The sequence below is a fragment of the Flavobacterium sp. CSZ genome (genome assembly GCF_015350725.1).
In the GTDB taxonomy this organism is placed as follows: domain Bacteria; phylum Bacteroidota; class Bacteroidia; order Flavobacteriales; family Flavobacteriaceae; genus Flavobacterium.
In genome coordinates this window covers 173,015-228,661 of record NZ_JADKPQ010000010.1, presented here as the reverse complement: position 1 = coordinate 228,661, position 55,647 = coordinate 173,015, and the positions used below count along the sequence as shown (strand labels likewise).

Annotated in this window: 36 protein-coding genes; 13 read left to right on the top strand and 23 right to left on the bottom strand. The window is 34.5% G+C overall.

Annotated elements, in window-relative coordinates; genetic code table 11:
* From IRZ78_RS13625 to IRZ78_RS13610, 4 genes are all read right to left on the bottom strand, one after another.
* Positions 1 to 2,151: Ig-like domain-containing protein (locus IRZ78_RS13625; protein WP_194617071.1), on the bottom strand; the 2,151-nt coding region annotated here is incomplete at its 3' end.
* Positions 2,152 to 2,157: 6 nt separating this feature from the next.
* Positions 2,158 to 7,845, bottom strand: coding sequence for a hypothetical protein (locus IRZ78_RS13620; protein ID WP_194617070.1), 5,688 nt, complete (start codon positions 7,843 to 7,845; stop codon positions 2,158 to 2,160).
* Positions 7,842 to 8,441, bottom strand: a complete 600-nt coding sequence (locus IRZ78_RS13615) for a hypothetical protein (RefSeq protein WP_194617069.1) — start codon at positions 8,439 to 8,441, stop codon at positions 7,842 to 7,844. The genes IRZ78_RS13620 and IRZ78_RS13615 overlap by 4 nt, the downstream gene beginning before the upstream one ends.
* Positions 8,428 to 8,928 (bottom strand): OmpH family outer membrane protein, encoded by a 501-nt coding sequence (locus IRZ78_RS13610; RefSeq protein WP_194617068.1) that lies wholly within the window; start codon positions 8,926 to 8,928, stop codon positions 8,428 to 8,430. The genes IRZ78_RS13615 and IRZ78_RS13610 overlap by 14 nt, the downstream gene beginning before the upstream one ends.
* Before the next feature lie 1,096 nt (positions 8,929 to 10,024).
* Between IRZ78_RS13610 and IRZ78_RS13605 the strand changes: the two genes are divergently transcribed.
* From IRZ78_RS13605 to IRZ78_RS13545, 13 genes are all read left to right on the top strand, one after another.
* Positions 10,025 to 10,867 carry a hypothetical protein gene (locus IRZ78_RS13605; protein ID WP_194617067.1) on the top strand — a complete coding sequence of 281 codons (843 nt, stop codon included), beginning with the start codon at positions 10,025 to 10,027 and terminating at the stop codon, positions 10,865 to 10,867.
* On the top strand, positions 10,867 to 12,078 hold the full coding sequence (locus IRZ78_RS13600) for a hypothetical protein (protein WP_194617066.1): 1,212 nt from the start codon (positions 10,867 to 10,869) through the stop codon (positions 12,076 to 12,078). Before IRZ78_RS13605 ends, IRZ78_RS13600 begins: the two co-directional genes overlap by 1 nt.
* Positions 12,056 to 12,397 carry a hypothetical protein gene (locus tag IRZ78_RS13595; RefSeq protein WP_347349830.1) on the top strand — a complete coding sequence of 114 codons (342 nt, stop codon included), beginning with the start codon at positions 12,056 to 12,058 and terminating at the stop codon, positions 12,395 to 12,397. Before IRZ78_RS13600 ends, IRZ78_RS13595 begins: the two co-directional genes overlap by 23 nt.
* Complete coding sequence (locus IRZ78_RS13590) at positions 12,378 to 12,878, top strand: hypothetical protein (protein WP_194617065.1); 501 nt, start codon at positions 12,378 to 12,380, stop codon at positions 12,876 to 12,878. The genes IRZ78_RS13595 and IRZ78_RS13590 overlap by 20 nt, the downstream gene beginning before the upstream one ends.
* Positions 12,875 to 13,996 (top strand): type II secretion system F family protein, encoded by a 1,122-nt coding sequence (locus tag IRZ78_RS13585; protein ID WP_194617064.1) that lies wholly within the window; start codon positions 12,875 to 12,877, stop codon positions 13,994 to 13,996. Before IRZ78_RS13590 ends, IRZ78_RS13585 begins: the two co-directional genes overlap by 4 nt.
* 64 nt (positions 13,997 to 14,060) lie before the next feature.
* A complete protein-coding gene (locus tag IRZ78_RS13580) occupies positions 14,061 to 14,495 on the top strand; it encodes a type II secretion system protein (RefSeq protein ID WP_194617063.1) in 435 nt (144 codons plus the stop codon).
* A 1-nt stretch (position 14,496) separates the two neighbouring features.
* Entirely contained in the window at positions 14,497 to 14,979 is a 483-nt protein-coding gene (locus IRZ78_RS13575; protein ID WP_194617062.1) for a prepilin peptidase, read from the top strand.
* Entirely contained in the window at positions 14,979 to 16,385 is a 1,407-nt protein-coding gene (locus IRZ78_RS13570; protein ID WP_194617061.1) for a GspE/PulE family protein, read from the top strand. The genes IRZ78_RS13575 and IRZ78_RS13570 overlap by 1 nt, the downstream gene beginning before the upstream one ends.
* Positions 16,386 to 16,389: 4 nt before the next feature.
* Entirely contained in the window at positions 16,390 to 18,294 is a 1,905-nt protein-coding gene (locus IRZ78_RS13565) for a type II and III secretion system protein (protein WP_194617060.1), read from the top strand.
* 2 nt (positions 18,295 to 18,296) lie between these two features.
* Complete coding sequence (locus IRZ78_RS13560; RefSeq protein ID WP_194617059.1) at positions 18,297 to 19,484, top strand: hypothetical protein; 1,188 nt, start codon at positions 18,297 to 18,299, stop codon at positions 19,482 to 19,484.
* Positions 19,485 to 19,515: 31 nt separating this feature from the next.
* The gene (locus IRZ78_RS13555) at positions 19,516 to 20,001 is read left to right on the top strand and encodes a hypothetical protein (RefSeq protein WP_194617058.1); all 486 of its coding nucleotides are present in this window, start codon (positions 19,516 to 19,518) and stop codon (positions 19,999 to 20,001) included.
* Positions 19,985 to 20,938, top strand: coding sequence for a hypothetical protein (locus IRZ78_RS13550; protein WP_194617057.1), 954 nt, complete (start codon positions 19,985 to 19,987; stop codon positions 20,936 to 20,938). The genes IRZ78_RS13555 and IRZ78_RS13550 overlap by 17 nt, the downstream gene beginning before the upstream one ends.
* Positions 20,939 to 20,940: 2 nt before the next feature.
* Entirely contained in the window at positions 20,941 to 21,438 is a 498-nt protein-coding gene (locus IRZ78_RS13545; RefSeq protein WP_194617056.1) for a hypothetical protein, read from the top strand.
* A gap of 304 nt (positions 21,439 to 21,742) precedes the next feature.
* On the opposite strand, the gene IRZ78_RS13540 is transcribed toward IRZ78_RS13545, so the two are convergent.
* The 19 genes from IRZ78_RS13540 to IRZ78_RS13450 form a co-directional block, all read right to left on the bottom strand.
* Positions 21,743 to 22,408: an aspartate/glutamate racemase family protein gene (locus IRZ78_RS13540; RefSeq protein ID WP_194617055.1), complete on the bottom strand. Its 666-nt coding sequence runs from the start codon at positions 22,406 to 22,408 to the stop codon at positions 21,743 to 21,745.
* A complete protein-coding gene (locus IRZ78_RS13535) occupies positions 22,408 to 23,400 on the bottom strand; it encodes an L-histidine N(alpha)-methyltransferase (protein WP_194617054.1) in 993 nt (330 codons plus the stop codon). The genes IRZ78_RS13540 and IRZ78_RS13535 overlap by 1 nt, the downstream gene beginning before the upstream one ends.
* Before the next feature lie 71 nt (positions 23,401 to 23,471).
* A complete protein-coding gene (locus IRZ78_RS13530) occupies positions 23,472 to 24,935 on the bottom strand; it encodes a BCCT family transporter (protein ID WP_194617053.1) in 1,464 nt (487 codons plus the stop codon).
* 11 nt (positions 24,936 to 24,946) lie between these two features.
* A complete protein-coding gene (locus IRZ78_RS13525) occupies positions 24,947 to 26,308 on the bottom strand; it encodes a mercuric reductase (RefSeq protein WP_194617052.1) in 1,362 nt (453 codons plus the stop codon).
* Between the two features lie 39 nt (positions 26,309 to 26,347).
* Complete coding sequence (egtB, locus tag IRZ78_RS13520; RefSeq protein ID WP_194617051.1) at positions 26,348 to 27,487, bottom strand: ergothioneine biosynthesis protein EgtB; 1,140 nt, start codon at positions 27,485 to 27,487, stop codon at positions 26,348 to 26,350.
* Between the two features lie 1,012 nt (positions 27,488 to 28,499).
* On the bottom strand, positions 28,500 to 31,316 hold the full coding sequence (locus tag IRZ78_RS13515; protein WP_194617050.1) for an insulinase family protein: 2,817 nt from the start codon (positions 31,314 to 31,316) through the stop codon (positions 28,500 to 28,502).
* A gap of 136 nt (positions 31,317 to 31,452) precedes the next feature.
* Positions 31,453 to 34,050 (bottom strand): prolyl oligopeptidase family serine peptidase, encoded by a 2,598-nt coding sequence (locus IRZ78_RS13510; RefSeq protein WP_194617049.1) that lies wholly within the window; start codon positions 34,048 to 34,050, stop codon positions 31,453 to 31,455.
* A 24-nt stretch (positions 34,051 to 34,074) separates the two neighbouring features.
* Positions 34,075 to 36,054 (bottom strand): TlpA disulfide reductase family protein, encoded by a 1,980-nt coding sequence (locus tag IRZ78_RS13505; RefSeq protein ID WP_194617048.1) that lies wholly within the window; start codon positions 36,052 to 36,054, stop codon positions 34,075 to 34,077.
* A gap of 11 nt (positions 36,055 to 36,065) precedes the next feature.
* Positions 36,066 to 37,421: a RagB/SusD family nutrient uptake outer membrane protein gene (locus IRZ78_RS13500; protein WP_194617047.1), complete on the bottom strand. Its 1,356-nt coding sequence runs from the start codon at positions 37,419 to 37,421 to the stop codon at positions 36,066 to 36,068.
* A gap of 17 nt (positions 37,422 to 37,438) precedes the next feature.
* Entirely contained in the window at positions 37,439 to 40,999 is a 3,561-nt protein-coding gene (locus IRZ78_RS13495) for a SusC/RagA family TonB-linked outer membrane protein (protein WP_194617046.1), read from the bottom strand.
* Positions 41,000 to 41,158: 159 nt separating this feature from the next.
* Positions 41,159 to 42,214 carry a FecR domain-containing protein gene (locus IRZ78_RS13490; RefSeq protein WP_194617045.1) on the bottom strand — a complete coding sequence of 352 codons (1,056 nt, stop codon included), beginning with the start codon at positions 42,212 to 42,214 and terminating at the stop codon, positions 41,159 to 41,161.
* An 88-nt stretch (positions 42,215 to 42,302) separates the two neighbouring features.
* A complete protein-coding gene (locus IRZ78_RS13485) occupies positions 42,303 to 42,845 on the bottom strand; it encodes an RNA polymerase sigma factor (protein WP_194617044.1) in 543 nt (180 codons plus the stop codon).
* 465 nt (positions 42,846 to 43,310) lie between these two features.
* Positions 43,311 to 45,293, bottom strand: a complete 1,983-nt coding sequence (locus IRZ78_RS13480) for an alpha-L-arabinofuranosidase C-terminal domain-containing protein (RefSeq protein ID WP_194617043.1) — start codon at positions 45,291 to 45,293, stop codon at positions 43,311 to 43,313.
* Between the two features lie 20 nt (positions 45,294 to 45,313).
* A complete protein-coding gene (locus IRZ78_RS13475) occupies positions 45,314 to 46,753 on the bottom strand; it encodes a glycosyl hydrolase family 28 protein (RefSeq protein ID WP_194617042.1) in 1,440 nt (479 codons plus the stop codon).
* Between the two features lie 83 nt (positions 46,754 to 46,836).
* On the bottom strand, positions 46,837 to 48,366 hold the full coding sequence (locus tag IRZ78_RS13470; protein ID WP_194617041.1) for a glycosyl hydrolase family 28 protein: 1,530 nt from the start codon (positions 48,364 to 48,366) through the stop codon (positions 46,837 to 46,839).
* Positions 48,367 to 48,494: 128 nt separating this feature from the next.
* Complete coding sequence (locus tag IRZ78_RS13465; RefSeq protein WP_194617040.1) at positions 48,495 to 50,132, bottom strand: sodium/sugar symporter; 1,638 nt, start codon at positions 50,130 to 50,132, stop codon at positions 48,495 to 48,497.
* Positions 50,133 to 50,185: 53 nt separating this feature from the next.
* A complete protein-coding gene (locus IRZ78_RS13460; protein WP_194617039.1) occupies positions 50,186 to 51,328 on the bottom strand; it encodes a DUF5009 domain-containing protein in 1,143 nt (380 codons plus the stop codon).
* Positions 51,329 to 51,432: 104 nt separating this feature from the next.
* Positions 51,433 to 54,567, bottom strand: coding sequence for a glycoside hydrolase family 2 TIM barrel-domain containing protein (locus IRZ78_RS13455; RefSeq protein ID WP_194617038.1), 3,135 nt, complete (start codon positions 54,565 to 54,567; stop codon positions 51,433 to 51,435).
* Positions 54,568 to 54,610: 43 nt separating this feature from the next.
* Positions 54,611 to 55,489: an inositol oxygenase family protein gene (locus tag IRZ78_RS13450; RefSeq protein ID WP_194617037.1), complete on the bottom strand. Its 879-nt coding sequence runs from the start codon at positions 55,487 to 55,489 to the stop codon at positions 54,611 to 54,613.
* Positions 55,490 to 55,647: the final 158 nt, after the last annotated feature.

Sequence of the window (55,647 nt, the reverse complement as noted above, 5' to 3'; positions counted from 1 at the left end):
CTTTACAGTAATTTCGTGCGAAACCATTTCACTTTTACAATAGCCATTCTTTACTGTATAATCAATTTTTACTGTTCCAATTCCAGTTCCTGTTACAAGTCCAGAAGCAGTTATTGTTGCACTTCCTGTTCCATTTGTAATAGACCAAACTCCTCCAGATGTATTGTTATAAAATTGAGTTGTAGATCCTATACTAATTATACTTGATCCGCCAGTTATTGCACTTACTATTGGATTTGCATTAATTGTTATTGCAGAAGTAGGCGCTGAGACACAACCTGTCGTACTTGTAAAGATAAAAGTTGCAGTTCCTGAAGAAATACCAGTTACAATACCTTGATTGCTAACCGTAGCTACTGCCGCATTATTGCTGGCCCAGGTTCCGCCTGTTGTAGGTGATAAAGTTGTGGTACCATTTATACAAATAGAATTCGCACCTGTTATACTTACTGCAGTGTTTGCACTAACTGTTACAACAGGACTTGCTAATGAGTTACAACTCCCTGTTTTTGTAAAAGTAAACTTTGCAGTTCCTGAAGAAATACCTTTTACAACACCTGAATTAGTTACTGTTGCAACCGCTTTATTACTGCTGGTCCAGATTCCGCCTGTTGTAGGTGATAATGTGGTTGTTGCGTTGACACATATTGAATTAGGTCCTGTTATACTTGCAACCGGGCAATCATTAACTGTTATTGGAGAAGTTGCCGGTGAAGCACAACCACCTGTCTTAGTATAGACAAATGTCGCTTTTCCTTGGGAAACTGCTTTCACTATTCCCTCATTACTTACTGTTGCAACTGCTGTATTGTTGCTGCTCCAAGTTCCTCCTGTAGTAGGAGATAATGTTGTGGTTCCATTTATACAAATAACTGTTGAACCTGTTATACGAACTGGTGTGATTGAACTTACCGTTATCGCTTGTGTTGCTATTGAAGAACAACTACCCGTTTTAGTATAAGTAAAACTTACTAATCCTGGCGAAATACCAGTTACAATACCTGAATTACTTACTGTGGCAACTGCTCTATTACTACTGCTCCATGTACCTCCTGTTTTTGGAGATAATGTTGTGGTTCCGCTTACACATATTAAACTTGGTCCGGTAATACTTGCAACCGGGCAATCATTAACTGTTATTGCAGAAGTTGGCCATGAAGCACAACCATCTGTTTTGGTAAATATAAATGTTACTTTTCCCGCAGCTTTACCCTGAACTATACCTGCATTATTTACCGTTGCTATACTTGTATTAGTACTGCTCCATATTCCGCCAGAAGTTGGAGATAGTGTTGTTGTTCCATTAATACAAATAACGTTTGCACCTGTTATACTAACTGCTGTATTTGGATTTACTTTAACTGCTGGTGTTGGCAATGATGCGCACCCACCTGTTTTTGTAAAGGTAAAAGTTGCTGATCCTGAAGAAATTCCTTTTACAATTCCTGCATTACTTACTGTTGCTACAGTATTATTGCTACTAGACCATGTACCTCCTGAATTAGGTGATAATGTAGTGGTTTCATTTATACATATAATACTTTGTCCTACTACTTCTGCTTTTGCTGTGGCATTTACTACTATTGGAGAGGTTGCCTCTGATGAACAGCCTCCTAATCTGGTAAAAGTAAAAGTCGCTGAACCTGCTGAAATTCCTTTAACGACACCTAAATTATTAACTGTAGCCACTGCTGGGTTATTACTGCTCCAGGTTCCGCCAATTATTGGAAACAAAGTAGTAATACCATTTATACAAATTGAAGTTGGTCCTGTTACACTTGCAGATGGCACCGAATTCACCACTATCGTTCTATAGCTACCACCTTTACAATTTGAATCGTCAGAGTCATATTTTAAAATAAAAATACCTGCTCTTAAAGCTCTAACCAATCCGTTGTTACTTACAGTTGCAACTAATTTATTCGAAACTGACCAATTTCCTGAATGTCCTGCATGATTGGATAGATTTGACACACTAAATTGTGTTTGTGAACCTGCGCATATATTATCATCTCCTCCAATAATAGCTCCTACGGGATTTCTTTTTCCCAAATTGCTACCATAACTATTTTTTTCATTATTTTGAGAAAACAAAACCGTTACTGAAAACAAACATAACAGTATATAGATTGACTTATGAAATACTTTCATTTTATATTAGTTTGTTTTTAAGTTAACTGTAGATGCTTTTGGTTTACAAGGCACAATTTGTTTTTTAACCACTGCTTTTTGGTTTGCTTCTATTTTCAAACTTTTTCTACCTGTGTGCGATTGTTTTGTTGAAACACTCACCTCATTAAGTTTTAGCTGATCTTGAAAATCGAAATGAGAAGCTGCACCACAATTGGATAAATCATAATCCTCAAATCCATCAGAGGCTAATTCACTATATTTAGTGTTAGAAGCTACAGCGACAGGAAAACGATTATTATATCCGTATAAAGCAGATGAATAACGATATAAAGCATCCCTATTTTCAACTTCTTGTCCATAAGGACTATACTGTGTAACCTCAGAGGCAAAAGTCCATTTTTTAAATTCCTCTCCCGTTGTAATATTCCACTTATCGGAGAAAACATAAAACGGAGAAAAATCAGTAAAATAGCCCGTTTTACGTGGAGTTGGATCAATTGTGTAATTTCTACCTGTTAGATATGCGTAAGACTTATTTGCTCTCCAATTACCCAATACATTATAAAGATACGGATTATAGGAGCGCTTAGCAACAGCATCTAAATCTTCACTAATTGACTGGGTTTCATATCCAAATGCTAATTCCCCATTTACAAAAGTCATTTTTGGTAAATTACATTCACATTGCGAGGGCCATTGATTGTTATATTCTATTGCAGATGCATTAACGATACGGTCATTGGCTGTCTGTGATGAAAATGGAGCCTTACCGATATCTCCCTTTATTCCCGTTATTTTATTATTACCATCATAATTATATAAAGGATTTCTCATAGAAGTTATACTAGCCATAGATGCCATCTGCATATTACGGTGTCCGGAACGAATAATTTTTATTTTTCCTGCATTTACCGTACTGCCTTTAATAAGGAGTCCTTTACTATCTAATAACTGAAAGCTAGAAGCATTAACTTCTACCACCCAGCCTTTAAGAGCATTTATTTTATCTTCTCCATCCAGTCCCGGAGTTGTTCCGCTTAACCAAACTTCATCTCCATCAATTAAATAATCAGACTCTTTATGATCTCCTTCAAATTGATATTGATCATTTCCTGTTTTTAAAACCTTCCATTCTAATCCGGCATTCATAGCTGCTTGGCTCATTCCATCGTAGCTCCAGTAAGCAGGAAAATTAAAATTAAAATATTTATCATTATACTCATTTACCGTTTCTGTTAGCAAAACATCTCCGGTATCTGCATCCCAAGCAAGGTTTTTAGTTGATACTATTGATCCTAAATCATACGCTACTTTTTCTGCCAGTATGGCCGAAGTATGAACGACTTTTGTCGTTACTGCCGTTCTCATCAAGGTTTCATGTTTAGAACGTGAAGGCACTATTGTTGGTATTACTACCACAACTATTGTAAAGGGTAATGTTGCCACATTCACAGCGACACCATTTGTTGAAGTAACGCTTTTATTTTCTCTAAAATCGTTAATTACATCATAATCAACTCCTACAAGTTTACTTCCTATCACTCCTTTAGAATCTACTGTTTTTACAGTATTATTTAATAATCCATAATTTTTAGTTTCAGGATTTGCACCGGTAGTACTATAATTGTAATCTACTCCTGATATTGCTTTCTTTTGCCCTTCTCCATATACGCGCTGGTTTTTCATCTTACCGTCCATATCATTGGTATGAATAGAATAACCCTGAGATAGTGTGATATAATCCTTAACATTCAAATTAATCAAGTTGGCAAGAACTCCAGAAGATTTATGACCTCCTGATAATACGGTTCTGTCTACTATGGTTGGAAAATCATTAGAAGTATAAAATTCTGTGACAACTTTACCTGTAGCATGTTTCTTTACAACTGATCCGTACGATGGATCTTTAGTATTTTCTCTGGCTAAATTACTTACTTCTACCCTGCTGTATGTAACCTTTGGAGAAGGAAAAAATGACTCCCCAAAAGGTTCCTCGACATAATTATCAGTATCTGGACCTAACAATAATTCTGGGTTATTTTTATCATAAAAAGGTTTTACAAATGGATTTTCCTTAGATCCTAAAGGCTCATAAGTAGCTACTCCTGATGATTTATCTAATGGATTACCATCCTTATCCACAGCATTATATGAATACTCCTGCCCGTAAAACTGCTTGTATGTATCAGATCCCGGATGCCCGGTCATCACATCCCATTGGTCATAAATCATTATTTTTTTTACTCTGCTTCCGCCACCTAATTTCTTGTTGTCAGGATGGCTTAACCTTACCCATGATTTACCTGTAATAAAATTACTTGCAATTCCGTTTTCTTGTAATTGCTTATTTGGACTTGTAAAAATCTTAAGCAAAGCAGGAAGCCAGCCTACTAATTCTGTAACCAGACCTTTTAGATTACTAGTATCTTCTTCATTATCCATGCTATATACTAACCTATTCAGGTTTTTTCTACCAAATCCCCATCCTGTTTTGGATATTGGATTTACTTCTTTCTTTCCGTTTAATCCATCTTCTTTTCTAACCTTTTCAAGCGGAATAGCTACATATTGCTTTCCGTTAAATTCATTAAAGGCATAATCATCTATCTTTTTACTCAGCCTCATATAACCGGTAACGTAGTCATATTTATCGGTTTGACTAATCCCAGGCTTTGGATCTGGATTAACCATATTAAGTAAAAACCTAAAATACAAAGGATTATCTTCATCACCAATAGTTTTAAGGTACTTACTAAAGAAAGTTGAAGCTATATCAGAATTTCCATTTGAAGCATTTTCAACAATTTTGTGATCTAATTCAACATAAATATAATCTCCCAAATCTTTTTTATCAGGAATGTTAGAATCATTAATGTTTGCTGCTGTAAAATCACTTTTGCTGCCACTACCCACAACTTTAAACATCTGCATTACATCTTTGTTTTGTACTTTACTGTAGTCGTCAGATTCATAGTTCAATTCCATAATACCACCAGATGGTAAATGAATCGATTTTAAGAGCCAGACCGATGCATTATTATTCGTAGTGACTTTTTCTTTTTGATCGACAAAAGGATATTCTGCATTTGATAAAGCATCCATTGTACCAACTCCTGTTTTCTCGTTGATTTTTTTATAATTTCCCCAAACATCATAAGCTTTCATGTCATAATTAGGATTGTTATTTTCATCATTTGATAAATTATAACCTGGCTTAGAAGCGTCAAATTCAGAAGCATAATTAAAAACATATGGAGTATATTCTCCCATTTTAGATTTTTTGTAGGTAAAATAAACTTTATCCAAGGTTAATTTTCCTTGCTGTCCTTTAAATTCTGCTTTGCCTTTATTTTTATTATTATCAATTCCTTGACAAAGGCTATAACTATATTTAAAATGTGCTTCTTTAATAGGAGTTGCACTATCTCCTTTTGCTAAGTATTCTGGTTTTGAGTACAATGAAATCTTGTCCAGTTTATATACTGGAGTTGTTTCATCTATTCCTCCGTTTTCGTCTTTAACTCCGTAACCATCATTTCTTGCAGAAAGATGAAATATTGCAATATGTGTTTTAGTTACTATTTTCTTGATATACAATAGCTCTTTCTCACCATATAAATAATTGGCTTTATTATCTTTTTTGCTTGAACGCAATCCTTCATCAAAATTGGCCAGATTCTTTTCAAAGGGAATTCTCCATCTGTAGTTATGTTCTCTATCGACAGATTTATTTTCATATTCAAAATTAGTGTAGGTACCTAAATCGTCATCTGAAGGTCCATTTGCACTAATATCCTGATAATCTGACGACAAAACAGATGTTAATAAATACGTATGCGCATATGCCGGGGTAGTTACTCTGTTAAAGTATTGATCTCCCCCTTTGCTATTTCTGGCAGAATTGTCTACACCCGGACTATATTCAATTAAACCTCTCTTGGCTTTAACCTCTCTGTATTGATCTTTATCACTAACATCAAAAGTTACTTCTTTTTTAAGACTATTGTAAGCCGCAAGTCCATAAACATAACGATCTCCTCCTTCTTTGGTAATTTTAATCTCTGCAGTGTGATTGTCTTTTGCAAACTCACTAAACTGTTTTGAAAATCCAAAGTTTTCAGCTTCAGCTTTCGTTAACTTATCAATAGATTGGTTTCTCGCCAGCCTTGTTTTTCTGGCCACCTGATTTGTATTTGCAATAGCTCCTTTATTTGTAGAATAATTTAGATTTGTTTTTTTATCAAATCCATTTCCTTCAATTCCCAGCAAAATCGGGTCGTAACTACCTAATTGCTTTTCAAATAAATCTAATTCTTTATCGGTATGAAAACCTCCAATATTTTTAAAAAACACCTTTTCATAATCTGGCGTATTATTCTTTTTTTCTTTAAATCTTCCTAATGCCGGATTCGAGTTTGACCATAACGCGCTGTAGCTATCACCTATGGTAACTGACACATCAACACCAAAGTGAACACCTCCACCACCACCAAATTCTAAACCTAATGATCCACCGGCACTATCGTCGTTTGTTTCATTATCATAAACATATCCAACCTGCGATTTATAAGGACGATACATTCCTGAAATTCCCTGTCCCTGAATACTATATATATCGTAAGTATTATTTGTAATGGGAAGCGAAGTTGTATTTTTACTAAATGTTCTGTCTTTTTCTCTGTTAAAATCCAAAACTGCAGATCTGGGAGCACTATAAGTGTTTTCAAAACCATAGGCTTTTTCTACTTTATATTTCTCAGAATTCTTTATTCCTTGAGAAGTTCTATATCCTGAAAATTTAAATCCTGGCTCTATACTCCAGACTTCCCCTTCGATATTGGTACTAAACATAAAGTTCGAAGAAACCATACCTATACGCTTTGTTGGTGTAAACGAGGCATTATTAAATGACACCGAACCAGATACTCCATTACTTGAATTAGTCTGAACTTTTGTTTTATCCTCTTTACTTTTATCCTGATTCGATTTTGTAGTAAATGTAGCTCCCAAGGTCATACTTTCAACACCTCTTCTATTATTATAACTAACTCCCGCATTAACTCCCGGAGTACCATTATCTGTCTCTGTTCCAATTCTTTGAGAAAGAGAGATACTCGGAGACACAGTTACACCCTCAGATGCAGAAGATGAAATATTTGTGCCAACACTAAGATTTTGGCTTATTTGATAAGAGAATCCACCATTTACGGCTACCCCAAATCCGTCATAATTATTATATTTAATGCCTATCCCTGCATTTATTTTTGCTTCTTTCAAACCAACAGCAGCAAGAAAGACATTAGCACTCGAGCCCACTGTAACATTTGGCTTCATGCTATTTTCATAAATCATTTCATCTCCGTTAAAGTCATCCGGCAGACCTCTTAGCTGTCTGGAAATCTGACCTACGTTTAGATCCCATCCAAGCCCTACCCACGAAGCTTCCTGATCCATACCTACTCCAGAGTTATAGGCCAGATTTAAAGGATAACCTCCAACATCCATAATTGGAATATTATAATTAAAATCTCCACTTGAAAGGTCAACCATATCTGATGTTCCTATTGGGGTAAAGGATTCAAACTCTGGTTGTGATGGTCCTCCTGTCAATGCATAAATCTGCATAGGCTGAAACGTTTCTAAAAGAATCATCATAGCTAAATAAATAGCAATCGTTTTTTTAAACTTACTTCTTTTCACTTGTTGAATCATAATGCTAATGGGGTAAAAGGATCTTTGAACTTAAATTTTAATGTCCCTTTTCTAAAAAGGTGATCATCGTAAATCAATTGTATTTTATCGTTAGGATCAATTCCTGAGAAAAACAAGAGTACTTTTTGTAATGGAGCAACTTTATAGCTACGCTCATAGTTAGCACCGGAACATCGTATGGTATCTCTTTTTGAAGTCACTACATAAAAATCTTTATCAAGACCAAATGACATATATTTAACTGCATCGGTATAATTGAGTCCGGTAAATTCTTGATCAAGTAAATCTTTTTCTTCATCGTGCTGAAATGTAAATTCTATAACACGTTCTGTTTTGTTCTCTTCGTAAAGAGAGTCGATATGATGTAGATTTTCTATTCCCTGAGACTTTAATAAAAAGTATTGAACAGGAACTTCTATAGCTGTAAAACCAATATCATCAACAACTTGCGTATAAGATCTGGATTTCCAGCCAATTTTTTCAAGATTAAAATAACGGTCTCTAATCTCAGAATCCTGATTTTTGTTTTCATCTTTTTTACAGGAAACAAGAAGTAAAATAAAAAATGTAAAAGCCAAACGCCTAAATACCTTCATACTTTTTATTTAAGTAAGTAATAAGATCGTTTGTAACGTCAATTTCTTCATCTGCAAACAAAATCGTTTGTTTATTGTCAGAACCTATAATTAATTGATAATTTCTATCTTTCGAGAATTGTGCAGAATAGCTCTTTATTCTTGCCCATATTTTAGTGCTTTGTTCAGCGGCAAAGAATTGATTGAATTGTTCTAATTCTTCTTTGTACTGAACAAATTGCTGCATTGTTATTTTTTTTTCAGAAATAGATAATCCCGGATATTGAAGTTTGCTATATAAAGAATCAACTTTTGATTTTTTTAAGTTAAATTCTTTTTCGCCAGAATTTTTCAACTCTTTTGTCATACTAAAATCGTTAAAGAGTTTAACGTTGTCTACATACACAGTTTTGTTTTTTTGTGTATAAGTATAAGTTAAATAAAAAATGACAATAGCTATTAACAGCACATTACATACTAATAATGCTTTGGTGGTATTTTTAATCACAGAATAAATTTGTTAAATTTGGGATGAATGCAAAATTTTTTATCAATCGATAAAATCTGTTATTTTATTTATAAATGTATTTTCACTGTATGTTAAAACGTAATTCTTTTCTAAAAACCTAAATCAAAAACGCTTGTTTTACTTTAATCTCAAACAAAATTATACCTTTTCCTTTTCCAATAAGGTGGCGAGTTGCGAGTTATGTCAACTTGAATTCTTTTTGTTTATTAATCATAAACTTGTTATTAATTTGTTAACGGGAGCAAATCTATATTTTAATTATTGAATTTAATTACGGCTTTCCTCATTCAAGGCTACTTCTTATTAAAAAAAAATATAAAACACTGAAAAACAAGTGCTTAAAATTAAAAAAATATTTTTTTTTTAACGTATTACTTGAATTTAAAAGAAAAATTGTCAAATTTAAAACACTTTGACAACTAAATAAGGGAGTAATTTATATATAAAAACCTCTAAAAAAAATGAAAGTATTTCAACAAAAAAAGAGTAAAATTCTTAAAATGAAATTAGAGTCAAAACGTTAATAATTTCGAAACAACAAATCAAATGAGTTGTTTTATTAATTACAAAAAATGAGTTATAATAACGCACCACTATTTTTATAAAAAGGCTATTACCAAAATATTAAAATAAGACTACCTTCTTTAAAGCAGTTTTTACATCATTCTTTATTTTGCAAAAATATCAATTCTTCACATTTCCTTATTTCATATTAAATAAAAGCGATTAAAACAAAAAAGTATCCTAACAGATATAATTTTGGTGTTCCTTTTTTTATTTATTGACTCTGTAATTACCTACTTCTATTTTAAATTCTAATATAACTCATATAAATAGCCAAAATGCTGCAAAAAAAAATAAAAATGCATTATTTAAAAACATAAAAAACTGACATACAATACATTAACACAAAAAAACAATACCAATGTGGAAAACCGTAAAACAATTTGAAAAATATAAAATAGTTTTGTCCCCAAAGATGACCTGTTTATGAAAAGTATTGTAGTAGGAGAGTAAAAAACATCTATTTTAATATAAAGTATATTGCTCACATTTAAAAATTAAAGTCGCCCCCTTGAAAACATATACTATACCACGTTTTACAGCTATCATTTTAGCTTTCATTCTATTTTCTTTCGCAGATCCTTATTCTATTAAGCGAATTTCTGACAAAGATTACAGATATGAATTTTATACTACTAGCAAAAAAGTTACCGCTAAGAAGAACAAAACTTATTATTGGTTCAAAGGAGGACTTATACATGAAGCACAAGGTGGAATTGCAGGGGATCTACTCCACGACAAGTTTATTAAAATGTATCACAATAATCAACTGGCAGAACAAGGCGAATTTAAAAATGGACTTCGCGTTGGACAATGGAAGACCTGGCATCAAAGTGGTGTTTTAGCCTCTACAACAGAGTATAGCAAGGGTTTGCGTTGTGGGAAATACTTCAGATATAACGAAAGTGGAAACTTAGTCGAAAACGGGAAATTCAGTTCTGATGTAAAAACAGGAAAATGGACCGATACGCAGAGCAAAGATATTACTATTTACAGAAAAGGTATAATTGTTAAGCAAAAAGAAGCGTTCACAAAATCTGAAAAATACAGAATCAAGCACGAAAACACCAAATTGGAAAATGCACAGGATGCTCAAAAAGAGCTCGAAGCAACTTCTGACGCTTTTAAACTTGCCAACTATAAAGCAAAAGCAAAAGAGGAAAAAGAGATTGCCAACGCAAAAGCTAAAAAAGAAAAAGAAGCAAAAATTGCATCAGATAAAACTGAAAGAGCAGCAAGAAAAGAAGCCAGAAAAAAAGCGAAAGAAAATGCTAAAAATGAACCTAAAAAAGATTCAAAAATAGAAAGGTTTTTTAAAAACATTTTCAAAAAGAAGGATAAAGCAACAAAATAATGGTTAAAGCTCATAGTTTGTTGTACGCCATCTATGTCTGCTTAATTGTCTCTATAATTTGTGGAGCACTGTTGTATTTTTCAAACTTATACAATCAGCTTAATTTATATTATAACTTGCAGGAAGAACTTTACATTCAGAATCAATCGGTTTTAAACTTTGCCTTAGGCAATAAAACGGCTCCTGTGGAAATTGAGAAAGATGTAAATTCAGGCATCCAAAGCAGTTACCAAACTAAATCCTACGGATTGCTTTCTTTGGTTTTGGCTCAGTCTTATATTTCAAACGATACGGTCTCTTCGGTACATTTTGTTGGGACCAGAAATATAGATAAAAATGCTGTTTATTTGACTAAATTTTCAAAGTCATTGTCCTATTCGGGCGAAGTAAGACTTGTTGGAAACAATCAATTGCCTAGCACTTTTATTGAAACTTCTTATATCAACAACAGTTTAAACAAACTTGTCACTGAAGGAAAAATTTCTCTTTCAGAGCCAAAATTGCCAGAGATAAATCCCGATTTCAAAAAAATATTTTTCGGTATCAAATCTGAAACGGTAAAACTTACCGATATAGAAAGACCAAAGGATTCGTTGTATTACAATTCCTTTTTTAATATTACAAAAGTGATTCAGGTAAAATCAACCCTGGGCAATATAATATTCAAAGGCAACTTTATTTTACGATCTGAAGACTCTATTCGTGTCAAAAAAAATACGGTTCTCGAAGATGTCATTTTAATTGCTCCAAAAATAACTCTTGAAGAAGGTTTTAAAGGAACTGTTCAGGTATTTGCTACCAAAGGAATCGAACTTGAGCAAAAAGTAACACTTAATTATCCATCGGTATTATGTGTTTATAATGAAAGTCCCGACCAATCTAAAATAAAAATAAAAAAAGAATGCCATATTACCGGGGCCGTCGTTTTATTTGGAAACAACGATACTGAGATTGATAAAAACACAATCGAGATTGATGAGAAAGGTTTGCTTTTTGGCGATTTGTATTGTTCGGGGAAACTCATGCTCAAAAGCAATGTTTACGGCTCTGTTTACACCAACCGGTTTTTTCTGAAAACAGCTTCGTCCAGTTATGAAAACATAATTAGTGATATCGAAATTAATACAGAGAAACGTCCTGCTTATTTTATTTCAATTCCATTATTTAACACTCAAAAAACAACCTATAGTGTTATTAAAAAAGTATTGTAATCTGGCAGCCAATTCTATATTAGAATCTGTTATTGCATTGACGATAATTTCGGTTTGTCTGTATTTTGCCCTTATGATTTTTGCATCGGTTTACACGCCAAAAACATCGGCCAAATTTTATGGCACCCAAAATAAGGTTAACGAACTTTTTTATTTATCCCAATTAAAAAGTGATTCAATAGCCAACGAAGGTGAAGATGATAATCTATTGATAGAAGAAGAATCTGTAAATGATAATCTGAAAAAAATTTCAGTACAATATAAAGACAGTACACAATGTAAATTCGAAAAAAGTTTCTATGTTCAAAATTCGAAATAACACAAAATCAATTCCTGCTTTTTCTATTATTGAAGCCGTTGTTGGTATGGCAATAACAGCTATTATTATGGGGGTTTTGTTTGTTATTTTCTCAATTATTACAGGAAGAATGCTCGATTTTAAAAACCAAAATCAATTGGTTAACGATTTGAACAGATTAACCTATAGTTTAAACAAAGATATTTTTGAGAAAGAAAAAATGACGGTTCTGGAAAGTGAAATTTCCTTTAAAGGATATACAGGCCAAAGGGTTTCTTATCAATTCTCAGAGGATTATATTTTAAGAAACAGCGAAACCTTTATCGATACTTTTAGAATTAAATTGCACAAAATGATTGTAGATACTGTCAAAAGCAAATCACAAGAGTTTGTTTTTCAGAAAGTAAAATTAAATATAGAATCAAACGAGAAGGAACTTGATTTACACTTTTACAAAAGAGTTTATCCAAATGAATTATTAGAAAAACTAAAAACAGAATGAGTTTTGATTTAGCTACATATAAAGCGCCACAGGCTGAGAAAAAGGATTTCAGGATGGAAACCAGTTCTTTGCAGTTCTCTAAAAAACTTTCTGATAAGAAAAAGGAAATTTTTTACAGAGAACTGGGTATGTTATTAAGATCTGGTGTTGATTTTAAAAAAGCACTTGAAATTTTGGGCAACCAGTCTGCCAATAAGTTTGAAAAAGAGCTAATTCTTGAAATTAAAGAAAAGGTAGTGGAAGGAAGAAGTATTTATGAATCAATGCGCGAAACCAATCAATTCTCTGCTTATGAATATTACAGCATTCAAATTGGTGAGGAAACACGAAAATTAGAAGAAGTTTTAGGCGAATTACAAAAGTATTTCAACCGAAAAATTCAGATGAAAAGGCAAATTATATCCGTGATGACCTATCCTAGCATTGTCATGTTGGTCACGATTTTGGTTTTGTATTTCATGTTAAACAAAGTAGTTCCGATGTTTAGTTCTGTTTTTAAACAATTTGGAAGCGAATTACCAAAAAGCACCCAGATTATCTTAAAAATATCGAATCATTCCGGGATGATATTTTCAGTTGTAATCGGGGTCATAATTGCTTTAATTACCACTCATATGCTGTTAAAGGAAAAAGATAGCTATAGGTCGTTGACAACAAAAATGATTTTAAAAATTCCATATTTCGGAAACTTGATTCGCAAAATATACATTTCTCGTTTTTGCCAGGCAATGAATTTATTGATAACATCACGAACAACCTTGATAAATTCATTATCTCTAACAGCAAAAATGATCAGCTTTTACCCTATAGAAATTGCCATCAATCAAATTAAAGAAGACATAACAAGGGGAGCGTCTTTACATGAAAGTTTAAAAAAGCATTCTGTTTTCGAAAACAAAATGGTTTCTATGGTAGAAGTTGCAGAACAAGTCAACCAACTTGAATTAATGTTTGAAAGACTTACCGAGCAATATAATGAGGAAATTAGTCACCAAACAAAGATGATTGGTGTCATTTTAGAACCTATGATTATTATTGTAATTGGAGCTATTGTGGGAGTAATTATGGTCTCTATGTATGCGCCAATGTTCGATTTAAGTAAAATTATAAATAAATAAACGCCATTATTATTCAGATTATATAAGCGTCAATTGATTAACACATTTTAACAAAGAAAAGCAGATGTTAAAGAAGATTAAAAAATACCACAAATTAAACCAACAACTTAAAGTTAAAGCTTATTCTTTAACAGAAATTTTAATTGTACTATGCATTATTGGCATATTGCTTTTGATGGTTTTACCAAATCAAACCTCTGTCATTGGTCAGGCAAAAGCTATCGAGGCTCAAGCGATGCTAAATCAAGTTTATGGTCTTGAAAAAAGTTATTTCTACAGACATTCAAAATATTCAGGCAGTTTGGAAGAAATTGGTTTTGAGCAGGAAAAAACGGTTGAAGAAGGTGGTCAGGCGGTTTACAAAATCGAAATTTTAGAAGCATCAAATGATTCTTTTTCTGCAAGAGCGACCGCCACATCTGACTTAGATAGCGATGGAAGTTTTAATACATGGGAAATAGACAGTAAAAAAATATTAACAGAAGTAACAAAAGAATAAGTTGAAAATAGCCCCAGCCGTCTTATTGCTTTGTTTAGCAGTTGTTTTTATTCAGGATTGGAGATTCCGAAAAATACATGTGGCATTACCACTTGTCATTTTTGCAGTTTCGCTCTTTATAATTACAATTGAAAAATACAATTTATTAGAAATCGTACTCTTTAATACAGGTTTCTTTTTGATTACACTTGGTATCTTGACTATTTATATGAGTTTGAAATCCAAAAAATTTCTTAACCCTTTTCAGCATTATTTTGGATTGGGTGATCTATTGTATTATCTTGCTATTACTCCGCTATTTTTATTAAAAAACTATATTTTATTTTTCATTCTGTCTCTTGTGTTTGCTATTGTTCTGCAATTTTCATTAAAGAAATTCATTAGAGAAGAAACTGTTCCATTAGCTGGATTTTCGGCCTTGTTCTTATTTATTATAATACTGAAAGACAGCTTTTTTGTTTTTCAAAAAATAACTTTATTATAATGGCGCAAGATATAGTAATCCTTCCTGAAGTACAGCACGTCGTTTCTAATGATCTTGCAAATCAATATCGAATATTACCCAAATCTATTTCTGAAAACACTTTAGAACTATATGTCGACAATTCCAATAGCAATGAAGATTCGAAAGATGAATTAGAGCTTTTTTTAGGAAAAAATATCCTTTTCTATCCTATTGACGCCTACGAAATTGAAAAGGCTTTGTCTATTTATTATCGAAAAGAGCGTCCTTTAGCCTCTAATAAATCTCTGAATGTTGACAAAGGTGATTTCCTGGAGAACCTATTGACTGAAGCCAAATCCCTAAAATGCAGTGACATTCATTTTGAGGTTTACGAAAATTCTTCTAGAATTAGGTTTAGAATTGATGGCCAATTAATTGAACGCTATAAAATAGAGCGTGATAATTATCTTGAATTGGTCAATAAAGTTAAGATTAAAGCTAAATTGAATATTACTGAGAAAAGACTGCCGCAAGACGGACGTATAACTAATGAATCTTTTGATATCAGGGTTTCGATTCTGCCAACACTATTTGGAGAAAAAATAGTAATGCGTTTGTTAGGTCAGGATGCCTCAAACATAGATTTAAGCACCTTAGGTTTGCAAAAAGAAGAGCTTGAAAGTTATCTTGAGGCGGTAAAAAAACCAAACGGAATTATATTAATAAGTGGTCCAACGGGTTCGGGTAAAACAACAACGCTATACGCCACATTAAGATTATTAAACGACAGTCGAAGAAATATTGTAACAGTCGAAGACCCGATTGAATATACTCTAAAAGGTATAAATCAAGTCCAACTTAAGGAAGATATTGGACTAACATTTTCTTCAGCACTAAAATCATTTTTACGTCAGGATCCTGATGTTATTATGCTGGGAGAGATTCGTGATTCTGAAACTGCCTTAATGGCAATTCGTGCTTCTCTAACAGGGCATTTAGTTTTATCAACCATACATACAAATTCAGCAATAGGCACTATTTCGAGATTAATTGACATGGGGGTTCCTTCGTATCTAATTGCCGAAACTTTAAATTTATCGGTTGCACAAAGATTAGTTCGAAAACTTTGTACAAACTGTAAAAAAGAGACTGTAAATAATCCGAAAGATTTTCCGCTGAATTTTAAATTCCCTTTTGAAATCTCCTCCTATTATAAACCTGTGGGATGTAATAAATGCTTTCATACCGGATATAAAGGAAGAACAGCAATTTATGAAATCTTAAATATAGATCACTCTATTGCAGAGTCTATTAAAAATAATACAATTAGAAAACTGTACAATAATGAGAGTAACTATAAATCACTGCCTGAAAAGGCATTTGAAATTTTAGCCCAAGGAGAAACCTCTCTAGAAGAAATATATTCAATTTTAATAAACATATAAATAAATGCTAAAACAGATAGTTTTCGCACTAGCTGCGTTATTTTTCTCAAATATTATTTTCGCTCAGCAAGACATTGTCGAACTGGGGCGAAAGTTTGACGAGTTTGCAATACAAAAGAAAGGTTTAAATGAAACTATTAAAATAGATGTTTCCGGGCTAACACTTCATGATTTTATTGCATCAATAGCCGAGGAGCATCAGTTAAACATAGATGTTGATACTGAATTGAATCAACCGGTAGCCAATAACTTTTTTGATGTAACTGTAAAAGATGTTTTTATACATCTGACTCAAAAATACGATCTTGATGTCTCATTTATGAGTAATATTATCGTTTTCAAAAAAAGAAAAGTCATAGCTATAGTTGAAAAAAAACAACCTAAAATCATCGATGTAACGTACAATTCGCAAAATGATTTCCTCTCTGTAAGACTAGAAAATGATACCTTATCTGCAGTTGCAAAAGCAATTATTGATAAGTCAGGAAAGAATTTAGTTTTAGCACAAGATGTAAAAAACATAAAAATATCATCTTATATCTTAAATCGTCCGTTTGATCAGGTAATTGAAATGATGGCAAAATCAAATGATTTAAGCGCTACAAAAGACGATAACGATGTTTATTTCCTGCAAAAAAACACTACTCAAAATGTAAATGCTTTAGCCATTGGTCCTAAAGCTAAACAAGCAAGAGTAAGCCTTGGAGTTCCCGGATTTTATGAAGTAAATGTAAATAAACAAGGTTTTTTGCAAGTAAACGCCTATATCGCAGATGCATCAGATTTATTGACCGAAGCTGCAGAAAAACTTCATATCAATTACTTTTTATACAACAAACCTGAAAACGAAAAAACAACACTCTCTGCTGACAGTATTACTTTTGATGAGCTTTTGGCAAACATATTTAAAGGAAAAAAATATACCTACAAAAAGCAGGATAACTTTTATCTAATTGGTGAAGAAGCTACTGAGGGATTAAGAGTTACAGAAATGATCCAATTAGAAAACAGATCTATTGAGTCTGTTATCAATACACTACCAAAGGTTTTTTCTGAAAAATTAGAAATAAAAGAATTTATAGAATTAAATGGATTAATTGTTTCCGGATCAAGATCTATTCTGGAGGAGTTAAAAATTTACATCAAGCAAATTGATAAAGTTGTACCTATGGTACAAATAGAGGTTATTATTGTGCAATACAATAAGTCTTATGATATACAAACCGGAATGAAAGCAGGATTAGACAAACTAAATTCGGTCAAAACAACTGGTGTTTTGTTTCCTAATTCTGATGTAACTCTCAATGGCTCTTCAGTGAATAGCTTGATAAATGCTTTTAATGGTTTTGGTCTTTTTAAACTCGGAAAAGTAACCGAATCTTTTTACCTGAACCTTAAACTTCTGGAAAACAACTCAGTGTTGAAAATTGAATCTACGCCAAAAATAGCAACTATAAGTGGACATGAAGCCAAATTATCTATTGGAGAGACCAGTTATTATTTCGAGCAAAATAACCGATTAATCAATAACAGTATTGGTAACGACATTTTGAATTCCGGAACCTGGAAATCTACAGATGCCAATTTAAGTGTATCGATAAAGCCTTATGTTTCTACAGATGAAAATGTAACATTGACTATTGCTGTAGAAAAAAGTTCTTTCCTTGCCAGAGTTGGTGAAGATGCGCCTCCGGGAAAAGCTACTCAAAAATTTGAATCTCTGGTAAGGGTGAAAAATGGCGAAATGATATTACTGGGCGGCCTTGATGAATTGAAAAAAGAAAACTCAGGAACAGGAACTCCGTTAATGTCCAGAATACCTATTATTAAATGGTTTTTTAGCAGTAGAAAAAAAGCAAAAAGTGATTCTAAACTTCACATTTTTATTAAACCAACCGTTATTTATTAAGGATGTTTGCCACTCTATCAAAATTCGTAAAAATTAACGACTTAAATGTTGTTGGAGTAATCAAAAAAGAAGATTACGAAATCTATAATTTGCTTACTATTAAAAAGAAAGCAAATAAGGTTTCTATTGTTTCTAAACAAACTTTTGAAAACTTTGAAGCGTTAACAAAAGTAGCAGACAGAAAACTTCCTCTTTTGATAGTTGTAGAAGGAAAAGGAGTTTTAAATAAAGAAATTGATTTTGAAAATGAAACAGATGTAAATTGGCAAAAAAACATCGATTACAATGCCATTTATTATACAGATATAAAAGGTGCAAAATCAAATTTCATGAGTTTTTGCAGAAAAAATATTGTCGAGCAAACCATTACACAGTTTCAAAAAAAAGGCTTTCAGATTATCGATGTTTATATTGGCTCGTTTTTAGCAGCTTTATTAAACAATGCCTTAAAAAAAGAAAATCTACTTTCGACTGATTTAAAATTAGAGTTTGAAAATGAAAAACTAATTGGCTTTTCTAAACAAAATGAAAATGCAACAGCAGTCAATTATCAAATTGGAGAAGAAAATATTTCGAACATTTTTTTACCTTTATATGGGGCCATTATTCACTTTTTTGTAAAACAGAGAGAAGTTTCAAAAACTATAAATGATAGTTTAAATAATGAAGAATTAATTTATAAAAAAGCTTTTAATATTCTTGGAATTACCATTCTATGCGGTTTTCTTGGTTCATTGTTAATCAGCTATTTTTTAATTCAATATTACGGTACCAAGAATTCTGAACTAAATCTTCAAACTGTTTTTTCTAATCAGTCCTATCAACTCATATTGGATTTAGAAGCTGAGAAAGAAAAAAAACTTGGCGTTTTAAAAGAATCGGGAGTTTTGTCCTCTAAATTTCTTTCTTTTTATAGTTATGAAATTATCCGAACAATTCCAAGTGGTGTTTCTTTAAACGAATTAAACGTTGTCCCTTTAAAAGAAGAATACAAAGAGAATAAGAAAGCTTTATTTAATAGTGATACAATCATTATTAAAGGCGAAACATTTCAGGAATCAGCATTTAATTTTTGGTTGGAGAATTTAAAGAAGATGAATTGGCTGCAACGATTTGAAATCATTAGTTTGAAAAAGGATAAAAAAAATAAATCAATATTTGAAATTAAAATAATTATTAAAAATGTTTGAAAACTATTCCTATAAACAAAAATTTTATGCCTTGATAATACTCTTTTTTATGCTTTCGGCAACAGCATACAAAAGATCATTTCATACCTTATTTGAAGTTATTTCAGAATATAAAATGCTATCAAAAAAAGCCGATGATATTAACAAAAAATCTAAAAGTACAGGAACATTAACCAATGACATAGCATACTTAGATAAAATTATAGGCAAAGAAGGTGTTACAAAAGAAATGGTACAGCAAGGCATTGTAAGTTTTGCATCAACAAATTCAAAGAACATATCTATAAGTGATTTAAAACCCATACATGATTTCCCTGAAGATGATTATCATATTATTACAAATCAACTGGATGTTACCGGAAATGCGAATCAACTATTAGAACTGGCATATAATTTTGAGAAAAAATTTGATTTTTCACGAATGGTAAGTCAAAATTTTTACACCACAAAAAAGAACAATAAATCTGAAGTTTTACATTTAAAAATGATTTTTCAAAACTATGAAAACAATAAATAAAATTATATTAATAAGCCTTGCAATATTAACTTATTCATGTGAAGATATTCTTGAAGAAGATATTACTAATGATATTGTACAAATCATTTCCCCGGCAAAAGATACTAAAATTGAAAGCAACGTAGTAAGTTTTAAATGGAACAGCTTAAAAGGTGCAGATAAATACCGTATTCAGGTTTTTACAACTGATCAGGTGTTATTATTGGATTCATTAACTACAAAAGCAAATTTAACTCTTCCCCTTAATGCAGGAAATTATCTCTGGCGTGTACGTGCAGAAAACTATGCTTATCAATCTACCTACTCCTTCCCTTCTAATTTTTCGACCACTATTCCCGATGATTTAACTAATCAACAAGTTATATTATCCAGTCCTGATAATGATAAATTTGTAAATTTTATTAATGTAACCCTAAATTGGATACCTCTCAATAAAGCAACAAGTTATAGCGTAAAAGTTGTTAAAACATCAACCGGAGAAGAAGTTTTTTCGAAAAACGATTTAACAGACAATTCTGTAATGCTCGACAAGCCGACATTGGAAGATGGAAATTATGAATGGAGAATAAAAGCCAAAAACACAGATAGTGAAACAAAACAATATTCGGCCAGAAAATTCAATATTGACACTACCTCACCAAATCAGCCCAAAAACACGCTTCCGGCGGACAATTCTACTCAATCAGTTAACACGGCAGTAACATATACGTGGAGTATTCCAGCAGATGTTGGACTGGCAAAATCTCCAATTTCTTACGTAGTTGAATTTGCTAGCGATGTTACTTTTAATTCTATTGTTGACACAATTAACAGCAATGCAACAACACTACAATATACATCTACAACTAAAGGAGTATATTACTGGAGAGTTAAAGCTATTGATGGAGCTGGAAATATTGGAACTAATAGCACAGGATATAAGTTTACAGTAAATTAATAATGGCAAAAAAAAAGATCAATATAATTCTAATTATTGTAGTTTTAGGCCTATGGGGAACCGTAGGTTTTAAGACTATTAATGGCTACTTTGGCCAAAATACTGTTATTGCAAATACTGAAATACAGACAAAGAATTTGTCTCTTAAAAGAATTGATAAAGATACATTTGCATTAGAAAAAATAAATCGAGATCCGTTTTTAAACAAACAATTTCAGCAACAAGCAGCACGGGTAAAATTGGTTTCCTATCATAACCCGGTAAAAAAAGTGCCTGCAATAGTACCAAAAAAACCAATTACAAACCTTAACTGGCCTACATTAAAATATTTTGGATATTTAAAATCTAAAGATCAGGAATTGGTCTTGCTAAAAATAGATTCAAAACTGCATAAACTCAAATTAAATGATCCTGTAGATGGTTTGGTAGTAAGACGAAAATTCAAAGATTCTATCGAGGTGTCTTTTAACTCACAAAACAGAATAATTCATTTGAGGTAGGTTGCTTAGAGCTAAATTATATCTTAATTTTTTTGAAGAGTTTTAAGTATATACTGTGCATGAGAGTTTGAAAAATAAATTTTAAAAAAACAAAAAGCTTCAGAGAAATCTAAAGCTTTTTACGTTTTTCGTTTTTTATAATCTTCATTTAATTAGAACGATGCTGCAGTCCTGGATTAGAAGATGGGCCAACCAACTTTATTATTCCCAAAACCAGATTAGATTTTTCGATTCCTAAAGAAAAAACAAAAACCATACATATCTGCCTTGTTGAGGATCCCAAATCTAATAAATATTTGCTGAGCTACTCTATATTTTTAACAGCGGTTTCTATTTGAATCCGGGACATATCAAAAACGTTAACACCGAGAGTATCCCACGCTACTGATAATTCTGTACAGGCCAATACCACAGCATAATTTGTACTGTATTTTTTGATGACATTGGCAAACTCTTTTAAGAGTTCTTCACTTTCTGTTTCCCAGTAAATATGCTTACGAACATCATCTATTACCAGGCGTTCTTCTGCATTAGGAAGTACAACTGCAATACTTTGCTTATTAAATGCGGCTTTTAAATAATTCGATTCCATTGTATGCAATGAACCCATTAAAACGATCTCATTGAAACCATCTCCCTTAAGTTTGGCTATGGTGAGGTGCACCGGATGAATAATCTTTGGTATTATACTTAGTTTATCAATAGTTTCATGCAAAGTAATATTGGGAATTAGAATAGCATCTACCTGTAAAGGCTGTAATTCTGCTAAATAATTATCAACAAGCACTGTAAGCTTCTTTGAGGGTTGAGGGAGCAAATTATTAAGCACATCAAAATTGGCATTCCATAATTTAAAAGGACAGGTACTGTATCGGGATTTCTTATTATGATAAAGACGGTTGAGTTCTTTAATATAAAAAAGAGTAGAACGGCTTCCTAATCCCAGTATACCTAACGATTGTATTTTCATTATAAATGCTCTAAAACATAATTGGCAAAATACTCTTTACGATCCGTAATTCGCTCTTTGATAACAAAGGCTGTCTTTTTTAGAATTTTATCCAATATTTTATCATTGTATTTTCTTGAAATTTCGGTCAAAATTTTCTCTCCTTTACCAAAATGAAATATCTTATTGAGCTTTTTTATAAATACATCCTGCTCTTTGGTACTTACTAAAAAACTAGTAGCAATACCTTGTTTTTCATCGTATTCAGGTTGGTGTTTAAAATTTTCTATTTGAAAATCAGCATCCAGTTCCCGGTTGATTCGTTCAAGCAAGTTTAGGTTAAAAGAAGCCGTGACACCTTTGCTGTCATTATAGGCAGGCAAAACAATAGCTGCTGGTTTTATTAAATCTACCCCTAAAAAAAACTTGTCACCAAAATTTAAATTTTCACTCAGATTAGCAATAAAATCTTCGGCCACCTCATCGGGCATATTGCCAATATTGGATCCTAAAAACAGGATTACTTTTGGATGTTGGTTCTCTTTTAATGATTCTAAAACCTCAAAATAATCCCCTTGTTTGGTTTTTACACCTATATGAGGCATTTGCTCATTGAGATCTTTTTGCAGTTTTTCTAAAGCATTTTGCGAAATATCTACCGCAATGTAGTCAAACTGGTAATTTTCACGCGAGAGTTCCCCTAGCAGCTCTTTGGTTTTCATGCCATCGCCTGCCCCAAGTTCTATCAGTTCAAAATAAGTGTCCTGATTTAATTGTAATGCTTTAATTATCGAAGCGCTTTTATCTTTAAATATTTCATGCTCTGAACGTGTGAGATAATATTCAGGTAGATGCATAATTTCGACAAAAAGAGCATCTCCTTTTTTATCATAAAAAAACTTTGAAGGCAAGCTCTTCAAAGACTCGTTTAATCCCTGATTCACTTCTTTTTTAAATTGCTCTAATGTGCTTTTTGGGGATTCTTTTTTATTTAAAACCACTGTCTCTTTCATAATATAAGGCTATTGGTTATTTATCTTAAGTTATCTTAAAAATACAACACAAAACGATGCGTGATGTTATACTATTTTCGAAAAATGTTCTCTTTAAAGAATGCTACTATACAATAAAGATACAAAAAGCTAAAAGGTAAAGCCATAATAATTAACAAATTACTAACCCCATTTAGCAGTTCACTGGTGCCAAGGGCAGTAAGTCCTAATGCAGTGGCAGTAATGATAATACCCCAACCAAGTTTATGTTTTTTAGATGGATTTTCATTGCCCTTGTCACTAAACATCCCTAATACAAAAATGGCTGAATCCACTGAATTAATAATGGAAATAGCAACTAGAAGACCTGCAAGCAAAAAGGTGATTTGGTGAAATGGAAGATGTCCTAAAAAAACAAATAAAGAACTAAAAAGGTTATCAAACTCTGTAGTATTCCCCTTGTCTATAATCTCAAAAGCAGAATTAGCAAATATCGAAAACCAGATGATGGTGGCCAAAGTAGGTACTAAAATGGTAGCCATCAAAAATTCTTTTATTGTTCTTCCTTTGGAAATACGGGCAATAAAAATCCCGGTAAAAGGAACCCACGCCAGCCAGAATGCCCAGTAGAAAACCGTCCAATCCTGGGTAAAGGTTCCTTTGGTTCTGTAAGCTCCTGTCGCCAGACTCATTTCAAAAAAATGAATCACATACTGATAAAAAGCCGTAAAAGTCTGGGTGAGGTAAAGATTGAAATTAAGAAACAAAGCCACAAAAAGCATTAAAACAATGGAAAAAACAAAATCAAAATCAGCCAAAAATTTAATCATTTTTGTAATTCCTGTCAAAGCAGAATAAGTAGCGATGCATCCCATTACAAAAACACTCATCAATAAAAAAGAGGTTCCAATATCTGTCTCAAAAGTATAATTGAGTCCGCCTATTAATTGTGCTGTACCCAATCCTAATGAAGCAATTACCCCTGTAATGGTGATCAGTACAATGAAAAGAATGGCGCTAAATTTCAGTACATTATTCTTAATATCAGGAACTACGGCATGCAATAAATTAGGTGCTTTTTTGATGTAAAGATTGTATGCAACCAGTAAACCAAACAGACTATACATGGCCCAGGGTGTAAAACCCCAATGAAAAAAGGTATATTGAAGTGCGGTTTCTTTAGCATTAATAGTGAGAACCGGGCTATTATTGAAATAATAAACTGGCTCCTGCACCGCGCGAAGCAATAAACCAGAACCCATTCCGGTACTGTACAATAAGGCAATCCAACTAAAATAGGAATATGCTGGTTTTTCTGATCCCAATCTTTTATTTCGAATGGGTAAAAACAGCAACAATAAAGAAGCGAGCACTATAAGGAGTCCCAATCCCAAATAATAAGTACTAAAAACCCCTAGTAATTGTTTGTTGATCTGACTCAATACAGATAACAAAGTAGCCGGCGCCAAGATTCCGCTTATAAAGAATACAGCACCAAAAATCATCCCGTACAGAAGTAGATTGTTGGCCCGAAAATGACTGGATAATTTTAACATTAAAATACTTCTTATTTAGCAATGGGTTTTAAATCTTCCAGCATCGTTGGGATAAGTTCGCTCACCGTGGGATGAATATGCACCGAATCCCTTAAAACCGTATAAGGCTTTTTGGCATACATTAAATTGGTAATCCCATTTATGATTTCATCGCCGCCAACGCCAAAGACACAAGCTCCTAAAAAAAGATTGGTTTTAGCATCGATTACAGCTTCCATAAAACCCAGGGTTTCTGCTTTTTCTTTAGCGCGATTTACTTTGGTCATTGGGCGATACCCTACCAAAATTTCATATCCTTTTTCCAGGGCTTCTTTTTTTGTCATTCCAATTCTGCCCAGTGGCGGATCTATAAATAATCCGTAAGTGGTGATTCTCTCACTAATTTTTCGCTTTTTTTTCTTCAAAAGAAAACTCTTCACAATTTGAAAATCATTGTAGGCCGTATGTGTAAAAGCACCTTGACCGTTACAATCTCCAATGGCAAAAATACCCTGAACATTTGTCTGACAGTAATTGTTGACTTTTATATACTTTTTATCATCCAATTTAATAGTGGTATTCTCCAATTGCAGCGTATCGGTATTAGGAGCCCGACCAATGGCTAATAACAAATGCGTCCCATTTATTTCCGCAGTACCTGTCTTAAGGATAATACTCTGTTTTTTATTTTCTTTTACACTAATGTCTTTGGCATTAAAAACAAGATCGACACCTTCTGCCTTCATGATTTGAGCTACCACATCAGTTACGGTCTGATCTTCTCTGTTGATCAATTCTTTATTACGTTCAATGATGGTGACTTCACTGCCAAACCTTCTGAAGATCTGAGCAAATTCCAAACCAATATAACTTCCTCCTATGACGATCAAATGTTTAGGAATCTCTGTAATTTCCAGAATGTTTTCATTGGTATAAAAAGGAACCTGCTGATATTCTTCAGGCACTACTGCCCTTGCCCCTACATTGATAAATATTTTTTTGGCAGTCAGGAGTGTATCTGCAACTTTTACCTGATAGTTGCTCAAAAAATGAGCTTCACCATGATATAAGGTAATTTTTTTATCTCTGTTAATCGCTTTCTCGATATTGGAACGGGATTCATTGACCAACTCATCTTTACGCGCTTTAATTTTTTTGAGGTTGGCTTTTGTTCCTTTAGGAATTTCAACACCTAAATCATCACCATGAAAAGCATCCCAGACTCTTCGGGCACTGGCGACATACGCTTTGGTGGGGATACAACCATTATTGACGCATGTTCCGCCTAAAAAACTCTTTTCAATAATGGCAACGGTTCCTTCTTTTGATAGGCTAAAGGCCAAAGGAATACCTGCCTGTCCGCTTCCGATGATAATATAATCAAACTTTTTCATAGTATTTTTGTTTTTTAAAACTGAGCTGATTTCAAAAAATCACCTCACCAATCGTACTCCGGAAAACTGCCAACGCATTGAGGCATGAAAAAAATTACGGTAGGTCTTTCGGCTATGGTGCTCGGGCGTTGCTATTGAAGCTCCTCTTAAAACCATTTGATTGACCATAAATTTTCCGTTATATTCTCCAAGTGCGCCGGGCGCTTTATTAAAATTGGGATAAGCCAGATAAGCACTGTTGGTCCATTCCCAAGCTTTTCCCCAGCAGAATTGGCTACTGGCTATTTCCCATTCAAATTCTGTGGGCAATCGCATTTCTTTCCATTGGGCATAAGCAAAAGCTTCGTAATAATTCAGGTGCATGACAGGTAAATCTGCTGCGATTTTCTGCAAGCCATTTAGATGATATACATACCATTGATTTTCTATTTTATGCCAGTACAATGGCCCTTGAACTTCATTTTGGTTGACCCACGCCCAACCTTCATCATGCCAGTAATTAAAGTTGCTGTAACCGCCCTGTTCTATAAACTCCAGGTATTGCCCATTGGTTACTAATGTATTTGAAATTTCAAAATCAGCCACATACACTTTATGTCTTCCTAGTTCATTATCAAAACAGAAAGAAGATCCTGCATGTCCAATTTCATATACCCCTGCTGCAATTTTTATAAAACCAGTCTCTTTCTGTTCTGCAAGAGGTAAAAAATCATTACCATAGTAAGGAAAAGTGGCCTGTGTTCCCAATAGGTATTTTATATCGTATACTAAGAGTTCCTGATGCTGTTCTTCGTGATTGATTCCGATCTCAATAATATCAAGTATTTCCCGGTTCAAATCGTTTTTCATAAACAGTTCAACGGCAGCAGTAACAGAATTCCTGTAAGCGTAAACAGCCTCTACAGATGGTCTTGTCATAAATCCTCTGGCGGGACGCTGCACCCTTTTTCCAACTGTATTGTAATAACTATTAAATAAATAAGAGAAATCAGGATGGTAAACTCTATAATCAGGGTTGTATTTGGTGAGTAGAAACTCTTCCCAAAACCAGGTAGTATGGGCCAAATGCCACTTTGGCGGCGAAGCAAAATCGCTGGGTTGTACCGAATAATCCTCTACAAGTAAGGGAGTGCAAATTTGTTCTGTTTTTTGTCTGACTTTTAAGAAACGTGCTATCATACTATTAAATTACTGCTGTTTGTGAGTTTGTATTATACTCTAAGTTAGTAATTTAAAAAAAAAGAATAATTAATTTTAAGTAAAAAATAGTATTAATTTAATAATTCAAGTCTAGAATTTGGTCTCTTGTTTTTGGATTAAGGCTTAATTATAAAGACGTTACATTAGAAATATGAAATTAATTGAATTAATAGCTACAGTATTTAATCCTTAAAAACTGGAAAATTTAATTAGTGTGCCAGGATAGATACCGAGTCTGAAGCATTTTTAGTCTATATGAAGAAGGATTTATACATGAGAGCCGATATCCGAATTTTTGAAGTGGAGCAAAACACAAGATGAATTACTCTTTGAAAAAGATGGCATTAAATATATCCAACTATTCCCCATTGAACATATCCAGAACTTAATTGAGTTTGATTTGAATATGAAAAATAAAGGATTTTCTCAAACAAATCGCCGAAAGACTTTTAGAATATAGAAAATATGATCTATAACAAATAATCATAATTGATATTTAGAAAAGTTACTGGAAAAGCAATCAATAGGTAATGAAATTAATTTTCTTTAAAGCATCTTCAAAACACCTCCGGAATTGTCCCCTTAGGGTTACAGGGTTAAACAGTGAAAGCCTGAGAAATCAATATTTTTCAGGCTTTTTGTGGTTCAATAAATTTGGTTTGCATTTTATCAAAAAATTTAAAACCCTGTATTTTCAAGAAAAAAAATCATTAGAGTCTTCTCATTGAGGCAAAATATTTAACAACTCATTTAAACTATTAAAAAAACTCAAGTCCAAAAGTAAATCTTCAAAACTGAAACTAAAATTACCCCCCTTTTACTACAACATATCGCTATTTTAGAAAATGCCTGATCTTGAACACTACCCGTTTTTTTAAAAGAGCTGCCGGCAAACAGCTCTTTTTAGTCTTTACTAAAAGCTTACTAATTCAAAAATTCATAAAAGACTATTAAAATTAATCTTAAGAATTGCCGTTCTTTTACATCATACTTACTTAAAAGCAGGCTCACTTGTCTTTGCCTGCATCAAGACCTGGACTTTATCTGCTTGCCGAAGTACTTGACTTGCATATTTTTTAATATCTTTTATCGATATACTTTTAATCAGTGTCTCATATTGAGAACTGCTTAGGAATTTATCACTAGTTTTTAACTGCTCTACAATAGTACTGATCCAATATGAATTGGACCTGATATTTTGCTGATTGCTTTTGATCAAATCTTCTTTAATGTCTGATAAATCTTTATCTGAAACATCATTTTTTGCAATACTGTCCAGTTCCTTATATACAATGTCAAGCAATTTGTCGTCTTTTTCAGGATTACAGTCAAAGCTTATACGAAGGGAGAAAACCGCAGATGGATCTCTAGATAATGAACTCTGGGTTTGTACACCATAACTTCCGCCCTGATCTTCTCTGATTTTTTCTAAATAACGTTTGTCTAATAATTGGGAAAGCATATAGGCCATAATTTGGTTTTTCTCTGAAAACACTACATTTCTATTTTCCAGATGTACATAAATACTGGTTTTAGCAATACTCATCTCTCTGATCAGTTTTTCTTTAGAAAATCCTTTTGCCATTGCTGTTTTATGGTCTATAAACTTTTCCTGAGTTTTATTTCCTGCAAGATTCCCTAGATATTTATTGATTAGGTCAAGGTCATTCTCAGCAATATTTCCAACAAAAACAAAAGTAAAATCAGAAGCGTTTGAAATACGCTCTTTGTATATTTTACAGGCAATCTCAAAGTTTAGTTCTCCAAGGTTTTCTTTGCTTAAAAGAAAAGTTCTTTTACTGTGGTTAGTGTCTAACAAAGCAATTGTATCTCTAAAGATTTTGCTGTTATCTTGATTTATATTTTCAAGTGTATTGCCATAATAATCGATGATTCGCTTGTAGGCCTGACTCTCGAATCTTGGATTTTTAAAATATAAATACGTCAGTTCCAGGAGTGTTTCTAAATCCTTTTTAACAGCACTTCCGCTAAAACCTTCGTAATGTTCACCAATAAAAGGACTTACCTTGAGGGTCTTTCCTGAAAGTTGTTTTTGTAAATCGGTAACTTTAAAATCTCCTAATCCGGAGTTTTTGGCTAAAACTGCTGCAATTTGTGAGGATGCAAGATCTTCTTGTGGCAATAAAGAAATTCCTCCCGGGCTAAAGGCTGAAAAAAGAATCTGATCCTGTGCTAAAGTGGTTGGATAGATAATTACCCTGGCTCCATTATCTAAAGTATATCCTTTGGCTTCTTTGATTCCTTTAATTTCAAATCTCTTAACAATTGGTTTAACGGTAAGTTTATCTGCGACCAAAGCAGCATTTGCAACTGTCTCGCTATAAGGTGCTAACTTTTGCTCTTTTACTTTTTTAATTACCGCAGTATAATCTGTCTCACTTGGATAGGTAAGATTTTCTTTTTCTGGTCCTGAAACGGTTAAAACCTGATTTTTTTCTGTTGGAAGGGCGCCAAAGACTTTATTGATTCCATTTAGGTCTATTTTAGCTAAAGTTGCTTTTACAAACTCCACCTCGTCTTCTAAACTCATTACAGGAGAAGCCTCTAAAAAGTAATTCTGCAATTGCGAAGCCCAGTTTTCATTACTGATCTTATCTTTGTTTTTTAGCTGATTTTCATAACCCGTGCGCATATTTTCTTTTACACGATCGAGTTCTTCTTTGGTAAAACCATTTTGAATTGCCCGCTCATATTCTGTGTACGCCTGCTCAAAGGCTTCTAGCAATCGTGCATTTTTAGGATTAAGCGTTAAGGTAAAAAAAGAGGTCAAACGCGTTAAACTCGAATGACTTACTCCCACTGAGAGTAAAGCCGTTTCGTTGTTTAATGTATATTCTCTAAAACGATTGTTGAGCATTTGTAAGGCCAATTGTTCTGCAATACTATTTTCAAAGGCTGCAAGATCCTGAATTACTGGTTTATTTTTTTTAAAGTTTAATGAAATGGATGTTCTCTGCGCTTCTTTGTCCAAGGCCAGTTTATACAACAATTTATCGTTATCAGCAATTACTTCATAAGTACGCTCTACAGCGTTTGCAGGCATTGGAATTGAACCCATTATTTTCTTAACCTGCTGTTCTATTTTGGCAGGATCAATGTCTCCAACAACAATTACGGCCTGATGGTTTGGCAGATACCATTTTTTATAGTAATCCCGTAACTGCTTGTATTTGAAATTTCGGATAAGATCCATATCTCCCAAAACATCTCTCTTTGCGTATTTTGACCCGTTGTAAATGACCGGTTCTAACTGGGATCCAATTCTTAAATCGGCGTTTCTTCTTGTACGCCACTCTTCCTGAATCACACCTCTTTCGGCATCAATTTCGGCATCTTTTAAAGATAAAAAACCAGACCAATCGTGTAAAACATATAAACATGAATCCAATAAAGCAGGATTCTTAACCGGTACATTGCTTAAATTGTAAACCGTTTCATCATGGGCTGTATATGCATTAATATCACGACCAAAGGTTACACCATGTTTGGCCAACATATCAATTATTGCTTTTCCTTTAAAATGCTCTGTTCCGTTAAAAGCCATATGTTCTAAAAAGTGCGCCAGACCATTTTGATTCTCGTCCTCTAAAATGGCCCCTACATTCTGAACAAAGTAAAAATCTGCTCTGTCTTTGGGCCATTGGTTATGTAGAATAAAATATTGCATTCCATTACTCAAAGTGCCATGAACTACATCTTTTCGCAAGGGGATTGTTGTTTTAAATTGTGCTGATACCTGAGTTAAACCCAGAATCATAAAATGCACTAAAACTATTTTTACTTTCATCTTTATTGATTTCTAATGTTTTTTTGATTGATTTTTCTTGAATTTAGTATAAGAAATTCCTGCTGTGTATTTGAAGGCTTCATTAAGAAACCTTCAAATAACAGGCTTTAGGATTATACTAATCTAGGGGCTTGTACTACATCCAGTTGGGTTTATCTGAACCTTTTAAATAATAATCAAAATACTGTTGCATTTTGATTGTCCAGTCTTTTTTATTTGCAGCATCCTCTAGAGTATGTCCTTCTTTTTTGTAGTTGACCAATAAGGCTGTTTTTCCTAAACGACGAAGTGCAAAAAATAAGGATTGCCCTTCCTGATAAGGCACTGCACGATCATTATCATTATGAAAAATAAGTACAGGAGTTTTAATATTCTTAGCGGCAAAAATCGTGGAGTTTTCAATATATCCCTGCAAATTATCATATAGAGAACTTCCCATACGGTATTGATCGGCTTCGTACTTGAACATGGTGGAAATCCCATTGGATCGCATAACGGGATAATTGGCCGTAAAATTACTTACTCCAGAACCTACAATTGCACAACTAAAAAGATCTGATTTAGTAAGTAAAAATGAGGTTTGGTAACCGCCAAAACTATGTCCCTGAATGCCAATTTTTCCTTTTTCGGTCATGCCTTGTGCAATTAGATATTCAACACCGCTAATTACATCATTATACACGCTGTTTCCCGGATCTCCATACCTGTAATGTACATCTGGCTGAAAAACAATATAGCCCTGGCTCACTAAAGTTGGAATATTGATGTTTGATGTACTAACCTCAGGGGCTTGATACACATTGAAATCTTGGGTATGTTTTTCGTAAAAATGAACAATAACAGGGTATGTTTTTTTGCTTTGGTAATTCTCCGGAAGATAGACATTACCTTGGTTTTCTTTTCCGCTGAAGCTTTTCCATGTCAATACTCTTGCAGTTCCCCAGGCATATGTTTTTTGCTGTGGATTGAGATCGGTAATTTTTTGCTGAGACCCAAAACTAGCGCTCCCCCACCATAAATCCGGAAAAATAGTATAGCTTTCTTTTGTAAAAAGTACCGTTGAATTATCTGCTGAAACAGTCTCAATCTTTACATTATAATCAGGATTTGCAAATACCTTTGTTATAGAATTCTTATTGGTTAATTGGTAAACTCCTTTAGATTTATGCACAGTATCAAAACCTACTAAAGTAATTGACTCTCTATGGTCTAAATCCCCTATAAAACCATTTTCGTTATAACGAAGTTCTATATTGTTTTTTCTTCCAAAACCCTCAGTGATACAATAGGCCTTTTTTTGATTGGTAAGATCAATTGCCCACAAATCATACTGATCGTAAAGCACAACTGTATTGCCGTTATTTAACCAGCCTGCCAGACCAAAGGCAGTATTGGCAGATGCCATATCTACATTCTGATCAAAAACAGGGAAAGGAATCTGTGAACTTATGTTTTTAAACTGCATTGTCTCACTGTCAAAAACCATCCAGGATTTTTGTTTCTCATCATAAAGAACAGCAAAAGTTCCCTGTGGATTAGAGGATGGGCTGCCAAAAACTCCTGTTAGTACTTTTCTCGCTTGTCCTGTTGAAGCATCAATCCAATAAAGATCACTACGTTCGTTAAAAGTCCAGTCTACTTCTATAGCGTATGGTTTTTTATCAAGGGCAAATACACCTTTGAAGTTCCCTGATTCCGGGATAATTACCTGATCAAATTGGCCAACTGAAGCTACTTTAACCACTTTTTTGTTTTTGATATCGTAAAGAAATTTGGGTTCGCTTGGAAGTGTTTTTGAATTTCGCAGCATTTCTTGTCTGCGCTCCATACTTCCCTGGTTGGATCTCCAAATTTCAATATTTGATCTGGCAATCTGAGTATTTTCCTGCCCCTTATTAGAATTCACTACCAATGCAATGAAATTACTCTGCTCATTTAATCCATAAGCTGTTTTTGAAATTGAAAAGTCAGGATCCTTTAAGAGAACATCATCATAATTGAACACTGGCTTTGTTGATTTATTGGTCAGATTAAAATAATAGACCATATTGAAATCGGTACTATTGGTTCCCTTTAGGGTAAAAGTACCGCCGTTTTGTTTTTCATTTAATTGAAAATCACCAAAATCAGTTGCTTTAGCGCTGTAGAGAGTTTCCTCTTTACCCCCTGGAATTCCGTATTTTAAATATGCTCTGTCTTTTTCAATTTGTACATATACAATGGCTTGGTTCTTTAAAAACCGGGATGATTTTATGTTATTTACAAAAACGCTGTCCTGGCTCTCTAAATTGTAAAAAACCAAACGCTGAAGAAAAAAATCTCCTTTAAGGGTTTCTGGACGTGAATAGTACAGAAAATCTGTTCCCTGAAGAGCATTGGTGTAATGCTTGGTTTTCCAGAGTTTTTTCACACCTGTTTTTAGATTTTGCAAAAGCGTACTGTCATTTTTGCTGTACTGAATCCAGTCCTTTTTTCCGATGAATTTTAAATCACTAATATCATTGAGCACCAAACGTTTTCCCTTTGGAGCCTGCTGAATAATAGTTTGTTTTTTATTTTCCTTTTCTTCATCTTGAAAAACTTCATCATAGGAGATCCATTTACCGCTGTATGACAAAGATTTATTGTTAATTCTCTGCCATGATTGATAAGCCGCTTGGTCGAGCGTTTTTTTCTGTGCAGATACACTATGTACACTCAGTGCGAGTGTACATAGCAAAAGTATGTTTTTCATATTTTTTTGATTTTCAAAAAGAAATTACTCTTTCTTTAAAATGTTAATCACTTCTGTAAGTTCATCAACAAGCTGACCTGGATTTCCTGAATATCCTTCAGATGTAAATCGAATCTGTCCGTTTTTAATTACTACTTTTCTGGGAATTCCACTTGATTTAAAGATAGCTGCGTATTTGGAAAACGATTCGTTATTGGTTGGGCCTCCTTTTTTCATTAAATCAAAATAGGTATCGAGTTTTAATCCTTTTGCTTTCAGGTAAGCCAATGCTTCTTTTTGGTATCCTTGCTTGGTTTCCTGGGTACTTATAAAATAAAACTCAACCTGGGTGTCTTGCTTAAAGTTGCTTACTAATTGCTGCATAGCAGGAAATGCCTGTTTGCAAGGGCCGCACCATGTTGCCCAAAAATCAATCACGATAATCTTGCCGTTCTCTAAAGCCAGTTGTTGTGCTTTTCCCTGTGCTCTCTGCACGTTAATTGCCGGGGCCGCAACAGGATCCATCAGGGTGATTTTTTCCTGTGAATTGTTTTGTTTTTTCAACTCCTCGAGATAAGCCGGAAAATCAGATTCTTTTTTTCCCTCTTTTAAGTAAGCTTCTTTTAATTTAGCTGTCAATCCATCAGATAAGCTATTGGCTCTTGCCCCATTTTTCAATACTTCAATAATTGGCTTGTTTAAAGCTTCTAAGGCCCTGATATGAATATCGTTTATACTTGCTTTTTCGTAACGTTTTGCAAATGGCAGCAAGTCAAAAGTTTCTAAAACTTCTTTGTATTTTTTCAGCATATCATACATACGAATCTGAATCACTAACTGCTCGTTGAGTCTGTCCTTAGCATTTTGGTTTGCCTGATTTGCAGACCAGTAAATTCCCTGCATATAAGACAAGTCGTTTACTCTTTGCTGCATGAGTTTGATCATTGGCACGGCAATAGTTGCTATAAGAGCAGGATCTACCACTTTCAAATACAACGCCTTAGAAATATTCTGATGGTACGCATCGTTTAGATTAGCAAAATTCATATTGGGAATTAAAGCTAAAATACTATTGTAATCTTTGGTCTGAAAATAATAGCCAAATTGCGTTTTTACGATATTATCATAGAAATACTTTTGGGAATCAGGTACATTGGCAGTGTATGGAAAATCAGCTAAAAATTGCGTTATAACTTTATTTTTTTCTCCGGCATCTGCAATTGGCATAATTCTTTGAAAGGCTTTAAAACGCATAAAGGCTCCTTTTGGAAACTGTTTTTGAATTACCGCTTCAAGAGAATCTGCTTTTGGCTGATCTTTTAGTTCAAATTTATATAGATTGTAAACTTTTAAGAAAACTTCTTCTGGCTGTCCGTTGATTTTCCTTGTAAAATCCCCTAAAAAACGGTGTCCTAATTCATCGAATTTCTCTGGTTTCTGTACCTTTAATACTTTAATGTAAGTATCAATAAATTTTGGAAAATTCTCACCATGATCTGCCACTTCTTTTTTTAGCCAATATTCCGTAGCGTCTCCATTTATGGAAAAGTCTTTAAAATAACCACTAAACTCACTGTTGAAATCCTTGTTTCTAAAGGTTGCCCAAGCTAAATCTGCTCCGGGCATTTTTATTTTTGGCTCTTTAAAAACTACTAAAAGATATCCGGTATCTTGTCCTGTATCTGTAAGAATACCGTTTTGTGTGTTGCCATAAAATTTGAAAGCCATAAAACCGCAGTTTTCAGGAACAGTATAACTTACATTCCACACACGGCCGTTTTTCTTCATTTTAAGATCTTCGATCTCCCATTTATAATCATTAAAGACATATGCATAACCATTGATTTCTTTGATATTCTCCAAAGGTCCGCCTTTTGGATCATAAGTCATATTTAAAGCCATTCCCGGCAAGGGAACATCCACCATACCTTGTAATCTGGATTTAACTTCTTGAGCGGAAATCCCTATGGTAAGGCTACAGAAGAGCAGTACCAGTAATTTGATATTTATTATTTTTTTTAACATTCTTGTAGTTTTTATTGACCCAGTTCTGGGTTAAAATCGATATAATTTTGATGAATTGGAAATACATATCCCGCGCTGTTAGGCAGTAGGGTAAAAGTTTCGTTTTTGAAAACCCTTGTATATGTTTTTTGCAAATTTGGATCTAAGTTTAAACGACGCTGATCAAACCAGCGAAATCCTCTTCCAATGAATTCTTTTTGTCTTTCGCTCAAAACAAGATTTAAAGCTTCTGCATTGGTAGTTGCACTTACCTGGTAGAGAGAACCTGTTTTGTATCGTTTAGCCCTTAAAATATTTAAGTAATCAACAGCTTTTTGCCGCTGGCCTAATCTGGCATAACACTCCGCGGCAGTGAGATACATTTCAGGCACAGAAACTCCAATATTGATTCCGTTTGTAGGGCTATAGGTAGCAATTCCAAAAGCTCTTCCCGTATGTGATGGATTAAAGACATTACCCAGAATTGTATAATAATTGTAACGTAAATCATCACTACTAAAACTGTTTAATAAATCTTGTGCCAATGGCGCGCCATTGTAACCACTTAGCAATGTTTTAGAAAAAATAATCTCAGGATTACCAGTAAGTACCGGATAGCTGTAAGGGGTAGCAAAAGTGTTTAAATCAATTAATCCCTTTTGCATGCTTAAGGCTTTCTCTGCATTGTCCAGACTCAACTCATACTGGCCCATATAGAGATAAGTTCTGGCTAGAATGCCATAAACAGCTCTCTTTGAAGGAAGCACATTAAAATCTGGCGTATCTGCAATATCATTTGCCAGGGCACTTTGCAGATCAGAAAGAATTTGTTTGTAGATAAGATCAACAGAACTTCTCTCTAATGAAGAGAATAATTCTGGTGTAAGTAAAAGCGGTACCGCTTTTTGAGCATTTGAAGAAGTGGGATCAAATTGCGGCCCATAAATATTTACAAGCTGTAAATAAGCAAAAGCTCTATGAACAAAGGCTTCAGCATAAATTTGTTTTTTCTCCGCCTGGGTTCCTTTCTCACTCTTCATTACGCCTTTAATAATGGCATTGTTGTAATAAATGGTCTGGTATAAATTAATCCAATCCGAGTCTCCCTGAGATTCATCAAAAATTCTGGATCTCCAGGTATAACTGTTTGCCCATATGGTTGAGACGCGCGCCTGAAAAGCTGTCGAGAATTCTACATCGGCACTTGAGAGCAGATACATTCCCCCGGAAAGGCTGTAGGTATTGTAAGCATTGGCCAGGGCTCTGTAATCAGAGGTATATTTTAAAATTCTATTGTTGCCTACAGGTTCAACTTCAACATAATCTCTGCAGGAATTAAGCACCAATAATGGTAGAATAATATATAGTGTGATTTTTAAAAATTTCATAATAAGTTCTTTTTTGATTAAAAGCTGCAATTAAATTGTAATGTATAAGTACGCTGTGGTGCAAGGGTATTGTAATTATTATTAGAAAGATATTGAGGATCTATTCCCCTGTTATTTCTTACCCATAATAACCCCAGATTTCTTGCTGCAAAATTGAAACTTAATGATTTGAAAAAGGTTTTTCGCAACCATTCATTGGGTACTGTATACCCTAATGAAATCTGCTGTAAACGAATATTATCTGCAGATAAAACATTTATATCAGCATTTTGAAAACGATTTAAGCTATTGTAACTGGTGTTGGCCAATCCGGGAACATTTGTAAAAGCTTCGTCTCCGGGCTGTCTCCAGCGATCTGCAATAATTTTATCTTTCGCCACTGCACCGTATTGTGCGCCATTGAAAGTAGGATAATTTTGCATTTGCTGATCTCTGAATACAGCTCCCATAAAATAGGTGATCTGCACTGCTAAACTGAAATTTTCAAATGAGAAATCGTTCATAAATCCACCAAAATAAGGAGCAACAGTAGTTCCCATATATTTTAGGTCGTCTTTGGTTATGGTATTAATTCCTTTAGAAGAATCAATTATACTGCCATCTTTAGCATAAATGGTAGATTGTCCCTTTGTATCTAATCCGGCCCATCTGTAAGCATACAAATAACTTACATTCATTCCAACAATTGGAGAGCTACCAAAGAACTGATTTACCGCTACAGCCTTAAATCTGGAATCGGTAACTTCATTACTGGTATAGGCAATATTAAAAGTACTATTCCACTTGAATTTTCCTTTGAAAATTGTACCGCTTAGTCCCAGGTCTACCCCATTTCCATCAAGAGTTCCTGCATTGTATTTTAAAAAGGACCAACCATAAGTTGGATTAAAAGGAAGACTTGTTATAATGTCGTCTGTTTTTTTATAATAAAGATCAACATTACCGCGAAGTCTGTTATCGAAAATTCCGTAATCCAGGCCAATATTAAAAGTAGCAGTAGTTTCCCATTTGATAAAAGGATTCTCTGGCAGTGATATACTAGCAGTAGGCAATTGGGTATAAAAATCTCTACCTCCCAAACCAATAAGGGCGTTGTTACTTCCGTAACCTCCGGCAGGTGCGCTTCCTGCTACACCGTAAGTTACACGGGTAGATAAGTTACTTAACCAGCTTACATCTTTTAAGAAATTTTCTTTATTGATGTCCCATTTAGCTCCAATGGACCATAATGGCAATGCTCTGTTTTTTCTGGAAGCTCCAAGCAGGTTATAATCATCGAAACGAACACTTCCTGACAAATGATATTTGTTTTTAAAATCATAAGAACCAAGTGCATAGTAAGACAAATAACGGTCTCTGTATTTACTAATAGCATTGTCAAAATTTCCAATGTAGGTCTGCCAATCGTAAACTGTAGTATAATATTGGGTTGGATTTACAGAAACATTTGAATTGGTATCGGTATCATAGCCATATCTGGTTTGTGAACTGCCTTCTCTGCGTTCTTCTCTAACTTCGGCACCAGCCAAAAAGTTTACAGTATTATTCTGGTCAAAGGATTTGTTAATGTTCATTTGAAAACGCATACTCTGCGATTCATTTTTTTGATTGCTATCACCTAAATTAGCCCCAAGAGGGATTCCATAAACCAATTTGCCGTTTGAAATAGAAGTGGCCTCGTTAATCATGTTTCTAACATAATAACTTTCCAGTTCGTTAAGGGTTCTGGTTTTGCTAAAAATAGAGGTATACATTCCCGAGGCCTCAAGGTTCAACCAAGGCGTAATTGTTGCTACCAGTCTTGCATTTAATCTTAGATTCTCACCATTTGTTCTAACATTGGAATAATCCAGCTGATCTATATAATTGTAGGTCCAGGGAAGATAGCCCTTTGCATCAAAACCTTGTATAACTTCGGGTCTGAATTTAATGTAATAATCAAGGCTGTTTCCGTTTTCATCGCTGAGCATATCATAGGGTCTTAATGCAGAGGAAGACACATTTGAGAGTGCTTCGTTTGCAGTAATATTGGTTTGATACTTGGATGAGAGATAATTAATTCCGGTTTCAAATCTTAAAAAACTCTTTAACTTGAATGAATTGTTTAATGTTACATTGATCGATTTAGAGTTATTTGCCTTCATGGCAGCATCGTCTGTATTGTAGCCTAATCCTAAGTAATAGGTGCTTTTATCATTTCCTCCTGAAACAGAAAAATCGTATTGTTTGGTAAGTGAATTTTGTAGCAGATATTTATTAATCTGACCTAAATTACCTCTTTGAGATAATGAACTGAGCATTTGATCTCTTTCTGCGGCAGTTATTTGTCCTCTTTTTTCTTTAAACATAATTTCCTGAGCCGCGCTAGGATTTGCAGCCTGCCAGTTGGATATATTGTCAAGAACAAATCCGCCATTTACAAGATCTTTTTCATAATCTACGTATTGCGCCGTATTCATTACTCTTAATTTAGATAAATCTATTTTTTCTCCAAACGTAGTTGTTGTGCTGAAACTAACAGTGGGTTCATCAGACTTTCTGCCCTTTTTGGTTGTTACCACAATTACTCCGTTTGCCGCCCTTGACCCCCAGATAGAAGCTGCAGCCGCATCTTTAAGAACAGTGATGGTTTCGATATCATCAGGATTTAAAAAACTTAATATAGATGCTCCGGGAACTCCTCTTCTGCTGAAAGCAAAATCATCGACAGACTGTGGAAAACCATCAATAACAACAAGGGGTTTAGAATTGCTACTGTAGCTGGTTGTTCCTCGAACACTTATATTACCAGTTCTTGGATCCACCATAACTCCGGCAATTTTTCCCTCTAAGCGCGAATTAATATCTACTGTAGGAACCTTAGCAATTTCTTTTGCGCTCATCACCTCCATGGCACCGGTTAATCTTTCTTTAGGAATATCGGTATATCCGTTTGAAGCCACCACCGCTACTCCTGTCAATTCCATTACATCTTGGGTTAAAACCACTTTTATGAATTTTTGGTTTTTGATCGCTACAATTTTTGATTCATAACCCAGGTAGTCAAAACGAAGCGAATCTGTTGCAGTTACACGAATTCGGAAATCTCCTTTTTCACGAGTTATATCCCAATTGCTTTTATTGCTCACCAACAATACGTTAACTCCCACTAATAAATTTCCGTTTTTATCGGTAACAATACCGGTAATATCATATTGTTCCTGCTGCACTTTTTTAGCCTTTTTAATAACAATTTGCTTATCTATGATGGTATAGGTTAACCCTGTATTAGACAAGGCAGTGTTGAGAATTTGCTCAACGGTTCCGTACTGATTTAGATTTATTTTTTTGCCAGAGGACATTAGATCGTCATTATAAAAAAACACATAGTCGCTCTTTTGCTGAATGGTGCTAAAAAGCGTTTGCAAGGAAGCATTCTGTACCTTTACAGAGATTTCATTTTGTGCTTTGGCAACATTGGCGTAGATACTGGTTAATCCTAAATACAGAACTAAAATGAATACTCTCATAAATAAAATAAAAGTAAGGTTGATGATTTTTTTAGGCAATAGAAAGCCTATATCATGATTTTTATTCATAATTTTGTTTTAGTTTATAGCTAATTGCATTTGCAATTAAAATTTTACATAAGCCAAGAGATGTTCGAGCATCTTTTGGTTTTTTTTTGGTTAGTTTTTCCTAGTTTATTTTCTGGTGTTTATCTCCTCATAGGCCATCGGTAATTTTAGTTAATTCAATTAGTTAATCGTTATTTTTCTGGTCTGCGGATCGTAAAGAAATTCAAAACCAGTAGTTGCTTCAAGTGTTTTTACTACTTTATCTAAATCATCATTCAGGGTGAAAGCTCCAGAATAGGTTTCGGTTTGACTTATTTTCTTATTCATCACAAAATCAACATTGTAGTAACGGGTTAATTTGTCTAATACCAAGGGGAGTTTTTCCTGTGAAAACTCATAATACCCCTTTCTCCATGAAAATAAAGGCTCCACATCTTGAAGAGTCGTTTTAATAGTCTGCTGTTTTTTATCTAAAGCTGCAATCATTCCGGGTTTAAGAACACTTTGAAGTGTATCATTATTAAAAAAGCCTTTTCTAGGATAAGTAACCTGTACTTTTCCTCTTAATAATGCCGTTGTAACTTTTGCATCTTTAGCATAACAGCTTACATTAAACAAAGTTCCCAATACCCTTACGCTATAATTGTTGGCTGTTTTTACAAAAAATGGTTTTGCTGCATTATGCGCTACATCAAAAATCCCTTCTCCTTCTAAAAACACTTCTCTGGTTGCCTGGTTAAAAGAAGTAGGGTAAATCAATTTAGATCCCGAGTTGAGCCAGACTAAAGTTCCATCAGCAAGGCTAAGCTGCGCTCTTTTCCCGTAAGGAACCATAAGGGTATTGTACTGGGCTTGCAGGGATTTTGTTTGTTGTATCTCTTTATGGTTAACATTGATTTTATTTCCCGATGCATCATAGGCAATTGTGGTGTTGTCAAGGACTCTGACCGATTCCTGATTGGCTAATACCAGTTTGATCTCATCGCTTTTCTCAAAAGAAGCCCCCGCGGTTTTATGGCTGGCTGCAAATTGTTCTATCGGGCTTATTTCTTTTGCTTGTTGTTTAAAAATAACCGAAATTCCCAAAACTATACAAAGTACAGCAGCCAGGCTCCAGGAGAGTGTTCGAAGCTTTTTTCTTCGGGCGCGTTGTTTCTCAAATGCAATACTTTGCAGAATTCGCGCTTTTAAATTAGCTTTATCTTTTTTGGGTAAAATTTTGAAATTTGGGTACAAATGTTTTCTTTTTATGGGGTTCTCTATTAATAAGAGAATAAAAAAGAAAAAACATAGACAAAAAAAATAACGTTTTTTTAAAGTTTATTTAAAACTTAGCCCGAAGCTCTTTTAAAGCCCTGTAAACTAAGGTCCTGCAAGATTCCAGGCTAATATCCAAAGTAGTGGAAATTTCCTCATAAGATAAATCTTCCGTGAAGCGAAGATTCAGCGCTTGTCGCTGTTTTTTGGTTAATGAACTCAGTGCAGATTCTAGTTTAGCATTCTTGCTCAAGGTAATTTCCTCTAAAATTAATTGTTCCTGAACTGAATCTGTTTGGTAAAGATCTTCTTTAAAATAGTCTAAAAGAACTGTTTTAGACTGACCTTTGAGTTTTCTATAGATATCATTATGAAGAGATTTAAACAAATAAGACTTTACCTGTACCTGTTCAGAAACTGTTTTATGATAACGATGAAGTTCTACAAAAATATCATGTATAGCATCTTCTACCAAAGTCTGATCATTGGTATACTGAATTCCAAAGGTAAAAAGAGCGTCTATATAACGATCATATAGCTCATTATAAGCCTGAATATCTCCTTTTCTAATTTGATTCCATAAATCAATATCCCTTTTTTCATCCTTCATTGAAGACCTTCTTTCTTTTAATAGTTTTTGTTCACCACAAAACTAAAGAATTTAAAAAATTATCAATTAAAATTCTACTTTAATTGATAATTTTCCAGCTTTTCACGCAATAAGGAAAAATAATACTACATTTTAACATTATAAGTCGTAATATAAAATTTTCTTGTAAACCTATAGCGTTGAAAGAGCCATAGGATTCAGTAGCCAGGCAGAATTACAGCTATCAGATTTTATATCTCTGCCAATATAATGAAAACTGCCTGCTTGATGCTCTGTAGAGTACAGTATTTCTACACATTTCAAACTATTGATCCGATTATAAACAATATTTTTTTTTAGAATTTATTTTTTGAGTAGGTTTTGATTTTTTTTTTAAAACAACAAGTTAGAGGTGGGAATTGTAATTTTTTGTACTCATAGCTACTTTTTTAATTCTCAGCTTTAAAAATTTGCTAAGGCAAGCTATTATCTTACAATTTTAAGTTTTAAGACAGTCAGAGAATAAGCAGGAAGATTTAATTGCTGGTTTCCTTTTGTTATTGTGTACTCACTTTGTTTTGGGGTTATTTTTTTTGGATCTGAAAAAGTATTTTCATCTTCTCTACCTGGACTTGCAAGTCGCACGATAGATCCTTTAGATCCTAATTTTGCGCCTTTTAAGTCGATATTAATCTCTTGTGCTGCTGGGGCTGTATTTACCAATTTTATAATTACTTCTTTTTTGTGTACATTTTTTACTGCCGATGCATATAAACTATTTTGCCCCGTTAAAGGTTTTCCCTCTTTGGTAATACTCAATAAATCAGTGCCTTTATTGGTTGAAAACAATTGCTGCACATAATAATTGGCTGAACCGTAAGACTCTAAATTATTGAACCAGATCATATCAGGAGTCCATTGCCAGGCATCCTCGTGCGCCATTAAAGGTGCATAAGATGTGAGATGAACTACCTCTGCATTTCTTTCTAAACCAGTGATAAAAGCGGCTTCAGAGAAAGCACATTCCCAATTATTTCTGTTATTGGGATTAGCGCCTGAAACACTCTGCGCGGCATATTCTCCTGCAAATATCTTTGGGCCTTTTCTATCGTAATTATCATAACGTCCTGCGTTTTCTCTAAACCATTGCGGACTTTTGTAATAATGCTCGTCTACCAATTCTGCATTGAGTTTCTTAAGTTCTTGCATAGCAAAATCAAAATGCTCTCCATCTGGTGAGGGTCCGCTTCCAGAGACAATGATGATATTGGGATATTTTGCTTTAATTGCTTTTTCAAAAACTTTATATCTCTCAATGTAATCGGGTCCCCACTGCTCGTTTCCAACGCCAATGTATTTTAGATTAAATGGCTCTGGATGTCCTGCCTCTGAGCGGATTTTCCCCCAGGTAGTGGTTAGAGCTCCATTGGCAAATTCAATCAAATCTAAAGCATCCTGCACATAAGGATCCAGCTCGTTTATGGAAGCCAATTCTCCTGTATTGTACTGACAGGCCATTCCACAGCTTAAAATTGGAAGGGGTTCTGCCCCTATATCTTCTGAGAGCTGGAAATACTCAAAAAATCCTAAACCAAAACTTTGAAAATAATCGGGTGTTTGTTTATGGTTGAACTCTACATTCCAACGGTTGATCATCGTTTTTCTTTGCTCTAGATTACCCACTGATTTTTTCCATTGGTATCGATCTGACAAGGTTCTTCCCTCCACAATGCATCCTCCGGGAAAACGTAAAAAACCTGGTTTCATATCATATAAAAGCTGCACCAAATCTTTACGAAGCCCATTTTTCCTGTTCTTCCAGGTATCTTGGGGAAAAAGAGAAATCATATCTAAATCTATGGTTCCTGTTCCTTGAAAAGTTATTTTAAGCTTTGCTTTTCCCTGGGTTTGAGTCGCTGTAATTACTGCCGTATAATGGGTCCATTGATCTGATTTTGGAACAATGCTGGTCTCTCCAATTACTTTTTGCTCTTTATCAATTAGCTGGAAAATAATTTTTTTGATGGCTGAATTGTGATTGGCCGCTTTTAGTGAAAGGTTGTATTTTGCATCTTTTTTGACTCCCATTCCCCTGAAGCCTTCATTTATTAAAGCGTAACCTTGGGCATTATTGATCTCTACTCTGCAAAAAACAGTATTGTCTGCCTGAACTTTTACTGGCGCTGCACTTCCCGATTCTTTGTTCAAAGAAGATCTTTTGGTATTGGGCTCTTGCCATCCCATCAAAGGTTTATCAAATTCAAAAGATCTGTTTTTAATCAACTCGGCATATAATCCTCCATCTGCTGCAAAATTGATATCTTCAAAAAACAAACCAAACATGGTAGGCTGAATTTTGGTAATGGTCCTCGAAGCATCTAGCTCTAAAATTGTTTTTTGAGCATTCAGATAAAAACTGCTTATTATAAGACTGCAAGTTGTAATTCTGGTAAGGATATTATTTTTCATAAGTTCTCTAATGCAAGGAATTATTTTTGTACTGCCTCTAATTTAGCAGGAAAAGCGGATTGTCCCTCTAGATTTGTGATAATTAATGCATCTACATTTTTACTCTCCACTGCGTATTTAAAATATTCGGGTTTGTTCTCTCCCCATTGCACGGCGCAGTTCTGTACTTTGATTCTTTCTGCCGAATCAAAATAGAATCCTGAGGTACTTCCCTTTACAAAACCTTCTACATTAGAAGGGCGCCTGTCATATACTCCCCCGGGAAAAGAAGTTGTTTTATCAATAAAAACACTCACATTATCAAAAACAATATTCTTGATTTTATCTTTTGATTCCCCACTTACAAACACACCGTTTTCACCCCTGCATTGAATATTGGAAAAATAGATATTCTTTATCTCTCCTACTCTTCCTTGTGTAGCTCCTTTTGGAAAACGCCAGTTGGCATCTTTATGATTTGCTTTGGCTCTACTGAAAGCCGTTACATAAATGGGTTCTGCTTTTCCCCACCAGGTATCGGTGGTCAATTTACTCTCGATAATGATATTTGAGAAAATAACATCGCTCACTGTTCCTTCATCGCGATTCTGAATTCCCAAAGCGCGATTGCTGTTTTTAATGATACAATTATTGAATACCACTTGTCTTATGGCATCCATATTTTCTGAACCAATTTTAATAGCGCAGCTGCTGCTGGTCATCGTACAATTGGTCACTGTAATGTTCTCACAGGCACCAAATTCTTCAAATTCTCTTCTGTTCTTCAAACAAATACAATCATCCCCGCTTTCAATATAACAATCGCTGATTCTCACATTTTTGGAATGATCCAGATCAATACCGTCACTGTTGCGAACCTTCAGGCTATTTAACAAAGTAATACCACTAATTACAACGTCGTTACAGCCAACCAAATGAATAGTCCAATAAGCCGAATTTCCAATATGAACATCTTTGATTCTGATATTTTTTCCTCCGATAATAGTCAATACGTGTGGTCTTGGATCCAACACGTTAAAAGGTTTTAAAACATAAGAATCTTCCAGTTCTTCACCCATAAAAGAAATTCCGTTTCCATCTATTTTTCCGCTTCCGCTAATGGTAAAATCCTCTACGTTTTCTCCTCCAATCCAAATTGTTCCTTCTCCGGGATTGTTTCTAAAAGCACTTTTGGTGTATAGTTTCTCATCGGGACTTGCCAATAATTTAGCACCGGCTTCGATATGCAGCTCCACTTTTGATTTTACATCAAACGGTCCGGCCAAAAAAGTAAACGGCGCGGGAATTAAAACTCTTCCGCCTGTTTTACTACAGGCATCAATTGCTTTTTGAATGGCCGCTGCATCATTGGTTTTTCCATCTCCTTTGGCTCCGTATTTTTTAACGTTGTAAATATTCTGCGCTGCAACTGTCAGGGAAAAACAAAAAATCAGGATCGCAATTATAGATTTCTTTTTCATTTCATTTTATTTATTAAAAACCTTGTTTGAGATAGTCTCGGCAAAGTTTTTGGTTTATTTTTTCGCAACTTTGTGGCAAAATTTCAATGCGCAGGCAATTCAAATTTATTTTGCTGCGGTTCTGTTTTTCTTTTTAAAGATTCACTATCCAGATTACTTGATAAAACATCTTTAAAAACAATCTGATTGATTTTATCCCAAGGCATATCAATGGCTTTCATTGTTAGATTTTCTACATCATCAAAAACAAAGGCAGGGCGAAAATCTTCTTTCTCTAAAATCAGTTTTATATTCTTCATTTCGATTCCCTTTACATGACGCACATAAAATCCCCAGCAAGGCAATTCTCCAAACATAGTAAATTCAGGATAACCCTTTATGTTTTCTTTTACATCTTTTAATCGGCTTAAAGGGTGATATGCCATTCCTTTTGAGGCTCTTCCCGGGTAGGTAATTTCAATATTCTCTAGAGTTACATTTTCTATGAAATGTCCCGGAATTCCCGCAATAGAAGCCGGAAACGGATTATGAAAATAATCAACTTCTGGTCCGCGCATATCATAATTGATATCCGGACGGCCAAAAGGAACCTGTACTTTTACATTTTTAATCGATACATTTTTGATATAACCCGGCTTGTCTCCATTTCTATGTCCTAAACGAATCAATATTGCATTTCCTGTATTCACCGCCTTAATATTCGAAATCTTAATATTTTCAATTTCAGCACCATCTACAGATTCAATGGCAATTGCCGATCTAAAAGTATCATAGACCTCGATATCTTCGATAGTTACGTTTTTAAAGCTGCCGTAAGAACCTGTACCAAATTTAACGGCATTGGCACTCGATCTGATGCTGCACTTTGCAATGTAAATATTATTATTCTCTAATCCGGGCGTCTCCGATTTTAGGCAAATTCCATCATCTGCTGCATTTACCTTGCAGTTGGTTATTCGAACATTTTCACACCCGTCAATGTCAATTCCGTCATTGTTCCAATATGCTGTACTATTAACTTTCACTGCATCAATTACAATATTTTTACAATTTGTAAAACACTGAACCCAGCCCGGACTGTCTTTTAATGTGATATTGAGCATGGTGATTGAATCGCATTTTACAAATGAAATCAGTTTTCCTCTTGCGTCCTCGGGACGCATTCTTCTGTAATTGTATTTGGGATCAATTCGAACTCCTGTATGATGCAGACTATCAATTGCCAATGCGAGTTCTCTTCCTTGACCATCTATACTCCCTTTTCCGTTTACTGCAATATTTTTTGCTTCATTGGCTATAATCAAAGCTCTTATTGCTTCATATTTGGGATAATCTTCCGGGTTTGTGCTGCCTAACAAAATAGCTCCCTGTTCAAAAAAAAGTTCCACTCCGCTTTTTAAAACGATGCTTCCTGATAAAAATTCACCTTTAGAGAAAACAACTCTTCCTCCTTTATTTTTGTTGGCCGCATCAATTGCTTTTTGAATTACTTTTGTATTTAAAGTTTTACCATCTCCTACGGCGCCATATTTTTTAATGTCAAATATCTTTTGGGCCGAAACGGTTAGGGAAATACAGAAAATAAACAGTGTTATTATACAATTTCTTTTCATTTCTATTTTATTTTAATCTTGATTTTTAACAAAGCAGCGTTTCTAAATTTTTTCATGCAGATCTTTTTTAAATCTGTGTGAAACAAAAACTTTGTGCCTTTGGGTCTTTGCGAGCAATTTTCGTCAGCTTACCAAAAAACAGTATATAGAGCCACTAATACGCCACAGATAATAAAGGAACCAACAATAAATTCTGATGAGACTTTAAACATCGAATTATCAACTTCTATTTTATGAATTTCAGCTTCCTGTTCAGATACTGGATTTGCCAGACTAATGCCAAGCATTATAAAGACAATTAAAAAGAAAACAATAGTCATTCGGTCTAAGAAAGGATAATCAGGAAAAGCGCCATCTGTCCACATAGGCAGGAATTTCAATATAGCAGCAAGAGGCACTGTTAACAATGCGCCGGCAAGTCCGGCTGATGGCGTTGTTTTTTTCCAGAACATTCCAAGTAAAAAAACCGCTAAGACTCCCGGAGAAAAGAACCCAACATATTCCTGTATAAACTGATAGGCCTGATCTAATGATTTTAATGCAGGCGCTACAATAGCAGCAATGATCATACACACCACCACACACCATCTTCCGGTGCGTACCAGCTTTTTTTCTGTTGCCTTAGAATTGAAATATTTTTTATAAATATCTAAAGAAAAAATAGTCGAAATACTATTGGCTTTTCCTGCCAAAGAAGCCACAATGGCTGCTGTTAGAGCCGCAAGAGCCACACCTTTTAATCCTGCAGGAAGTAAATTCATTAAAGTTGGATACGCCTGATCTGGTTTTAAAACCCCTGCTGCATCTACCATTTCCTGCTGAAACATTCCATTGGAATGCATTACAAACATGGCTATACCTGGTAAAACGGCAATAATTGGGACTAATAATTTTAGAAAAGCGGCAAATAAAATTCCTTTACGGGCGGTTTTTAAATCGGCGCCTAAAGCACGCTGGACAATATATTGGTTGCATCCCCAATAGGCCAGATTATTGATTAACATACCACCAATTAAAACAGACATTCCCGGCAGTTCATTATAATGCGGATTGGATTTTTCTAGTATCATATGCAAATGCCCGGGCGCCTGATCAGCAATAATGGCCAGACCTTTTAGAATGTCTTTCCCAAAACCAAACTGATCTGAAAGTAAAGTCAATGCCAGATAAGTGGTTACCAAGCCACCCAAAATTAAAACGATAACCTGAAACATATCGGTATATCCAATTACTTTCATTCCCCCTAAAGTTACAATCACTGAGAATAAACTTAAGGCAATAACACAAAACTGAAAACTTACAGGAGCAATAGAAGAAATAGCCAAAGCGCCTAAATAAATGATAGAAGTAAGATTTACAAACACATAAATTAAAAGCCAGATAATTGCCATAATAGTACTTACCGTTCCGCTGTATCTTTTGGCCAGAAACTGCGGCATGGTAAATATTTTATTTTTAAGATAAACCGGTAAAATAAACATCGCCACGATAATTAATGTGGCCGCTGACATCCATTCATAAGAAGCAATTGCAAGGCCAATGGCAAAACCAGAACCGCTCATACCAATAAAGTGTTCTGCTGAAATATTAGAAGCAATCAAAGAAGCTCCAATTGCCCACCAGGTAAGGGATCCTTCGGCTAAAAAATATTCATTGGAACTGGTTGCTGCAGTTTTCTTGCTTCTGTAAATATACATTCCATAAGCCGTTACTATGATAAAGTAAATAAAGAAAACAATGTAATCTGCGCTTTGTAATACATTCATAATGTTGTGGTTATTGTGAGGTTAGTAAAATGTATTTTAAAATTGAATGTGTTTCAAATTTTTAGAAACCATTTTCTTTTATATAGAAAATAAAGCAATAGTAGCTGTACTACACTTACCGATAAAGCAGCAAAAAAAGGCTGCCATACAAGGGGCGTAAAATGGATAAGTCCGCCAAAAACATAATCTGCTGTATGTTTAAAATCAATTAAACCTTCGGCGGCGATATAAATTAAAATAGAATTTGAACCGATTAAAATTAATGGGAATGCCCATTTATGAAATCCGAAAAAATCAATTATCAAATAAAAAAAGACAAAAAACAAAATGCTGAATCCCCCGACAAAACATACAAATGAACTGGTCCATAAATGTTTATTGATTGGAAAACTACTATCCCATATCAGGCCTGCAATAATCAAAGCCACTGCCGTAAGAGTCATTAAAAGCAATTTTACTTTTATAGAAAAAGAGTAATTTGCTTTTAGAAATGTTCCGGTAAAAACGCCCAATAAAGCCGTAGCAATAGCAGGTATGGTAGAGAAAATTCCTTCCGGATCATAAACCCTGCTATGGAGTCTGCCTGGTAAAATCAAGCGGTCAATATAGCCTTCCAGTGATCCTTCCTTAGTTAAAACTCCTGCGCCAAATTCAGGCACGGGAATCCATTTCATTGCTGCATAATAGCCAATCAAAATACCCAGGAACCAGATTAATTGTCTCTTAAAATCAAAATTCAAATAGATGATTCCTGCACAAAACCAGGCCAGTCCAATTCTTCCTAAAACACTTGCAAAACGCGTATGATCAAAACCATCAAATCGCAATAATCCATTGACCACAAAACCTAAAACCAGTAAAATACAGGTTCTGCGGAGCATGGATAAGTAAATTTTTCGCTTTTCGCTGCCCGGTAATTCTTGTGGTGTTTCTACACCAGCCAGCTGCATTTTCTTTTCAAAAGAATACGGCATTGAAACCCCTGCAACAAACAGAAATACAGGAAAAATCATATCGTAAAATGTGATCCCATCCCACTCGGCATGATGCAGTTGTGAGGACATCCAGATAAAAACCGGAATTGGGGCTGCTTTGGCCAGAGCATGAATGATGTGTTCTCCGCTCATAATCCAAAACATAACAAATCCGCGAAGTGCATCTAAAGAAATTAATCTTCCTTTTGTAGTGTTGTTCATTTTTTAGTATTCGGTGGTCAGTTGATCGTTTTTTTTAGTATTTGAGTCTCAGTGACAGTTTTCAGTGCAAATGAGACTGTAAACTGTGATTGTAAACTAAAATTTTATTCTATTGGTTTTATAACAAATCCATAGCTGTATTCACTTTGGGTCAATACATATTGCTCGTGTGGCGGTAATCCCCAGCTGTTGTCTCCTCCTAATCCGCGCTGGGTCAAATCAACACAAACCACCACTTCATTTCTTGGAGTAATATCGCTGGAATGCATATTCTTTTTAGAAATTCCTGCATCAAAATCACTCGGATAATTATTCAAAGTACTCATCCCTAAAGGCTGCAGACCTTTTATCTCCAGGCCATTTCCATTATTGCCTGACAATTTAAACCAGCGTATATCGGTTTTGTATCCGTTTTCCTGCGGGCGTGTATAAGGCACATATTGGTCTGCAACTTTACTGTTGTAAACTCCTTTGAATGAAGAGGTTTTTCTATCTGGATAATTCTCCAGAGGTCCTCTTCCGTAATAATCCAGATTCTCTAAGGTGTTTTTTAAGGTGAAGATCATGCCGAAACGCGGCAGTTCGGGAACCGGGTTATTGCCTTTTTTATAAGACGCCTGTATTTCTAATACACCGTCATTTGCTAAGGCATATTTAATGGTATAATCCGAAGCTACATCATTGAGTTTTAACTTGGCAATGATATATTGCTTGCCTTGCTCCTCTGTTTGCTCAATGCTTTCTAAAGTGGTGTTTTTACCGGCTGTTCTCCAAACATTGGATCTAATCTGCATTTTATTTCCAATATCATTATCGGTTGGTGCTCTCCAGAAATGGGGTTCGGGATATTGATTAAAGTACTCCTGGCCTTTTAGACTATAGAAAGAAATTAATCCTGTTTTTTTACTGATTTTGACCACAACATTCTCTGAAGTCAACACAAACTGCTCTTGCTCGTCCTGAATTTTAGAAGCACTTGCCTTTTCAGGTTGTGCAAAATACTTAGAGTCTTCAATTACAAACTGCTCTTTGGCAATTTCAAAATGCTCAGGGAGAAATTCTGATCCTGTTTTAGTGTATGCAAAAACATTCAATAAATATTCTGTTGCTTCTTTAGATGGTAATTCTGGAAGTTCAATCTTAAACTGCTTTTTTGTTTTCGGCTCTAAAGCAACATCTATTGTTCCTTCTTTGATTGCTTTTCCATTTTCTAAAACTTCGTATTTAAAGCTATATTTATTGAGGTTTGTAAACCCAAAATCATTTACAATTTCGATCACTCCATTTTTGATATCTGCTGCATTAAATAAAATATCCTGATAGACTTTTTTTACTTCAAATGCTCCGGGGTGCGGTGTTCTGTCAGGAAAAACTAGTCCGTTATGACAAAAATTCTCATCATTGAGATAATTCTGGCTTCCCATATCGCCTCCATAAGCCCAGTATTTTCTGCCTGCTTCATCTGTTGCTTCAAATCCCTGATCTACCCAGTCCCAGATAAAACCACCCTGCATGTTTTTGCTTGCGCGAATAATATCCCAGTACTCTTGAAAATTACCACTACTGTTTCCCATCGCATGGGAATACTCACACATGATAAAGGGACGGCTCACTTCTTTGCGCGCCGCATATTCTTTCATATAAGCAATGGTTGGGTACATCGGACAGACGATATCTGTGTTTTCATTTTCCTTTGCCTGTTCAAACTGCACCAATCTTGTATTGTCTCTTTTTTTGATCCATTTATAGGCCTCATGAAATACAGGTCCATTGGCACTTTCATTACCTAATGACCAAATAATTACCGATGGAGCATTTTTATCTCTTTCTACCAAGCTGTAAATTCGGTCTAAATGCGCCTCTCTCCATTGGGGAAGATAGCCCGGATTGTTTTTTGGATTCATCCACATTATAGGCTGTCCCTCCACTCCCATTCCATGGCTTTCAATATTGGCCTCATCCACCAAAAACAAGCCGTATTTATTACATAATTTTACCCATAAAATATTATTTGGATAGTGACTGCAGCGCACCGAATTAATGTTGAGCTGCTTCATCATTTTGATGTCTTTGATCATCGTGGCCTGGTCCTGATAATGTCCCGTTTGGGGATTATGCTCGTGAATATTTACACCATGAACCATCAATCGAACTCCGTTTACCAATAATTGCCCGCCTTTTAGCTCTACTTTTCTAAATCCGATTTGAGTGGAAACGCTCTCTAGAATATCTCCTTTTGCATTTTTCAAAGTCAAAAGCAAGGTGTATAAATTTGGTGTTTCGCTGCTCCATAATTTTGGGCCCGATACATGCTGAGCAAAATTTAAAGTCTGAATTTTAGATGCTTCAAAATTGACATTCAATTCTTTTGTAAATACATTTTTTCCAGAAGCATCTACAAGTTTGGCAACCAATTTTTGATTATTAACAGCAATCGAAGTCAGGTTTTTCAAACTTACCTCTACACTTAAACTTGCGTTTTTGTATTTCGCATCCAAGTCCGGTTTGGCAAAAAAATCTGAAATACGAACATTATCTGTACTATATAAATACACGTTTCTGTCAATTCCAGAGAGCCTCCAGAAATCCTGATCCTCCAGATACGAACCATCACTCCATCTGTATACCTCTACAGCCAAATCATTTTTTCCGGGTTTTAAATATTTAGAAATATCAAACTCTGCCGGACTTTTGGTGTTTTCGCTATAGCCTACTTTTTGACCATTTACCCAAATATACATGGCAGATGTTCCTGCTTCAAAATGAAGAAAAACATGTCGGTTTTTCCAGTCTTCGGGCAGCACAAAATCTTTTTTATAAGAGCCCACCGGATTATCCCAGTGATTGATAAAAGGAGGATTTTTCTCAAATGGATAGGTTATATTGGTGTAAATGGGTACACCGTAACCATGCAGTTCCCAATTCGAGGGCACTTGAAGCTCTGCCCAGTGCAGGGTGCTGAAATCTGTTTTGTAAAAATCCTTTGGACGCTGATCTGGTGTTGGCGACCAGGAAAATTTCCATTTACCGTTTAAAGAAAAATACCAGGGTGAATTTTCGTATTGATCCCTTATGGCCGAAGTTTCATCTGCATAAGGAAGAAAAGAAGCGCGCGCGGGTTCTCTGTTAATTTGAAACACATTAGGATTTTCCCAATCATTTGAATCTTTTTGCTGAGCCAGAATTAAATCTGCGCAAAGCAGCAGCAGGGGTAATAAAAGTATTTTGATTTTATGCATTGTTGTGGTTTTAGATAGCTTTCAAATGAAATTTTTGATTTTTCTAAAATTTCAATTTCTCGGGTAGATATTTAGCAACTAGCTCTTTATAATAAGGAAGTAATGCTTTTACATCTGGTTTAACCGGAGCTTTAGTATATAAATCATAGGGATTGAACTTTCTTACCCAGTCAAACATTTCGATGTCTTTCTCATTCATTAAATGGGCATACGCATTTTCTTTATGCTGAGAATAAAATGAATGATAACGAATCATATACAAAGCCGGATCGGGAAGGTAATCTCTCATAATCTGATACAAATATTCGTCATGACCCCAGCTCATTTTTACCTTATCCAGTCCGCAGTTTTGGCTGTAAACTCCAAATTTGGTATTGAATCTCGGGTCTGTATAATCGGGATTTTCTTTGAAAAATTCCCAGTAGACAATTTTATCGGAGTATGCGCAACCAACAGGAAATGTATCGCCAACAACGGCCCACTGTGGTTCTCCAAACAAACATAAAATTTTACCCAAATCATGAATAAAACCTGTAAGCACAAACCAATCCGGGTGGCCGTCTGCTCTAATGGCTTCAGAGGTCTGCAAAAGGTGTTGGGTTTGATCCAGGTCAATATCCGGATCGCTATCATCTACAAGTGTGTTCAAAAAATCAACAGCTTGCCAGATTGACATTTCTTTTTTATTGAATTGCAGAAATTCTGCTTCTTTATTACAAACAAAATCGTAAGTCTGATAGGTGTGGTTAATTCTATAAAACTCCTTAACTGTTTCTACTCTTTGCGAATCAACATAATTTCTGAATTCTTCTTTTTCTTTCACCGGCGCACTCTGAGAAGGATCAGGATAGCGCAATAACAAATCATCTTCCCACTGATCTAAATTATTCAACGGATTATCGGTGTCTATATGCTTTTTCATAATGCTAAAAGTTTAAAAGTTATAAGACAAAAATAGAATTACCCATACCGTTCAAAATGGACTAATACATCAAAAACATGGATAATTTTAATTATTGTAAGATTTTTACATATAATTTAATCCAAATAGCTATGAGGTTAGTTTTTTCTCATTGATGA

Bases quoted from the DNA above. Each gene is read 5' to 3' on its own strand.
- IRZ78_RS13620 (WP_194617070.1), bottom strand. From the start codon at position 7,845: ATGATTCAACAAGTGAAAAGAAGTAAGTTTAAAAAAACGATTGCTATT.
- IRZ78_RS13615 (WP_194617069.1), bottom strand. From the start codon at position 8,441: ATGAAGGTATTTAGGCGTTTGGCTTTTACATTTTTTATTTTACTTCTT.
- IRZ78_RS13600 (WP_194617066.1), top strand. From the start codon at position 10,867: ATGGTTAAAGCTCATAGTTTGTTGTACGCCATCTATGTCTGCTTAATT.
- IRZ78_RS13590 (WP_194617065.1), top strand. From the start codon at position 12,378: ATGTTCAAAATTCGAAATAACACAAAATCAATTCCTGCTTTTTCTATT.
- IRZ78_RS13585 (WP_194617064.1), top strand. From the start codon at position 12,875: ATGAGTTTTGATTTAGCTACATATAAAGCGCCACAGGCTGAGAAAAAG.
- IRZ78_RS13580 (WP_194617063.1), top strand. From the start codon at position 14,061: ATGTTAAAGAAGATTAAAAAATACCACAAATTAAACCAACAACTTAAA.
- IRZ78_RS13570 (WP_194617061.1), top strand. From the start codon at position 14,979: ATGGCGCAAGATATAGTAATCCTTCCTGAAGTACAGCACGTCGTTTCT.
- IRZ78_RS13565 (WP_194617060.1), top strand. From the start codon at position 16,390: ATGCTAAAACAGATAGTTTTCGCACTAGCTGCGTTATTTTTCTCAAAT.
- IRZ78_RS13560 (WP_194617059.1), top strand. From the start codon at position 18,297: ATGTTTGCCACTCTATCAAAATTCGTAAAAATTAACGACTTAAATGTT.
- IRZ78_RS13550 (WP_194617057.1), top strand. From the start codon at position 19,985: ATGAAAACAATAAATAAAATTATATTAATAAGCCTTGCAATATTAACT.
- IRZ78_RS13545 (WP_194617056.1), top strand. From the start codon at position 20,941: ATGGCAAAAAAAAAGATCAATATAATTCTAATTATTGTAGTTTTAGGC.
- IRZ78_RS13540 (WP_194617055.1), bottom strand. From the start codon at position 22,408: ATGAAAATACAATCGTTAGGTATACTGGGATTAGGAAGCCGTTCTACT.
- IRZ78_RS13535 (WP_194617054.1), bottom strand. From the start codon at position 23,400: ATGAAAGAGACAGTGGTTTTAAATAAAAAAGAATCCCCAAAAAGCACA.
- IRZ78_RS13530 (WP_194617053.1), bottom strand. From the start codon at position 24,935: ATGTTAAAATTATCCAGTCATTTTCGGGCCAACAATCTACTTCTGTAC.
- IRZ78_RS13525 (WP_194617052.1), bottom strand. From the start codon at position 26,308: ATGAAAAAGTTTGATTATATTATCATCGGAAGCGGACAGGCAGGTATT.
- egtB (WP_194617051.1), bottom strand. From the start codon at position 27,487: ATGATAGCACGTTTCTTAAAAGTCAGACAAAAAACAGAACAAATTTGC.
- IRZ78_RS13515 (WP_194617050.1), bottom strand. From the start codon at position 31,316: ATGAAAGTAAAAATAGTTTTAGTGCATTTTATGATTCTGGGTTTAACT.
- IRZ78_RS13510 (WP_194617049.1), bottom strand. From the start codon at position 34,050: ATGAAAAACATACTTTTGCTATGTACACTCGCACTGAGTGTACATAGT.
- IRZ78_RS13505 (WP_194617048.1), bottom strand. From the start codon at position 36,054: ATGTTAAAAAAAATAATAAATATCAAATTACTGGTACTGCTCTTCTGT.
- IRZ78_RS13500 (WP_194617047.1), bottom strand. From the start codon at position 37,421: ATGAAATTTTTAAAAATCACACTATATATTATTCTACCATTATTGGTG.
- IRZ78_RS13495 (WP_194617046.1), bottom strand. From the start codon at position 40,999: ATGAATAAAAATCATGATATAGGCTTTCTATTGCCTAAAAAAATCATC.
- IRZ78_RS13485 (WP_194617044.1), bottom strand. From the start codon at position 42,845: ATGAAGGATGAAAAAAGGGATATTGATTTATGGAATCAAATTAGAAAA.
- IRZ78_RS13480 (WP_194617043.1), bottom strand. From the start codon at position 45,293: ATGAAAAATAATATCCTTACCAGAATTACAACTTGCAGTCTTATAATA.
- IRZ78_RS13475 (WP_194617042.1), bottom strand. From the start codon at position 46,753: ATGAAAAAGAAATCTATAATTGCGATCCTGATTTTTTGTTTTTCCCTG.
- IRZ78_RS13470 (WP_194617041.1), bottom strand. From the start codon at position 48,366: ATGAAAAGAAATTGTATAATAACACTGTTTATTTTCTGTATTTCCCTA.
- IRZ78_RS13465 (WP_194617040.1), bottom strand. From the start codon at position 50,132: ATGAATGTATTACAAAGCGCAGATTACATTGTTTTCTTTATTTACTTT.
- IRZ78_RS13460 (WP_194617039.1), bottom strand. From the start codon at position 51,328: ATGAACAACACTACAAAAGGAAGATTAATTTCTTTAGATGCACTTCGC.
- IRZ78_RS13455 (WP_194617038.1), bottom strand. From the start codon at position 54,567: ATGCATAAAATCAAAATACTTTTATTACCCCTGCTGCTGCTTTGCGCA.
- IRZ78_RS13450 (WP_194617037.1), bottom strand. From the start codon at position 55,489: ATGAAAAAGCATATAGACACCGATAATCCGTTGAATAATTTAGATCAG.